The organism is Pseudorhodoferax sp. LjRoot39 (genome assembly GCF_964253035.1).
Taxonomy (GTDB): Bacteria; Pseudomonadota; Gammaproteobacteria; order Burkholderiales; family Burkholderiaceae_C; genus Pseudorhodoferax.
Genome location: NZ_CAXUQL020000001.1, coordinates 6,498,856 through 6,553,768 on the forward strand (window position 1 = coordinate 6,498,856; position 54,913 = coordinate 6,553,768).

The following is a 54,913-nucleotide window of genomic DNA, read 5'->3' on the forward strand; positions in this document are numbered from 1 at the left end:
GGCCACCGCGCCGACGGCTCGGCGCTGCACGTGGCGCGCCTGTCGGCGCTGGGCTGCTGGGCCGTGGTGGCGGCCTGCGCCGTGCTGTGGCCGCTGGTGGCACTGTTCCTCATGCGCTTCACCGACAGCGACGTGCCCTGGTGGGACGCCTTCCCCACGGCCGTGAGCCTGGTCGGCCAGTACCTGCTGGGCCGCAAGTACATCGAGAACTGGCTGGTCTGGCTGGTCGTCAACACCGTCAGCGTGGGCCTGTTCGCCTACAAGGGCCTGTGGCTCACCACGCTGCTCTATGCGCTCTTCATCGGCCTGAGCTGGCTGGGCTGGCAGGCCTGGAAGCGCCGGCTTCCGACGGCCGTTCCGAGCACTCCTTGAGTATTCAGTGAGCACCCGCATCGCGCTGCTCGGCGCCGAGAGCAGCGGCAAGACCGCGCTGTCCCAGGCGCTGGCCAAGGCGCTCGCCGGGCGCGGCCTCAGCGTGGAACTGGTGCCCGAACTGCTGCGCCAATGGTGTCTGGACGCCGGCCGCACGCCACGCCCGGACGAGCAGGACGGCATTGCACGCGCACACGCCGACACGATCGCAGCCGCCGACGCCAGGGCGCCGGACCTGCTCCTCGCCGACACCACGCCGCTCATGGTCGCCGTCTACAGCGACCTGCTGTTCGGCGACCGTGCGCTCTACCCCTTCGCGCTCGAACACCAGCGCAGCTACGCGCTGACCCTGGTCATGGGCCTGGACCTGCCCTGGGTGGCCGACGGCATCCTGCGCGATGGCCCGCAGGTGCAGGCGCCCGTGGACGCACTGGTGCGCGCCGCGCTGGAACGCGCCGGCCTGCCCTACCAGGTGGTCTACGGCCGTGGCCCGGCGCGGCTGGCCCGCGCGGAACGCGCGTTGCGCGCCCTGCCCGCGATCGCCGACCGTCTCGGCGCGCTTCCCGACGCGCGCGCCACCCGCTGGCGCTGCGCCTGTGACGGCGATGCCGTCTGCGAACACCGGCTGTTCCGCCACCTGACCGAGCGCTGAACCGGCCCTCCGCCCAGGCCGCATGGGCACACCATGCGAGAATTATTCTTATTCGTAACTTGGCCATGCCTGGCGGCAGCGTGTCCTCCGTCCCCTTCCATTCCATCCTGGTGGCCGCCCTCGTGCGCCACTACGAAGAACTCGTCGCCCATGTCTGGCGCGGCCCCGTCGCGCGCTGGAGCGACCGCAGCATGGCGCGCGAGGTGGTGCACGAGGTCTGCACCGAGCTGATCGCCGGCCCGCCCAGCCAGCCGCCGCGGATTCCGCTGGCCTTTCTGCGCACCGTCTGCACGCGCCGCGCGATCGACCGCTGCCGCCAGGAAGACCGGCACGCGCAGTGGGTGCAATGCGTAGAGACGCTGCCCGAGATCGCCGCCCCCGCCAGCGCCGAGCCGGCCGCCCTGCTATGGCAGCGCCAGCGCCTGGCCTTGCTGGCCGACAGCATCCAGGCGCTGCCGCCGCGCTGCCGCGATGTGTTCGTGATGCACCGCCTCCATGGCGTGGCGCAGCAGGACATCGCCTGCCACCTGGGCATCTCGGTCAAGACGGTGGAGAAGCACCTGCGCCTGGGCACCGACAGTTGCCGCGCAAGCATGGCACAGCAGCTGGACGCACTCGGATGGACGATTTGAACGCGGCCCCGCCCGCGCCGCCGCCGGCCGCGCCGGCCGCTGCTGCGGCCCAGTCCTTCGACGCCGCACTGCTGGCCGAGCGCGATGCACTGCGCGTGCTGTTCCCGCTGCCGCCCGCGCGCAGCCGCCCGGCCCCCGCGCAGCGGCTGCGCACGGCCGGCCTCACGGGCCTGGTGCTGGCCCTGTCCACCGCGCTGCTGCTCTGGTGGAACCCGGCCTGGCGTGTGGAGCGCCATGCCACCGCCATTGGCGAACACCGCAGCATCGCCCTGGCCGACGGCAGCCAGATCACGCTGGACACGGCCAGCGCCGTGCGCGTGGCCTGGCATCTGCGCAGCCGCGAAGCCGCGCTGCTGCAGGGCCGCGCGCGCTTCGACGTCGCGCACGACCGCCTGCGCCCCTTCACAGTGGACGCAGGCCCGGTGCAGGTGCGCGTGCTGGGCACCGTGTTCGACGTGCAGCGCCGCCAGGGCGAGGTGCGCGTCAGCGTGCTGCGCGGCCTGGTGCAGGTGCAGGGCAGCGGCCAGCCGGCGCAGCCATGGCTGCTGCACCCCGGCGAACGCCTGCGCATCGTCGGTGCCACGCCAACGCAGCCCGAACCCGTCGCGCCCGGCGATGCCGAAGGTGCCTGGGTACAGGGCCGGCTGGTGTTCGACCGGACCCCGTTGCGCGATGCGCTGGCCGAGGTGCAGCGCTACCGCAGCGCACCGATCCGCCTCTACGACGACGGCCGCCTGGGCCGACAGACCCTCTCGGGCGTGTTCGACACGGCGCAGACCGACCGGCTGCTGGACCTGCTGCCCGAGATCCTGAACGCCAAGGTCCAGCGGCAAGCCGACGGCAGCGTCAACATCTCGCGCTGAAGTCCGGCCCCGCAGGTAGGGTTGGCCGCCCTGCCGAACGACAGAGCTCCTGAACGCCATTTCTTTCCAAGAATTCAGGAGGTCTCCGCATGCCATTCCGTCCCCGTCCCCGGCCCCGTCCACTCCAGCGCCGCCTGCGCCCTGCGGCCATCGCTGCGGCCCTGCTGCTGGCCTGCGCCGCGCAGGCCCAGACGCGCGTCGCCATCGACATCGCCCCGGCACCGCTGGACCGCGCGCTGGGCCAGCTGGCACGCCAGGCCGGCGTGCAGATCCTGTTCTCCTCCGAACTTGCGCAGCGGCACGAGGCCACGGCCCTGCGCGGCGAATTCACGGCCCAGGAGGCGCTGCAGCGCCTGCTGGCCGGCAGCGGCCTGGTGGTGCGCGCGCGCGATGCGGCCACCTTCACGGTCGAGCCCGCACCGCCGGCCAGCAGCGCGACGCCGCTGGCCGAGGTTCAAGTCGTGGCCCAGGCCGACACCAGCGGCGCCACCGAGGGCACGGGCAGCTACACCACCGCAGCCGTCAGCACGGCCACCAAGCTGGCCCTCACGCTGCGCGAGACACCGCAGTCGGCCACCGTCATCACGCGCCAGCGCATGGACGACCAGGCCATGGTCAGCATCGTGGATGTGGTCAAGAACACGCCCGGCCTGTTCCTGAGCAGCTCCGACGGCGTCGGCCGGCCCAACATCACGGCGCGCGGCTTCAACGCCAGCGTCATGTACGAAGGCTTCACCAGCAGCTGGAGTTCGTTCATCCCCAGTTCGCAGGCCAATCTCGCGCTGTTCGACCGGGTCGAGGTGGTGCGCGGCGCCACCGGACTGGCGCAGGGCGCTGGCAGCCCATCGGCGGCCATCAACATGGTGCACAAGCGCCCGACGCGCGAATTCCAGGGCTCGGCCACCGTGAGTGCCGGCAGCTGGGACGACTACGGCCTCAGCGCAGACATCGGCGGGCCGCTGAACCAGGCCGGCACGCTGCGCGCCCGCTTCGTCGCCGCCGGTCAGGATGCACGCACTTTCCGCGATGTCGAGCGCCACGACCACGGCCTGCTCTACGGCGTGGCCGAGGCCGACCTGGGCGAACGCACGCTGCTCACGGCCGGTGCCTACCGCCAGACCGACTTCAGCAACCATTTCTGGTACGACCTGCCGATGTCCGGCACCGGCCAGCACCTGAACCTGCCGCGCTCGACCTTCGCCGGCAACGACTGGGAGCATGCGAACAACCGCGTGACGACTGCCTTCGCGACGCTGGAACACCGCCTGCAGAACGACTGGAAGCTGCGCCTGGCGACGCTGCAGACCTGGCGCGATGTCGACCTGCTGGGCACCGCCACCTACCGGCCCTCGGCCAGTGCCACCGACAACGTCTTCTACCAGTCGATCTGGGGCGGCACCTACCAGTACCAGCATCGCAACTACGACATCTCGGCCACCGGCCCGTTCGAACTGTTCGGCCGCAAGCACCAGTTCGTGGCCGGCGCCACGCACCAGGCGCTGACCGCCACCACGCACAACCGGACCTGGTCGCCGGCGCGCATCAATGGCGTGGACATCTTCCAGTACGACCCTTACGCGACGGCCGCACCGGTCGGCACCTTTACCACCGACGCGACCACGGTGACGACGCAGGACAGCGTGTACGCGGCCACGCACCTGCAGCTGACCCAGGGCTGGAAGCTGCTGCTCGGCAGCCGCCTGGACTGGTACGACTACGACAACCGCAGCGGCACGGGCAGCTACAAGATCACGCGCAACGTGACGCGCTACGCCGGTCTGACCTATGACATCGACCGCCAGCACAGCGTCTACGCCAGCTACACCGACATCTTCAACCCGCAGACGGCCAAGGGCATCGACGGCCAGATCCTCAAGCCCGTGGTCGGCGAGAACTACGAGATCGGCCTCAAGGGCGAGTACTTCGGCGGCGCGCTCAACGCCAGCCTGGCCTACTTCGAGATCAACCAGACCAACCGCGCCCGCACGCTGGACGACCAGAGCAGCTGCCCGAGCTTTCCCGAAATCTCCTGCTCCGAGGCCTCGGGCCTGGTCCGCACCAAGGGCATCGACCTGGAACTGCAGGGCGCGTTGACACCGCGCTGGCAGGTCGGCGCGGGCTACACCTACTCCGATACCCGCTACGTGCGCGATGCCACTGCGTCCAACATCGGCAAGCGCTTCACCACCGGAACCAACCCGCAGAACATGCTGAAGCTATCGACGATGTTCCAGTTCGACGGCGCCTGGCAGCAGTGGCGTGCCGGCGCGAGCGTCTACTGGCAGAGCCGGCTGTACACGGAGGGCACGACAGCGGGCCTGGCCTGGACCAACACCCAGGGCGCCTACGCGGTGGCCGACCTGATCGTCGGCTACAAGCCCATGCCCAAGCTGGACATCCAGCTCAACATCACGAACCTGTTCGACAAGGTCTACTACCGCGGCATCGCCTACTCTACGCAGTGGGGCACCGATGTCTACGGCGAGCCGCGCAAAGCCAAGCTCACGGCCCGCTACCAGTTCTGAGCCCTGCGGGCCGGCAGGCGCCGGCCCGGCTCACTGGACCGACTGGCTGCCCGGCGGCAGCGAGCCCGGCGGCGCGAAGATCTGCGCCGCGTCCACGGCGTCGAAGCGGTACTGCTGGCCGCAGAACTCGCAGCCCACCTCGATGTTCTCGCGCTCGGACAGGATGGACTCGGCCTCGGCCACGCCCAGGCCGCGGATCATCTGCGCCACGCGCTCGCGGCTGCAGGTGCAGGCGAAGCGCGGGCCGGCCTCGCCGGTCAGCGGCGCGAAGGTCAGCACGCCCTCTTCCCAGAAAAGGCGGCGCAGCACGGTGTCGATGTCCAGCGTCAGCAACTCCTCGCGCTTGAGCGTGCTGGCCAGGTGCGCGATGCGGTTGAAGTCCTCGTTCTGGCCCTGGGTGTCGGCCTGCTCGGTGGCCTCGCCCTCGCTGGACTGACCGGCCTGGCCGGCCAGGTTGGCCTCGCCCTTGACCGGCAGGCGCTGGATCAGCAGGCCAGCCGCCACTTGGGCGTCGGCCGCCAGCACCAGCACGGTGTCCAGCTGCTCGCTGTGCCGCATGTAGTGCTGCAGCACCTCGGCCATGCGGCCGAAGCTCTGCTCCTCGCCATCGCTCAGGGCCACCACACCCTGGTAGGGCTGCTGGCCCGGCTGCTTGCGCGCCGGATCGAGCGTGATCGCGCAACGGCCCTGACCGGTCTGGTTGATGAGCTCGGCCAGCGTGGCGCCGCTTTCCACCGGGCCGGTCAGCGAGGCGGTGGCCCGCACACGCAGGTCGGATTGCACCTCGACCACCGCCAGCTTGAGCGGACCGTCGCCGAAGACCTGCAGCACGAGCGCGCCGTCGAACTGGATGCCGGACTGCATCAGCACGGCCGCGGCCGTCATCTCGCCGAGCAGCGACTGCACGGGCGCGGGATAGGCCCCCGCCGTGGTGTTGGAGGCACGCCGACGCAGCACCTCCTGCCAGGCGTCGGTCAGGCGCACGATGGCGCCGCGCACGGGCAGGCCGTCGAACAGGAATTTGCGCAGTTCCGACATCAACCGATCTTCCGCAGGCCCGCGCGGTAGCGCCGGGCATTGGCCATGTAGTGCTGGGCGCTGCGGCGCAGGCCCTCGATCTGCTCGGGCGTCAGCTGGCGCACCACCTTGGCGGGGCTGCCGACGATCATCGAGCCGTCCGGGAATTCCTTGCCCTCGGTCACGAGCGCGCCCGCGCCGACCAGGCAATTGCGACCGATCTTGGCGTGGTTGAGCACGATGGCGCCGATGCCGATCAGCGATTCGTCGCCCACGGTGCAGCCATGCAGCATGACCTGGTGGCCCACCGTGACATGCTTGCCGATGGTGAGCGGCACGCCTTCGTCGGCGTGCAGCACGCTGTTGTCCTGGATGTTGCTGCCTTCGCCCACGGTGATCGGCCCGCTGTCGCCACGAATCACCACGCCGGGCCAGACACTGCTGTCAGGCCCCAGCGCCACGCCGCCGATCACCTGGGCGCTGTCGGCCACCCAGGCCGTCTCGGCCACCTGGGGCGTGCGTTCATCCAAAGCGTACAAAGCCATCTTGCGTCCTCGTGGTGGTGTCTGCGGTCATTGTAGGGAGGCGTCCGGCTGCTGCAGGGCCAGGAGTTCGGCCTCGCTGAAGCCGGCCGCGCGCCGGGCGTCCAGGTTGAACGGCCCCCTGAGCCGCGGTGCACCGTAGCGCCGGGCCAGTTCGGCGTAGGCGGCCACCGGCTCCAGCCCGCGCGCCTTGCACAGCCACCCGTACCAGTGGTTGCCAATGGCCACGTGACCGACCTCGTCGGCCAGGATCACGTCCAGGATCTCGCCGGCCCGCAGATCGCCCGCGGCCACCAGCTTGGCGCGGATCGGCGGTGCGGCGTCCAGGCCGCGCGCCTCCAGCGTGCGCGGCACCAGGGCCAGGCGGGCGAGCAGGTCGTCCTGCGTCTTCTCCGCCATGTCCCACAGGCCGTTGTGGGCCGGGAAATCGCCATAGGCATGGCCCAGCGCTGCCAGATGTGCGGCCAGCAGCTGGAAGTGCAATGCCTCCTCCCGCGCCACGCGGGCCCAGTCGCGGTAGAAGGCCTCGGGCAGGCCGGAAAAGCGCCACAGGATGTCGCAGGCCAGGTTGATGGCGTTGAACTCGATGTGCGCCAGCGCGTGCAGCAGCACGGCACGGCCCGCGGGCGTGTGCACCGGCCGCGGCTTGAGCTGCTGGTGCGGCACCAGCACGGGCTGCGCCGGCCGGCCCGGCACGGGGGCCTGCGCCTGCAACCGCTGCTGCATGTCCAGCGGCAGGCCACCGTCCAGCGCACGGGCCAGCGCGGCCTTGCGGGCGGGCGTGCTTTCGCACAACGCGGCCAGCGCGGCCGGACGCAGGCCGGCTTCGATGTTCGGAGATCGGGTCAAGTGTGCAAGCCCATTGGAATGAGATGGCGTACGAATGAAACGTAGCGCCCTAGAATTCGGCAAGACTCCATTCTGGTTGAACCGCCACCCCCTCCATGACCGTTGCCGACACCGCGTCCATGCTGATCGCCCGCCAGCCCATCGTGGACAAGCGCCGGGCGGTGTTCGGCTACGAGCTGTTCGACCGCTCCCACTCCACGGACGCGCACACGCCGGCGCACGATGTGGCGCTGGTGTTCAGCGCGCTGGCCCACACCGGCAGCGAGACCCTGGTCGGCCAGTTCGCGATCTTCGTGCACAGCACCCACAACAGCCTGGCCGGCGGCCACCTGGACCTGGTCCAGCCCGAACGGCTGGTGCTGGAGATCGAAGGCATCGCGGGCGACGATCCGGCCGAGATCGAAGCGCATTCGCATGCCCTGCTGGGGCTGCGCAAACGCGGCTTCCGCCTGGCCTTCAGCCAGCAGGTGCTCGATCCAGCCTATGCCAGCTGGCAGCCGCTGGCCGACTTCATCAAGCTGGACCTTGCGGCCATCGACACCATGCAGCTGCCCAAGCTGATCCAGGCCGCGCAGACCCGGACCGGCGCGCGGCTGATCGCCGAGAAGACCGAGACCGCCGCCCAGTACGAGCAGTTGGCCGGCTACGGCGTGGAGCTGTTCCAGGGCTACTGGTTCGCCAAGCCCGACCTGATCAAGACGCGCCTGCTGCCACCTTCCCAGGCCAACGTGATCCAGCTCATCAACCTGGTGCGCAACCAGGCCAGCACCGACGAGATCGAGCAGGTGCTCAAGAAGGATGCGATGCTGGGCTTCAACCTGATGCGCCTGATCAACTCCTCGGGCTTCGGGCTCACGCGCGAGATCACCTCGTTCCGCCAGGCCGTCATGCTGCTGGGCCTGAAGAAGCTGTTCCGCTGGGCCGCGCTGCTGCTGACGACGGCCGGCGCCGGCGGTGCGTCGCCGGTGGTGGGCAGCACGGCGGTGGTGCGCGGCCGGCTCATGGAGCTGCTGGCGGCCGAGTCCATGTCGCCCGAGGAATGCGACGCCTCCTTCGTGGTGGGCGTGTTCTCGCTGCTGGACACCATGCTGGGCATGCCCATGGAGCAGGCCGTGGGCCTGCTGACGCTGCAGCCGCCGATCATCGACGCGCTGCTGCACGGCAACGGCCCGTATGCCGACCTGCTGGCCTTGGCGCGGGCCTGCGAAACCGGCGATGCCGAGGCATTCCGCCATGCCACGGCGGCCCTGCACCTCACCGAGCGCCAGGTCAGCCTGGCGCACCTCGACGCGCTGGCCTGGGCCGACACCCTCGTCGAGTGAGCCACGCCCACCCGCACCGGCCGACGCCTGCCCGCTGTCCAGAACCGCCTGCCCGCACGGAGCCCGCACCATGTCCATCATCTCCGACGCGCTGACCCCCATGAAGCCGCCTCCCGGCGATGCCGACAACCAGGTCGTGATCGCGCGGCAGGCCATCGTGGACGACACCCGGACGGTGCTCGGCTACGAGCTGTTCGACCGTTCGACCTCCCCCAGCCAGCACACGGCCGACAGCGACGCCGCCCTGCTGTTCAACGCGCTGTCGTTCGCCGACACCGAGACCCTGGTCGGCAACAAGCTCGTGTTCATCAACTGCACGCATGAAAGCCTGGCCGGCGGCCATCTGGAGCTGATCCATCCCGACAAGGTGGTGCTGGAGGTGCCGCCGATCGCCGGGCACGACCCCGCCCTCATCGCCAAGATGGCCGAGGTCATGCAGAAGCTGCACAAGGAGGGCTTTCGCTTCGCCTTCAACCACACCGTGTTGACGCGCGGCTACGCACCCTGGCGCGCGCTGGCGGCCTACGTCAAGCTGGACCTCATGGTGCTGTCCAGCGACAAGGTCGAAGCCTTCGTGCAGTTCGCGCGCAGCAACACCAGCGCCCAGCTGGTGGCCGAGAAGGTGGAAACGGGCGAGCAGCACAAGCTGCTGGCGAGCTACGGCGTCAAGCTGTTCCAGGGCTACTGGTTCGCCAAGCCGACCATGGTCAAGGCCCTGACGATCCGGCCGTCGCAGGCGACCATCCTGCGGCTCATCAACCTGGTGCGCAGCCAGGCCGACACCGCGGAGCTGGAAGAGCTGCTCAAGCGCGATCCCACGCTGTCGTTCAACCTGCTGCGCTTCATCAATGCCTCGGGCTTCGGCCTGAACTGCGAGATCACCTCGTTCCGCCACGCGCTCATGATCCTCGGCATGCACAAGCTGTTCCGCTGGGCCGCGCTGCTGGTGAGCACCTCGCGCAGCGGCGGCCCTCCACCCGCCATCGGCCAGACCGCGGCGGTGCGTGGCCGCCTCATGGAACTGCTGACGGCCGAACTGCTCTCGCCGGAGGAATGCGACAACGCCTTCACGGTCGGCGTGTTCTCGCTGCTGGACAGCATGCTGGGCGTGCCCATGGCCAAGGCACTGGAGTCGGTGGCCCTGCCAGGCCCGGTGGTCGACGCGCTGCTGCACCGCCGCGGCCTGTACGCGCCCTTCCTCGAATTGACCGAGGCCTGCGAGCGCGGCGACGATGCGGTGTTCGCGCGTGTTGCCAACGCGCTGGCGCTGTCGAGCCGGCAGGTGAACATGGCGCACCTGCAGGCGCTGGCCTGGGCTGAACCCACCTGAGGGCCTGGCCCGCTGCGCCGGCTCAGCCAGCGTCCTTGAGCGCCTTCTTGGCCTTGCCGGCGGACCGCTGGGACTGCTTCTTGTGGTAGTCCGATTTCACGTTGTTGACCACCTTGCCGACGGGGCCGCTCTTCTCGGCCTCGTTGTCGGCCCGCTTCTGGTCGATCTTGTGCTTGGCGGCATCGGTCGCCTCCGAGGCGGCCTTGCCGACCTGGGCGGAAGCGGTGGCCAGGCTCAGAGCCGCAACGGTTGCCAACAGAAACTTCTTCATCGGATCCTCCATCCGGACACACGCACATGCGTGCCCGACGATGCTCGGACCACGTGAGGACATGGCCTGTAGGCCGTTGCCACCGAAGCGTGCGCGACATCGTCACGGCACGGGCCCGGCTCAGCCGCCACGTGCCGGTTGCCCCACGACCTGCTCGGGCATGTAGGCCGGGCACGGACAAGGCGCACATGCTGATGCGCCCCCCGCCTACAAACGGCACGCCTGCGGCCACGCACGATCCCCATCGAAACCAGATGCAACAGCTGCGCCAGGGCGCAGCAAGAGGGGAGAACGACATGGATTTGCACCAGGCCCAGGCCTTGGCACTGATCGAGGAGCACCGGCGCGACGATGCATGCACGGCATTGCACGACACCGGCTACGGCGACCTGGCCGAGCAATGGCTGCAGGCGAGCAATGAATTCGAGACCGTGGCGCGCAACCGGCTGGAACCGGCCGCCATGGGGGGCTTGGACGCTCCCGTCAGCACCGACGTCTTGCGCGCCTATGCGCGCATGTGCATGAGCTGGTCGCGCATCGTGCAGCTGCGCGACCAGGCGGTCGGCTGGATGGAGCGACGCGACTGAAGCGCCCGGCCCGATTTCAGGCCTGGCTGCGCAACGACGCCACCATCCTGTGCAGCAGTTGCTCCAGGTCGTCGACTTCGAACGGCTTGGTCAGCGCCTGCACATGCGGCCCCAGCGCCGCCAGTTCGCCCCCCATGTCGTAACCCGAGCACAGCAGCACGTGCTGCGCCGGCTTGCGCGCCAGCACCTGCTGCGCCAGTTCCACGCCGGACAGTCCGGGCAGGCCCACATCGGTGATCAGGATGTCGCAATCGTCCTGCGCCAGCAGCGCCAGGCCCTCCTCGCCGCTGGCACAGACCGTCACTGCGTAGCCGGGCTCCTCCTCCAGCAGCATGGCAATGGAATCGCGCAGGTCTTCGTTGTCTTCGACGTACAGGATGCGGGTCTGGGGCATGGAGGCAGTGTCTAGAAGCGGTACTTGAGCCCGATGCTGGTGGACCGGACCCAGCCATTGTCGTCGCCAACGAAATCGAAACGGTGGCGCTGCCAATCCAGTACCGCCGACCACTGGCTGCTGAAGGCCCAGTCCACACCGAGGCCGTAGGCCGGCCCCCAGCCACTCGCACGGCCGGTGGCAATGCCGGCGCCGGGCGCGGCGTCGACGCGCGTGCGGCCCCAGGTGGTGCCGACGCGGCCGAACACCCCGAAGCCGGCGCCCACCTGGGCCCGGCCGACCAGGCTGAAGTTGACGCCCTCGGCCCGGGTGTCGCCACCCGCGCGCTCAAGGTCACCCATGCTCAGCAGGCCGAGCTCGGCACCGAAGTGGGGAGTGAACATGCTGCCCACATAGACATTGCCCGACAGGCTGGGCTGGTCGCAGCCGCCCGGGCCGCAGTCGAGCCGGTAGCTCGGTCGGCCCAGGTTCAGCCCCGCATAGCCGCCCGGCAGCCAGCTGCCGCGGCGCAGTTCGTAGTTCGCGCCGGATGCAGGGGATGAAGAGGTGCTGCTGCCCTGCGCGAAAGCGCAGGCGCAGGCCAGCAGACCGACGGCCAAGACCGCGCGCGTTCGCAAGCTGTCCATACGTCCTCCTGTGGGCGGGCCAGCGCGCCCGACGAGCGCATTGTCGCCACCGGCCTGCCGGACCATTGTGGGACAAAAGCCCGTCGGCGGGCGCTTTTCTCAGCTTCGCCGTGCGGCCGCGCCGCGGCGGCTGGCCTTGGGTGCCGCGCACTCGTCGCAGCGGCCATAGAGCGTGAGTTCGTGGCGCTCCACCACGAAACCGGGCGGCGCCAGTTTCTGCATGTCGCCCGGGCAGGCGTGCACGTCGAACACGCGGTGGCAGACGGTGCAGCTGAAATGGTGGTGGTGGTGGTGCCCGCCCGGCTCGAAGCGTGGCGCATCGCCGGGAAGCTCCACGCTCTGCACCTCGCCGGCCTCGGCCAGTTGCTTGAGGTTGCGGTAGACGGTGGCGATGCCCAGCGCCGGCACCTCGATCTGCGCCGCAGCCAGGATCTCGGTCGGCAGCAGCGGGCGGCCCGCCTGCACCAGGGCCTGGCGGATCGCGTCGCGCTGGCGTGTACTGCGCTCCACGCCTTATTTTTCCCGGTACTTTTCGACCTTGGCCACGCGCATGGTGTAGCCGGCCACGCCCATGGACGACGGCGCGCGCTCGATCTCCAGCCGGCCGTAGACCCAGACCGCCTCCATCGTGCGCAGGCCCGTGAACGGCTTCTCGGCCCGGCCCAGCAGGATCTGGTTGGACGGCGGCGGCGGCGTGTGGATGCAGGCGCCGAAGTACGGCACCAGCAGGAATTCGCGGATGCCCTGCTTGCCCTCTTCGAGCGGCACGAGGTAGCCGGGCAGCTTGGCGTCGATGCCGTTCATCGCGGCCACGGTGGGCGCGTTGTCCCAGATCTCGCGCAGCTTGTCCATGAGCTCCTTGGCGCGCGGGTCGGTGTCCTGCAGGCCGCCGGCACCGCCGCTCAGGCCCTGCAGGTCTTTCGCCGGGTCCCAGCCGGCCGGCACCAGCTCGGTCCAGGTGATCTCGCGGAACTGCGCAGCCCGGGCGGCCAGCGGCGCCAGGGCGGCAGCGGCGCAGGCGGTCAGGGCGGCCCGGCGCGTCGGCAAGCGGTCACGGTCTTGGAACATGTCAAATCCTCGGGGTCAGGCCGTCGGCCAGGGACAAACGGTAGGCACGCCAGCCCGGCACCAGGCTGGCCAGCAACCCGGCCGCGAGCAGAGCGGCCAACAGGGCCCATTGTGCTGCGCTCGGCAAGGCCAGCTGCAGGCTGAGGCCGAACTGCGATTGCAGCCAGGGCCCGGTCGCCGCGATCACCGCCCACTGCGCCACCAGGCCCAGCAGCAGGCCGGCCAGCGTGACCCACAGGCCCTCCAGCGCCAGCAGGCCCATGACCTGCACCGGGCCCGCGCCCACGGCGCGCAGCACGGCCAGCTCGCGCCGGCGCTCGTTGAGTCCGGCCAGCACCACGGCCACCAGGCCCGCCATGCTGACCAGCGCGACCAGGCCCGACATCGCCAGCAGGGCCTGCTCGCCGGGGCCGATCACGTCCCAGAGCTCGTCCATGGCCACGCCAGGCAGGATGCCCATGACGGGCTCGCCGCCGTAGTTGTTGACCCAGCGCTGCACCGAGAAGACCTGCGCCCGGCTCTTGAGGCCGACCAAGGCTGCGGTCACGGACTTGGGCGTGAGGTCGGCCGGCAGCGCCGCGGGCGCGCGGCCAGGCAGCCGCATGCCGCCGATCCAGTCGGCGTGCAGCGCCTCCATGGCCTGAAGGCTGATCAGCACGCTGCGGTCGATCGGCGTGCCCGTGCGCGCCAGCACGCCGACCACGCCGAAGGGCTTGTCGGCGTGGCTGTCCTGCTCCAGCTCGCCACCGCCGTGTGCCAGCGTGATGCGCTGGCCCAGGCCATAGCCCAGGCGCTCGGCCACCTCGGCGCCGATCACGGCGTCGAACAGCTGCGCGAAGGGCTGGCCCTGCGCCAGGCGCAGCGGCTGGCTTTCGCCATGGCGAAAGCGCTCGAAGATGTCCGCGCTGGTCCCCATGACCGGGAAACCGCGGTGCGCATCGCCCAGCGACAGCGGTACGACCCAGGCCACGGCCGGCTGCGCCTTGAGCGCCTGCACCGTGTTCCAGCCGATGTTGTTGCGCGCGCCGCCGACATGGAACACCGAATACAGCAGCAGCTGCACCGAGCCCGTGCGCGGGCCGACGATGAGGTCGGTGCCCGACACGGCCGAGGCGAAGCTGTCGCGCAGGTCGCTGCGGATGCGCTCCACGCCCAAGAGCATGAAGGTGGACAGCGCGATCGAGGCGATCGTCAGCGCCAGCGTGAAGCGCCGGTTCCAGGCGCTGCGCAGCGCCAGCAGGGCAAGGAAAGGCTTCATGCCAGCGCCCTCCCCGCCGCTGCGCGGTTCAGTTCAGGCAAGGCCACCTGGCGGCCGAAGCGCGGCGCGAGCCGCCGGTCGTGGCTCACGAACAGCAGCGCGCTGCCGGCGCCTGCGCAAGCCGCCAGCAGCAGGTCGACGAAGGCGTCGCGCCGGTCTTCGTCCAGGGCCGAGGTCGGCTCGTCGGCGATCACCAGGGCCGGCATGCCGACCAGCGCGCGCGCCGCCGCCACGCGCTGCTGCTGGCCCACGGACAGCTGGCCGGGCTGGCGCGACCACAGCGCCTCGTCCAGGCCCATGGCCGCGAGCCAGTGGCCGGCCTGCGCGCGGGCCGAGCCGCCCTGCTGCGCGGCCGCGCGCCGGCGCTGTGCCGAAAAGCGGCAGGGCAGCAGCACGTTGTCGAGCACGCTCAGGTAAGGCAGCAGGTTGAACTGCTGGAACACGATGCCCACATGGTCCACGCGCCAGCGGTCGCGCGCGGCGCGGGAGAAGCCCTGCCAGTCGCGCCCGGCCAGCGCCACGCGGCCGTGCTGGGGCAGCAGCACGCCGGCGGCCAGCGCCAGCAGGCTGCTCTTGCCGCAGCCGCTGGGGCCGTGCACGAACACGGTGTCGCCGGCCGCCACGGTGAAGGCCGCAATGTCCAGGCAGTCCTCGCGGCTGCCGGGCCAGGCGAAGCGCAGGTCCTGGACCTGCAGGACGGGTGTGCTCACTTGCCCGCGAGCGGCAAGCGGGCCGCGGCCTTGCGCAGCAGCGTCAGGCCCTGGCCCTTGGGGCCGGCGACCTGGGCGGCCACGGTGCGCACGCCCGGGAAGGCATCGAACAGCCGCACGTCGAGGTGTTGCGCGGCCGCGGCCTTGCGGCAGTCGAAGTTGGCCGTCAGCACCAGATCGGCGTGGGCTTCGGCGTCGGGTGCCGCGGCGGAGGCCGCTGTCGCGGCGCCGCCCAGGCCCAGCACCGGCGCTTCGACCGTGGCGTCGGCCAGCTGGCATTCGCCCGCGGCGTCGACCACGAACAGCTTGTCGGCCGCGCGCAGCCGTTCGATCAGCGCCGTCACGCGGCCGCGCTCGGCCACCGAACGCGGTGCGCGCTCGAAGCCCAGCAGATCGTGCAGCGGCGATTCCATGCGCAGGCTGATGCGCTGGGCGTCCACCGCCACGTCGAGCTCGATGCGGCCATGTGCATGCGCCTTGTGGTCGTGCTGCGCGAACGCAGGTGCGGCCAGCGCCAACGCCAGGCCGCAGGCCGCAAGCACGCGGCAGATCGGGGAAGAAAAAGTGATGGGCATGCTGCGTTGTGCTGTTGTCATCGTGCGGACCACCGCGGCGGCCTGGAAGTTCCCTACTTGAAGGCCGCCGGCGCTGCAGGCGCATGGTCGTGCGCGTGCTCGCCGTCATGCTCGCGCGACTGCGTGCCACCCTCATGGCCGTGGCCATCGTGGTCTCCATGGCCATGGTCGTGGCCGTGGTGTGCCAGGGTGCCCACCACCGCCACGAGCGCGATGCCGGCCACCAGCCAGCTGACCTGGGCCACCGTCTGACGCTTGGTCAGCCGAGTCTGCAGCTGCGGAATCAGGTCCGCCAGCGCGACATAGACGAAGCTGCTGCTGGCCACCACGAGGAAGTACGGCAACCAGGCCTGCAGCCGCTCCAGCAGCCACCAGCCGACCAGCCCGCCCAGGGCCGTGACCATGCCGGCCAGCGTGAGCTTGAGCACGGCCACGCGCGGCGTACCGGTGCCACCGTCCAGCACCACGAGGTCGCCGATGTGGTGCGGCACCTCGTGCGCGAGCACGGCCAGCGCCGCCACCGCGCCCAGGGCCGGGCTGACCGTGAAGGCCGAGGCGATCACGATGCCGTCGCCGAAGCAATGCACGCTGTCGCCAGCCAGCACGGCCCAGTTCCCCCCCTTGCCGCCGTGGTGGTGCCCATGGTGGTGGTCGTGGCCATGCCCATGCGCATGGTCGGCATGCTCATGGCCGTGGTGCCACAGCTCCACCTTGTCGAGCAGGAAGAACACCACCAGGCCGGCCAGCAGCACGCCGAACAGCAGCGCCGGGTTCATGCCGCTCTCGAAGGCCTCGGGCAGCAGGTGCACGAAGGCCGTGGCCAGCAGCGCACCGGCGGCGAAGCTCAGCAGGTAGCGGCGGTCGGCGATGAGCCGGCGCTGGCGTGCGGCCAGCCGCAGCAGCAGCGCCGCGAGCCAGACGCTGCCGACACCGGCGACCAGGGTGGCGATCAGGATGCCGAGCAGATCCATGGCAATGCGCGATTCTTCAGAAAAACCAAAGCGAGGGCGACTGCCCCCGCGAGACCCTAATGATAACGCATGCTCACTATCGACTCACACCAGCCCGTCGGCCTTGAACATGGCCTTGATGCCGCGCACGGCCTGGCGGATGCGCGCTTCGTTCTCGATCAGCGCGAAGCGCACGTGCGCGTCGCCGTGGTCGCCGAAGCCGATGCCGGGCGAGACGCTGACCTTCGCCTTGTCCAGCAGCTGCTTGCTGAACTCCAGCGAGCCCATGGCACGGTAGGCCTCGGGGATGCGCGCCCAGATGTACATCGAGGCCTTGGGGCAGTCCACCACCCACCCCGCCTCCGTCAGCCCCTTGTAGAGCACGTCGCGCCGGCGCTGGTACTGCAGCGCGATGTCCTTCACGCACTGCTGCTCGCCCTCCAGCGCCGCGATGGCCGCCACCTGCAGCGGCGTGAAGGTGCCGTAGTCGTGGTAGCTCTTGATGCGCGCCAGCGCCGCCACGAGATCGGCATTGCCGACCATGAAGCCGATGCGCCAGCCCGCCATGTTGTAGCTCTTGGACAGCGTGAAGAACTCCACCGCGATGTCGCGCGCGCCCTTGACCTGCATGATGGACGGCGCCTTCCAGCCGTCGAACACGATGTCGGCATAGGCCAGGTCGTGCACGACGAAGATGTCGTGCTTCTTCGCCAGCGCCACCACGCGCTCGAAGAAGTCCAGCTCCACGCACTGCGCGGTCGGGTTGGACGGGAATCCCAGCACGATCATCTTGGGCTTGGGGTAGCTGCCGCGGATGGCCTTCTCGAGTTCGCCGAAGAAGTCCACGTCCGGCGCCATCGGCACCGAGCGGATGTCGGCGCCCGCGATCACCGCGCCGTAGATGTGGATGGGGTAGCTCGGGTCGGGCACCAGCACGGTGTCGCCGCGGTCCAGCGTGGCCAGCATCAGGTGGGCCAGGCCCTCCTTGGAGCCGATGGTCACGATGGCCTCTGTGTCGGCATCGAAAGCGACGCCATAGCGCTCTTCGTACCAGTGGCAGATCGCGCGGCGCAGCCGCGGGATGCCCTTGCTGGCCGAGTAGCCGTGCGTGTCCGGCCGCTGCGCGGCCTCGACCAGCTTGGCCACGATGTGCGGCGGCGTGGCCCCGTCGGGGTTGCCCATGCTCATGTCGATCACGTCCACGCCGGCGCGGCGTGCGGCCAGCTTGCGCTCGGCCGTGATGTTGAACACGTAGGGAGGCAGGCGGTCGATGCGCGCGAAACGGCGCTTGCCTGCAGAGGATGCGGACATGGATGACTTTCACGTAAGCGCCCGGAACCGTCCGAGCGACGTGGCCGGCAATGTGGCCGGCCCGGGGCGATGCTAACGCAGGTCCCAAGCCGTGGGCGCAGGGCGCCGATGCCGCGAACCTAGCGCCAGTCCATCGCCCCGTGCAAGGCCTGCTGCTGGATCTCGATCGCGTGGCCGAGCACGCTGCGCTGCCAGGCGGGCGAGAACGGCGAGAACGCATCGAGCAGTTGCTCGCGCAATGCCGGGTGCTGCGACGCGGGCAGGTTCGCGTCGAACCGCAGGCAGTGGTCGATCTGCAGCGCGTACTGCATCTCGGCCCGGCTGCGCGTCCCGAACTCGATGACCGCGCCGGTGACCTCGGCCGACGGAGCGAACCGCTGCACGCCATGGAACAGCAGGCCGGAATACTTGGGCCGGCCCGCCCCCTCGAAGCCTCCCTTGGTTTCGACGCGGTCGCGGCCCCACCATGCGCAAGCCCGCTCCCAGCCAGCGCCACCGTGCTCGTTGAAGCACAGGAAGAACGGCTCGCCGGGCTCGCCCAGGCCGGTGTGCCAGTCGATCAACGCGATGCGCTTCACGCCGTCCAGATGGCGCCCGATCAGCGCTTCGAGCGTGTGGTTGGACCACTCGCGCCCGGTACCACCGTAGTGCACGCCGTCCGCATGGGTGTACTGGCCACGGCTGGTCACGTCGACGTAGGCGTCCAGGCCGTGCTTGGCGATCCAGGCAGAGCGCCCTGCATTGGCCGCCTCCAGGGCCTGTGGCGACCATTCGGAAGGGCAAAGTGAGGGATGCAGCTCCGCGTACGGCGGGTTGGCCGGCGGCGGCGAGTTCCAGTCGATGAAGTTGCGGTTCAGGTCGACATTGTTCTCGGTGGTGCGGCTGACATGGGCGAAGCCCCACGGGTTGATCGCGTGCACGAGCACGACGCGCACCGCCAGGGCCTGCGCCTGGGTCGCCAGCGCGTCGAGCAGCGCGATCTGTGCAGCCGAACCCACGAAGCCCTCGGGGCCGTGGGTGCCGCTGAAGATCAGCAGGGCGTTCTGCGCATCCGCGGGTCCGAGCACGGCCACGTCGGTCGTGAGCGTGCCGCCATCGGGACCGCTGGCAACGGTGTTCGTGAAGACGTCGATCCGTGCGCCCGCGCGGTCGGCGGCAAGCAGGAAGCGGCCGCGTGCGCTGGCATAGGACGGGCTGAAGCAGGAGGCAGCGAGGGCGATGCTGACAGATGGCATGGAGGCTCCTGGAGTCGATCAGCTGGCGGCGTCGCGGGGCTCGGCGCCCGCCGTGCCGTCGGCTTGATAGGTATAGGTGAAGTCGCAGTGGCTGGCGCCCTGCATGATGGTCTGTGTGCGCGCGAACTTCAGGTTCGGGTCATAGTCTTCGCAAAAGGTCGCGTCGCGCTGGCAGGACAGCAGGTGGCCGATCTCTCCCAGGCCCATTGCCTTGTACATCTCGGCATAGCGGCAGCGCACGACATCGAACCGGTAGCGCGTGTCGGTCTTCTCGCGCACCTCGATCTTCAGCGCGTCCTCGCGTTCCCAGAGCGCACTGATGTCGACAAAGCTCTGCAGCGAGGTCGGGCCGCCCGTCTCGGCGGCGAAGCGCTGGCCCTGGTCGACCGCGGAGCGGCGCACCGCGTCTCCGATGGCCTGCATCGCGGCCTCCTGGCCATGGCTGGCCTTGAGCACTTCGTAGACGTTGCCGAGGATTTCGGCCTCGATGCGGCGCTTGGCCAGCATCGACAGGTTCTCAGGATGCGCGGTCGGCGTTTGGCTCATGTCAGTTCTCCTTCGTGGTGGCGTTGTGGTGATGCGGAGCGCCCAGACCATTCGCGCCCGGGAATGGCTTGCAGCAAAGCGCGTGTGTAGTCGGCCTTCGGATGCATGAAAACCTCGGCAGTGGGACCGGCTTCGACGACCTTGCCGGCCTGCATGACCACCACCACATCGCAGATCTGCGCAGCGACCCGCAGATCGTGTGTCACGAACAGCATCGACAGCCCCAACCGGCTCTTCAGGTCGGCCAGCAGGCGCAACACCTGCTCCTGGACGGACACGTCCAGCGCCGACACGGGCTCGTCGGCCACCAGGATCTCGGGCTCGAGCGCGAGCGCGCGGGCCAGGCCGATGCGCTGGCGCTGGCCGCCCGAGAATTCGTGCGGGTAACGGTCGATGGCGGCCGGGTCCAGCCCGACCAGGGAGAACAGCCCGCGGGCTTTCTCCATCGCCTCGCGCCGGCCCACGCCATGGGCCATCGGCCCTTGCGCCACCAGCTCGCCCACGCGGCGGCGCGGATTGAGCGAGGCGTACGGGTCCTGGAACACCATCTGCACCCGCCGCGTGGCCGCGCGCAGCTGGCTGCGCGACATGGCCGCCAGATCGGCGTCGCCGATCTGGATGCGGCCGCCATTCGGATCGATCAGCCGCACGATGCAGCGCGCCAGCGTCGACTTGCCCGAGCCCGACTCGCCGACCACGCCCACCGTCGCACCCTTGGGCACTTCGAGCGACACGTGGTCCAGCGCGCGGGTGACGCGCGCGCCGCGCCCGAGGAACCCACCGGTGCTGTAGGTTTTGGAAACGTCGGCCACGATCAGGGCAGGCGGCCCTTCCACGTGCGTCGGCTGCGGTGGCGTCAGCGGCGGCACCGCGGCGATCAGCTTCTGGGTGTAGGGGTGGCGCGGCGCGTTCAGCACCTGCGCCGCCGGCCCCTGCTCGACCAGCCGGCCCTGCTGCATCACGGCGACCCGATCGGCGATCTCGGCCACCACGCCGAAATCGTGCGTGATGAACAGCACCGAGGTGCCCTTGCGTTTCTGCAGATCGCGGATCAGGCGCAGGATCTGCGCCTGCGTGGTCACGTCGAGCGCCGTGGTCGGCTCGTCGGCGATCAGCACCCGCGGCTCCAGCGCCAGCGCCATGGCGATCATGGCGCGCTGGCGCTGACCGCCCGACAGCTCGTGCGGGTAGGCCCGCGCCGCCGACTGCGGATCGGGTAGGCGCACCTCGTCCAGCAGCGCGAGCACCCGCGTGTCGATGGCCGCCGCGTCCAGATCGGTGTGGATGCGGAACATCTCCCCGATCTGCTTGCCTACCGTGTGCAAGGGGTTCAGCGCCGTCATCGGCTCCTGGAACACCATGGCGATCTGCGCGCCGCGCACCTCGCGCATCTGCGCTTCGCTGAGCGTCAGCAGGTCGCGGCCATCGAACACGATGGAGCCGCTGTCGGCGCTCACACCGGGCGGCAGCAGGCGCATGATCGCGCTGCTGGTCATCGACTTGCCGGAACCCGACTCCCCAACGACGCACAGGATTTCGTTCTGCGCCAGCGCCAGGCTGACATCGGCAATCGCATGCGTCCGGTCGGCCGTGCGCGGCAGGCGGACACTGAGTCCGTTGAGGCTCAGGATCGGTGCCGGAGCGGCCCCCGAAACGATGGCATCTGTGCGTTTCATCGTGATTTCAACCGGGGGTTCAGTGCGTCGTTCAGGCCCTGGCCGACCAGCGACACCGCCAGCACGGTGAGCAGGATCGCGATGCCCGGGATGGCCGACACGTACCACTGGGTGCGCAGCACGCCGCGCCCCTGGCCGATCAGGTTGCCCCAGGAGGCGACGTTCGGGTCCGACAGGTTCAGGAAGGCCAACGCGCTCTCCATCAGGATGGCCAGCGCCATGACCACGCTGGCATAGACGATCAGCGGCGGCATCGCGTTGGGCAGGATTTCCTTGAAGATGATCGCGCTGTCGCGCAGGCCCAGCGTGCGGCAGGCCTGCACGAACTCGCGGCTGCGCAGCGACAGGAACTCGGCACGCGTCAAGCGCGCTGGCGCCGGCCAGGACACCACGCCGATGGCCAGCGTCACGGTCCACAGGCTGGACCCGAACACGGCCACCAGCACCAGCAGCAGCAGGAAGCTCGGCACGGTCTGGAACGCCTCGGTGACACGCATGAGCACGTCGTCGACCCAGCCGCCGTAGAAGCCGGCCACGGCGCCGACCACGGTGCCCAGCACGATGGCGACCAGGGTGGCGGCGATGCCGATCAGCAGCGAGATCCGCGCGCCGTGGAAGATCTGCGCGGCGATGTCGCGGCCCGACGAATCGGTGCCGAGCCAGAAGCGCGGATTCTCCAGCGGCCAGGACAGCGGCCGGCCGGCCAGGCTCAGCGGGTCGCGCGGAAAGAAGATGTCCGCCGACGCGGCCAGGAACAGCACCGCGACGAGCAGCACCAGTCCGATGATGGCCGCCGGGTTGCGAAGATAGAGGCGAAGGAATCTCATGCGGGGCTACCTGCCGGAACCGATGCGGGGATCGAGCCGCGCATAGGCAATGTCCACGAGGAAATTGATCACGATGACCAGCAGCGCGGAGACGAAGACGATGCCCAGCAGGGTGTTCAGGTCCCGCTGCACCACCGACTCGTAGGCCAGCCGGCCCAGCCCTGGCAGCGCAAACACGCTTTCGACGACCACCGAGCCGCCGAGCATGGTGCCGGCCTGCAGACCGATCAGCGTGACCATCGGCAGCAAGGCATTGCGCAACACGTGGCGCACCACCACGCCGTACTCGGCCAGGCCCTTGGCGCGCGCGGTGCGCACGAAGTCCAGCGTCAGCACCTCCAGCATCGAGGCGCGCATGATCCGCAGGTAGATCGCGAGGAACCCCAGCCCCAGCGTGAGCGTGGGCAGCACCAGGTAGCGCATCGCATCCAGCACGCGCGCCCAGCCGGTGAGGCCGGCGCCGATGGTCTCGAACCCGCCCGCAGGCAACCAGGCCAGGTGCACCGAGAACACCACCACGCTCATGAGCCCGAACCAGAACGAGGGCGTCGCATAGAAGATCAGGCCCAGGGTCGAGATCATCGTGTCCGGCCACTGGTTGACGCGCCGTGCCGCGATCACGCCCAAGGCGATGCCCGCCGCGAAGGCGAACGACAGGGCCGACACCATCAGCAGCAGCGTGGCCGGCAGGCGCTCGAGGATCACATCGACCACGGGCTTGGCGTAGATCGCCGAATAGCCCAGGTCGAGCCGCACCAGGCGCCAGAGGTAGTTGCCCAGCTGCACCGCGACCGATGCATCGAGGCCGTAGAACTCCCGCAGCTGCGCGATCATCGCGGGATCGCCGCCACCCATCTGGGCGACCAGCGCGTCCACCGTGTCTCCCGGCGCGAGCTGCAGCAGCAGGAACAGCCCGACCAGGATGATCAGCAGCGTGGGCAGGCTGGACGCCAGGCGCCGCAGCGCCAGAGCCAACACCTGCATGTCAGGCTGCCAGCCAGAGGTCGGCCCAGTTGCTCGAGATCCAGCGCGGCTGGTTGTGGTGGTTCTGCAGGTTCTTGTTGGTGACCGAAATCAGCAGGCGTTCGGCCGCCATCCACACCGGGATCTCGGTGTTGATCTGTGTGGCCAGGTCTGCATAGAGCTTGCGGCGCTTGGCCGGATCGATCTCGAAGGCCGCGGCATCGATCAGCTTGTCCACGCCGTCGGAAGTCCACCCCCACTGGTTGGTCCACGGCGCACCCTTGGGGCTGCCCGAGCGGTACCAGACGGTGGTCGAGACCGCGGGATCGCCGCGGTACTGGTGCCAACCCGTGGCCAGGTCGAAGTTCCAATCCTTGTAGACGTTGCTCAGGAAGCCCGCCGCGTCGTAGCGCACGATCTCCACCCCGATGCCCACCTGCTGCAGCGACTGCTGCATGAACGTCGACCACAGCGTGATGTCCTCGCCCCAGGGCGCCGGCACCAGCCGCAGCGAGAAGCGCTGGCCTTTGGCGTTGCGCTTGTAGCCGGCCTCGTCCAGCAGCGCTTCCGCCTTCTTCTTGTCGAAGGCGTAGCTCGGAACGTCCTTGGCGAAGAACTTGGGCGACGTGGAGGGATACGGTCCCGTGGCGGGCTTCGCGAAGCCGTACAGGAAGTTCTCGCAGAAGAAGTTGGTGTCGATGGCCCGCACGATGGCTTCGCGCACCCGACGGTCGGCCAGCTCCTTGCGGCGGAAGTTGAACTCGATGGTGTTCATCACGGCATTGCCCTCGTTGCCGCGGGTCGACACCTCGAACTTCGGGCTCTTCTTCAGGCGGTCGAGATCAGAGAGCGCAAGACCGCCTTCGGGGCTGATGTGGATCTGACCCGACTCGATCGCGGCGGTCGCGGCCGCCTGGTCGGGAATGAAGCGCCAGATGATCTGGTCGAGGTAGGGGAAGCCGGGGCGCCAGTAGTTCTCGTTGCGCACGGCGATGACGTACTGTCCGCGCTCGTACTTGGAGAACTTGAACGGCCCGGTGCCGATCGGCGCGGTGTTGGCCGGGTTCTCCAGCAGGTTGGTGCCTTCGTAGACGTGCCGCGGCACCACGTAGCCCAGATCGGCCAGCGCGCGCAGCAGCAGGTCCAGCGGCATCGGCCGGGAATAGCGGAACACGGCCGTGTTCGCATCCGGCGTGTCGACCGCGTCCAGATAGAGCTGCAGGGTCGTGCTGTAGTTCAGGTGCTTTTTCCACATCTCCATCGCACTGAACTGCACGTCGGCGGAGGTGAAGGGCTTGCCGTCATGCCACTTCACACCTTCGCGCAGTGTGAAGGTGATGGTCTTGCCGTCGGGCGTCGTCTTCCAGGCCGTGGCCAGCACCGGGGCGGGATCGCCCTTGGCGTCGAGGTCGACCAGCGCCTCGATGATCTTGCCGGCGATCACGTAGACGCCGGTGGAGGCGCGCAATGCCGGGTTCAGGATGCGTTGCTCGCCAGTCGAGTGCACCGTCACGGAACCGCCACGGCGGGGCGTAGGCGCGCCCTGCGCCTGCAGCACGCCGGGGATGGCTGCGGCGAGGGCCAATGCGGGCCCGGTGAGCAATGCATTTCGGCGAGACAAGGTCATCTTCGGCTCCAGTTTTAAAACTCTCGAGTATCGACTTGCGGTCGATCGAATTCAGGCTTCGAACACGATCATGGTGCCGTTCGCGCGGTCGGCGGGCACGGTGACCGAGGTCGTGTCGACGACCGCGGCCGCGCCCGCAGAGCGCGCGGCCCTGGCCAGATCGGTTACGCGCAACACCAGGGCCACCGCGCCTTCGGCAGGCAGCGCCTCGCGCCGCGCGGATGGGCGGCGCGCCACAAACGCGTCGTGCGTCAGGAACAGGAAATCGCCACGGCCCGGCGCCGTGGCCACCCGCACGCCGGCCTCGCAGGACTGCGCGGATCCGTCGATCAGCCGGGCGAGCTGCGCAGCGGCCTCGGCAGGCTGCGGCGTCACGATCTCGGTGCACACGATGCCGGTGGCGCTGTTCGGGTGCGCCTGCAGCTCGGGCAGCCACACCACGTCGCGCGTGAGGTGCTGGCAGGCAAAGATGCGCAGGTCGGCCGGCCGCTGCTCGACCGGCCAGTGGAAGACCTTGAATGCGGCCTCCGCCCGGCCCCCACCGGGCAGATCGACCGGGCGGCTGAACGCCACCGGATCCTGCACGTCCATGCCGCGCGCCCGCAGTGCCTGGACGCCGGCCGCCGCGTCACTGGTGGTGAACGCGGCGCGCTCGATGCCTTCGCCGCGCCGGTCCAGAAAGGCACGGCTCGCTGCGTTCAGCGGCGTGTCGTGCAGGATGCCCAGCAGCTCGACATAGTCGACGCCGAACATGACCGTGTAGTTGCCCGAGCCCAGGTGCGCGCTGTGCGTACCACGCGGGGACAGCGTGAAACCCAGGGCGCGCCACTGGTCGGCGGCTGGATCGAGATGGCGGACCATCACCACGAGGTGGTCGAGTCCTTCAAGGCTGGCAAGCATGCAGAAACTCCCTGTTGTCGACGATCAGATTTCCTTGCGGTCCATGCGCCGGTAGCGCAGCAGCATGAGCGGCGCAACGCGGCGGACGATGCCGTGCATGGGCAGCGGCTGCGGCTCGGTGAAGGGCAGCGCCAGTTCACGCTCCGGCACACCGCACACTGCTTTCGCGAACTCCCCGCCCAATGCGACCGACAGGCCGACCGCACGGCCGTTGCAACCCGCCCAGGCCCAGGCATCGGTTCCGAGCCGGTGGAAGCGCGGCATGAAGTCGGGCGTCATCCCCACATAGCCGTTCCAGAGGTGGTCGAAACGCACCGGGCCGATCTGCGGCCACAGCCGCTCGATGCGTGCCGCCACGGCGGTCTTCAGGCGATCGGCACGGTCGAAGGGCAGCAGGATCGCCCCGCCGGTGATGAGCCGGTTGCGTGCATCGAAGCGCGCGAAGATCAGCTCGCCATGCGTGTCCGAGAGCGCCTGGCGGCCGGGGATCACCGTGGCCCGCACGCTGTCGGACAGCGGCTGGCTGGCCATCTGCCACGACAGCACGGGCACCACCTCGCGTGCAATGGCCGGCGCCAGGGCGGGCGCGAACTCGCCGGTGTAGGTGTTGGTGGCCAACACCAGCGCCCGCGCCCGCACCTCGCCCGAGGGCGTGCGCACCACCCACCGGCCTTCCCTGCGCGCGTAGTGGAGCGCGGGGGTGTGGGCATGGATGCGTGCGCCCGCCTCGATGGCCACCCGCGCGAGACCGCGCGCCAGCGCCAACGGATTGATGTGGCCGCCAGTGCGGTTCCAGAAGCCGCCGTGCCAGGCCTGCGAGCCCACCATGGCGCGCACCTGGCCGGCATCGAGCAACTCGACCGGCGCGCCCCTTTTGGACCACTGTCTGACGCGCCGCTCGGCGATCGCGATGCGCCCCGGCGAATGCACCGGCTGCACCCAGCCGGTCTGCTCGGCCTCGGCCTGGATGCGGTGTTCGCGCACCGTGTCGAACAGGGTTGCAGCGCAGTCGCGCAGCAGGTGCACGAACCGCTCGCCGGCCTCGCCATGCCGCTTCTCGATGTCGTCGGGATCGGGACGCGACAGCGTGGGAATGACCTGGCCGTTGTTGCGGCCCGATGCGCCCCAGCCTGGCTCGGCGGCCTCCACCACGACCACGTCGACACCGGCCTTGCGCAGGTTCAAGGCTGTCGACAGGCCGGTGAAGCCGGCGCCGATGACGACGGCGTCGGCCTGCACGCTGCCAGACAGTGCCGGGCACGCAGGACCTTCGGGCGTCACGGCCGACCAGAGCGAGCCGGTGTCCCTGGCGCAGGCGTTCACGAAATCAGTGGGCATCCAAACTCCTTGAATGCCGCGGCATCCGGGTGGTCATCGAACGGAAGTCCCGCCTCTTCAGGCGGCATGTGCGAACAGGGTGTACGGCTGCCTGAAAGACGCCGCAAGATCCTGACCCAGGTCTTCGGCGCCTTCGAAGCCGGCGTGCAACGGCCTCACGGGGCCGGTGCGATGGCCAGCAGGCTGTGGGTGCAGGCCGCCAGGCCGGCCGCGGACAGCATTGCGCCACGGCCCGCCCCCAACTGCACTGTCGCGTGCTTCAAGGCCTGCACGACCTGCAGGGCCCGGAAGTCTTCTCGGTCAATGTACCGCTCCATCGAATCCCCGAAAAGTGGTTGCGCATCACCCTCGTATCCATCGCATGACAACGAGGTTCTTCATTTCGTCACAAGAATGCTATTCGAGAAAAACGAGAAATTTCTTTCGAATTCATCCACGACCTGGTCTGCGGAGAGATATTTCTTCCACGAACCAGGGCGATTGCAATGAATTCGGTGAGGCAGGGAACTCCGCGGTTGGCGCAGCGCGATGCCAGCCTGCGGATTGGAGGCTTCACGCGGCGACGAACCGTTCGGCCAGCCCCGTGCTTCAGCCGCATCCAGCGTTTGACGAAGCCCCTCCGCAAGCAGCCTGTCGTGTACGGTGCAGGAAAGTGCGGACAGGCGCCGTCGCTGTCGCCACGGCAGACATCGACCCGCACCATGTCGCGCAGGCCCGCGTCACGCCAGTCGCAAGCTGCGACAACAGGGCCGGATGCGACACCTGTCGCCTAGGGAAAGCGGCAATTGAGCCACTGCTTGCGCCGCATGATCATGCCGCCCGATGCGCAGGGCCGCACGCGGCCAGGACCGTTCCGCGCCCACCGGATTGAACACCACACCAGGAGCCGCAGCGATGTCCAGCGTCAGGTCAAGTCACATCGACCACGTGGTCCGGGTCGGCTCGTCCGCCGCATCGGGCATGTCCGACACGGGACCGCAGGCGATCTTCCACAAGTCCTGGACACGCTGCATGCAGCAGCACGGACTGGACCCGACGCGCCCGACGCCCGCCCGCGTCCTGCCCTCCGGCCTGGTGCGCGACCACCAGCAGCGCATGGACGGCTTCATGCGCGTCGCGCGCGCCGGCATGCAGGACCTGTACGGCCGCGTCGCCGACCTGGGCTACATGCTGCTGCTGACCGATGCCGACGGCATCACCGTCGACTACATCGGCAACCCAGCTTCCGAGCCGCAGCTCAAGGCGGCCGGCCTGACCGTCGGCGCCGACTGGAACGAGGCCCATGCCGGCACCTGCGGCGTGGGCACCTGCCTGGTCGAGCAGGCCACGATCACCTGCCACCAGGCCGAGCATTTCGACGCCACGCACATCGCGCTGACCTGCACCGCGGCGCCACTGCGCGCGCCCAACGGGCAACTGCTGGGCGTGCTGGACGTGTCGGCCCTGCACTCGCCCGAAGCGCGCGAGAGCCAGCACCTGGTCCAGCACCTGACGGCGATGTACGCGCAGATGATCGAGGACGCCAATTTCCTGCGCTGCTTCGCCCGGCACGCCGTGCTGCGGCTGGGCACCGTGCCCGGTCTGGTCGAGGTGTCGGGTGACGTGATGTTCGCGCTCGACGACGACGGGGTCGTGTGCGGCGCCAACACCGGTGCCAGGCGACGCTTCGGCGGGCGTGCGGCCGATCTCGTGGGGCAACCACTCACGCAGCTGCTGGACATCGGCATGGACGCGCTGCGCAACATGGCGCGCAGCGGCGCGCCGGAGCCGGTGGCGCTCAGCGGGCCGCACCGCCGCGAGCAGTTCCAGGGCGTCATGATCCCGCCACGGGGCACGGGCAAGGCCGCACCCGGCCCCGTGGCGACAGACGCTGGCGGCCGCGAGCCGCCGGCCCTGGCCCGCGACCGGCACCCTGCAGGCCAGGCACGGCAGGATGCACTGGATCGGCTGCTCGGCGACGACGCGGTGATGCGCGGGCTGGTCGCCCAATCGAAGCGGCTGGTCGACAGCCACGTGCACCTGCTGATCCGCGGCGAGACCGGGGCCGGCAAGGAGGTGCTGGCGCGCGCTCTGCACGCCTACAGCGCGCGCGCCACGCAGCCCTTCGTGGCCGTCAACTGCGCATCGATTCCGGAGAGCCTGATCGAAAGCGAACTGTTCGGCTACACGCCGGGCAGCTTCACCGGCGGCAAGAGCAAGGGCATGAAGGGATTGATCGCGCAATCCGATGGGGGCACCCTGTTCCTGGACGAGATCGGCGACATGCCGCTGGCGCTGCAGACGCGCCTGCTGCGCGTGCTCGCCGAGTCCGAGGTGTTGCCGCTCGGCGCCGAGCGGCCCATCGCCGTGCGCCTGAACGTGATCGCGGCGACGCACCGCGACCTGCGCGAGGCGATCGCTGCGGGCAGCTTCCGCGAAGACCTCTACTACCGTCTCGCGGGGGCGACCCTCGCACTGCCGCCGCTGCGCGAACGGGCAGACCGGCAGTTCCTCATCGAGAAGCTGTTCGCCGAGGAGGCGCAGACCCTGGGGCTCGACACGCGCCTGCATGCCGATGCGCTGCGCAGCCTGCTGGCGCACGACTGGCCTGGCAACCTCCGCGAGCTGCGCAATGCGCTGCGCTTTGCGCTGGCGCAAGCGGGAGACCGGCCTGTGGAGGTCGCAGACCTGCCGCTGGAAGTGTCCAGCGCGCCAGCCCGGCGGCAGGCGGCCAGCACGGCACCGGCACCGACAGCGCACGAGGCGTGGCCGGCCGCCGAGGCCGAGGAGGCTGCGCAGGGCATCGGCGCGGCGCACCTGCTGCACGCGCTGAAGGCGCACCGCTGGAACATCGCGTCGACGGCGCGCGCGCTGCAATGCTGCCGCGCGACCATTTACCGGCAGATGAAGCGCTACGGCATCACGCAGCCGCACCTGCAGTAGGGCCCGGCCCTTCGCGCGGCGCAGGTGCCGCGCGCAGCGTTGTTGAAGCCCAGCACCACGCACTGCCTGCCGGCGCGGGCCCAAAGGCCGGCATGCTGGCTGGCGTGGTGCTGCCCGCCCCCGAACGTTCTCGGCACGACGACAGCCCCGGGGCCTTGCGCGCGCCACCTGTCGCCGCCGCCGCGCGACGCCTGTTGCAGGCCGCTGCGACAGGTGTCTCCGCAAGCACCCATCCGGCGCGGAAATCGCCGCCACCGGGTCGAAATCGGGTCTGAAACCGGCTGGCACGGGGCGTGCAAAGAGAGCTGGCCTTCCACACCAACAGACAGGAGACAAACATGTCCAGCCGACTCGAACAGAGATCCATCATCGTCACCGGCGCAGGCCGCGGCATCGGCGCATCGATCGCCCGCGGCCTGGCCGCGCAAGGCGCCCGCCTGACCATCGCCGACATCGACGCCGACAGTGCCCAAGCCGTGGCCCGCGCGCTCCGCGAGCAGGGTGGCGAGGCCATCGCCGTGCAGGTCGACGTGAGCCAGCGCGCCAGCGTCAAGGCCATGGTCGACGCCACGGTGGCGAAGTTCGGCCGGCTCGACAGCATCTTCAACAACGCCGGCATCGCGCAGACACGTGCCTTCCTCTCGATCACCGAAGACGACTGGCACCGCGTGATGGACATCAACGCCCTCGGCGTGCTGATCGGCATGCAGGAGGCGGCCAAGCAGATGATCGCGCAGGGCGGCGGCGGCAAGATCGTCAACACCGCATCGATCGCCGGCAAGCAAGGCTACGCGCCGCTGGCCCACTATTGCGCCAGCAAGTTCAGCGTGGTGGCGCTGACGCAGGCTGGCGCGCGCGCCTTCGGCGAACACCAGATCAAGGTCAACGCGATCTGCCCCGGCGTGGTCGCCACCGACATGTGGAAGCTGATCGACCAGGGCTTCCGCAGCGAGGGCATGACGACGCACGAAAACGAGGCCTTCGACAAGTTCTCCGCCGACATCCTGCTCGGCAGGCCGTCCACAGCCGAAGACCTGGTCGGCGTCTCGTGCTTCCTCGCCTCGCCGGATTCGGACTACATGACCGGCCAGTCGCTGGTGGTCGACGGCGGCATGGTCCTGGTCTGACACGTTCCCACTCTGCGATGCCATGGCGAACGTCCGCCATGCGCGCAGCCATTCCCAACCCACAGGAGACAAGCATGAACAGCACCACCATCGAACACCAACGCAGCATGCAAGCCGCCGTCTGGCACGGACGCCACGACATCCGTGTCCAGGAGGTCCCGGTGCCGCAGGCACCGCCCGCCGGCTGGGTCAAGATCCGCGTGCACTGGTGCGGCATCTGCGGATCGGACCTGCACGAGTACGTGGCCGGCCCGGTCTTCATCCCCGTCGACCATCCGCACCCACTCACCGGCCTCAAGGGGCAGTGCACGCTGGGCCATGAGTTCAGCGGCGAGATCGCCGAGCTCGGCGATGGCGTCAGCGGCTACACCGTCGGCGAGCGCGTCACGGCCGACGCCTGCCAGCACTGCGGCAAGTGCTACTACTGCACGCACGGCCTGTACAACATCTGCGAGAACCTGGCATTCACAGGCCTCATGAACAACGGCGCATTCGCCGAGTACGTGAACGTGCCGGCCGAACTGCTCTACAAGCTGCCCGAGAACTTCCCGACCGAAGCCGGTGCGCTGATCGAGCCGCTCGCGGTCGGCCTGCATGCCGTCAAGAAGGCCGGCAGCATCGTCGGCAAGACGGTCGTGGTGGTGGGCGCAGGCACCATCGGCCTGTGCACCATCATGTGCGCCAAGGCTGCCGGCGCCGGCCGCATCATCGCGCTGGAGATGTCGTCGGCACGCAAGGCGAAGGCACTGGAGGTCGGCGCCAGCATCGTCATCGACCCCAAGGAGTGCGATGCCATCGCCGAGATCAAGGCACTGACCGGTGGCTACGGCGCCGATGTGTCGTTCGAATGCATCGGCAACAAGAACACCGCCAAGCTGGCGATCGACGTGATCCGCAAGGCGGGGCGTTGCGTCATGGTGGGCATCTTCGAAGAGCCGAGCCACTTCAATTTCTTCGAGCTGGTGGCGACCGAGAAGGAGGTCATCGGTTCGCTGGCCTACAACGGCGAATTCGCCGACGTGATCCGCTTCATCGCCGATGGCCGCATCGACGTGCAGCCCCTGATCACCGGCCGCATCACGCTGGCCGACATCGTCACGCGCGGCTTCGAGGAACTGGTCAACAACAAGGACGGCAACGTCAAGATCATCGTCCAGCCGGTCGCTGGCTGATCCGGCAGCCCAGGCCTCTCCCCTCTCGCTCCCCTCGTCCCGCCTGTCCCGCGCCGCCTCTGCCGGCGCGGGCCGGCCTGCGCCTGGCCGGCCATGCGGTGGGCCGGGTGCGCACCTGGATCCATGCCATGCCATCTTCGCCATCCGCCACGTCCACCGTCGATGCCGCCCCGGCGTCGGCACCACCCTCCACCGCGCCGCAGGGCATTGCGCTGGCGCCGCTCGCGTTCTCCGCGGCGGTGTTCCTCGTCGTGCACGTCGTCAGCCTGATCGTCTGGCGGCTCTTTGCGGACCCCGCGCGGGCGGTCTGGAACCACAACCCCCAGCCGTTCGGCATGTACCTGTTCTGGGGCATCCTCGTGCTGGTCTTCATCGGCTTCAACTTCGGCATGGCCGGATTCGGGGCGATCCGCCAGCCCTGGCGCGGCCTGCTCGCCACCGGACTCACGCTGGTGCTCGGCTTCGCCATTCCCGCGGCGCTGGTGCATGGCTACGGCAGGCTCGACCCCACGTTCAGCGCGGCCGGCGGCGCCGGCTTCGGCGCGGCAGGTCTCATCGTGCTGATCGGCTTCTACGGCTTCGGCGTGCTCGCGACCGGCATGGGCGGATGGCCATGGACCGACCAGGGCCTCGCGCCCGCGCACAGCGGGCTGGCGCAACTGGCCTGCGGCGGCTGCCTCACCGCGCTGGGCTACCTGCTGCTGGTCTACCCCGGCGTGTCGGGCGCGCCGCAGCCGCACGCGGTGCTGCTGCCCCTGCCCGTGACCATCGGCTGGTTCTACTCGGTCATCGTGGCGTGGCTCAGCACCTTCCTGATCTTCGACAACTGGCCCTGGAACCTGCTGCGGCGCCGCAGCCATGTGGCGCTGGCTGCGCTGGCAGGCAACGTCGTGCTGGGCACGGCGATCTACCGGGCCCACCTGGCGCTGCTCGAAGGCCTGCTCATCCCCGCGGATGCTGTCGCCAGGCTCGGCGACAACCTGGCACTGTGGCCCGCGCAACTGGGTGTCTGGATCGTGTTCTGGCTCATCTTCTGGAGCAACGTCGCCGGCAACTGGCCGCAGCGCTTCGGCGCGGCGACCAACCGGCTGCTGCGCGCCGCCTGCTGCTGGGGCCTGGGCCTGCTGTCGTTCGTGGTCTACACGCGCTGGTTCGCACAGGCCGTGCTGCACGAGGCGGACATCGTCCCCGGCTTCGGCGGCGATCCGCTGACCTGGGTCGACCTGCTGAACTTCGTGATGCTGATCTATGCCGTGTACTTCCAGTTCTACGGCCTCGCCAGGCGCAGCGAGGCGGCCACGCGCGCCGCATGAATGTGCGCGCGGCGTGGCCAACGCAGCCGCGCGATGCCCTTGCGCCAGTCTGTTGCGCAAGGCAGCAGCCCCTCGTCGACGCTGGTTTCAAAGGGGTCGTCGGAACTTTCCTAAAATCGCCCGGCGCGACATTGCGCATTTCCGATTCCAAAGAAGTATCTCGACATGGCAACTGCTAAGAAAACCGCTCCCCTGAAGAAGACTGTCACCGCCAAGGCGGTTGCGCCCGCCAAGAAGGCGGCTCCTGCCAAGGCAGCCGCTCCTGCCAAGAAGGCAGCCGCTCCCGCGAAGACGGCCGCTCCTGCCAAGAAGCCCGTGGTGGCCAAGACCGCCGCACCGGCCAAGGCGGCACCCGCCAAGGCCGCAGCCGGTCCCCTGAAGCCCATCAAGACCGCGTTCAACAAGACCAGCCTGCAAGCGCACCTGGCCGAGTTGTCCGGCGCCGAGCCGAAGACGGTCAAGGCCGTGCTGACCGCGCTGGAAGCCACGATGGTCGCCTCGCTGAACAAGAAGGGCCTCGGAGAGTTCACGCTGCCCGGCCTGATCAAGGTCACGTCCGTCGCGATTCCCGCCAAGAAGAAGCGCCGCGGCATCGACCCCTTCACCAAGGTCGAGCGCGAGTTCGCCGCCAAGCCCGCCACCGTGCGCGTGAAGGTGCGTTCGCTGAAGAAGCTGAAGGACGCAGCGCTGTAAAGCGTGTCCGGGTGCCGCCAGCCACGGCAGCACCCACTCTGTGCAGCCGGGCCGGCGCCGCCCCGGCTGCACTCAGATCGCCACCAGCTGGCGAATGCCCTTCTCCTGCATCTCGCTGCCAGGCCCGCGCGCGATGAACACGCCGCGCTCCATGACCAGGTACTCGTCCGCGAGTTCTTCGGCGAAGTCGTAGTACTGCTCCACCAGCAGGATGGCCATGTCGCCCCGGTCGGCCAGCATGCGGATCACCCGGCCGATGTCCTTGATGATGCTGGGCTGGATGCCCTCGGTCGGCTCGTCCAGGATCAGCAATTTGGGCTTGGGCGCCAGCGCCCGCGCGATCGCCAGCTGCTGCTGCTGCCCGCCCGAGAGGTCGCCGCCGCGCCGGTGCAGCATCTGCTTCAAGACCGGGAACAGCTCGAACAGCTCGGCCGGGATCGGCGTGCTGCCGCTCTTGTAGGCCAGGCCCATGCGCAGGTTTTCCTCCACCGTGAGCCGCGCGAAGATCTCGCGGCCCTGGGGCACGAAGCCCATGCCGGCGCGCGCGCGCTCGTAGGGCGTGCTGCGCTCGATGGGCTTGCCGTCGAACGCGATGGCGCCGGTCTTGATCGGCACCAGGCCCATCAGCGATTTCAGCAGCGTGGTCTTGCCCACGCCGTTGCGGCCCAGCAGCACGGTGACCTTGCCCAGCTGCGCATCCAGGCTCACATCGCGCAGGATGTGCGAGCCGCCGTAGTACTGGTTGACGCCTTTGACGCTCAGGATGCTCATTTCATCGTCCCAGGTAAACCTCGATCACACGCTCGTCGGCCTGCACCTCGTCGAGCGTGCCCTGCGCCAGCACCGAGCCGTCGCACAGCACTGTGACGATCTCCGAGATCGTGCGGATGAAGCTCATGTCGTGCTCCACCACCATCAGCGAATGCTTGCCCTTGAGCGTGAGGAACAGCTCGGCGGTGCGCGCCGTTTCCTCATCGGTCATGCCGGCCACGGGCTCGTCCAGCAGCAGCAGCTTGGGGTCCTGCATCAGCAGCATGCCGATCTCCAGCCACTGCTTCTGGCCGTGGGAGAGGTTGCCCGAGAGCCGGTTCACGCTGTCGGCCAGATGGATGGTGTGCAGGATCTCGGCCAGCCGGTCGCTCTGGCGCGAGTCCAGCCGGTGCAGCATCGAGGGCAGCACGTTCTTGTCGGTCTTGAGCGCCAGCTCCAGGTTCTCGAACACCGTGAGCTGCTCGAACACCGTGGGCTTCTGGAACTTGCGGCCGATGCCCAGCTGCGCGATCTCGGGCTCGGTGTGGCGCAGCAGGTCGATGGTGCTGCCGAAGAACACCGTGCCCTTGTCCGGCCGCGTCTTGCCCGTGATGATGTCCATCATCGTGGTCTTGCCGGCCCCGTTGGGGCCGATGATGCAGCGCAGCTCGCCGGGTGCGATGTCCAGGCTCAAGCCGTTGATGGCCTTGAAGCCGTCGAACGAGCGGTGCACGTCCTCCAGGTACAGGATGCGGCCGTGCGTGACGTCCACCTCGCCCGGCGTGGCGATGCGCGAGAAACCGGCCTCGCGGCCACCCGACTCGGTCTTGCCGAGCTCGGCCACCGCGGTGCGCTCCAGGCGCTGCGCGCCCTCTTCCATCAGGTCCGGCGTCATGCGCGCTCCTCCTTGCCGCGTGCGAGCAGCTTGCGCGCCAGACCCACCACACCGTGCGGCAGGTACAGCGTCACGAGAATGAACATGGCGCCCAGGAAGTACAGCCAGTACTCGGGGAACACCGTGGTGAACCAGCTCTTGGCGCCGCTCACGAGGAAGGCGCCGACGATGGGGCCGATCAGCGTGGCCCGGCCGCCCACCGCGGCCCAGATCGCGATCTCGATGGAGTTGGCCGGCGACATCTCGGTCGGGTTGATGATGCCGACCTGCGGCACGTACAGCGCGCCGGCCACGCCGCACATCATGGCCGACAGCGTCCAGATGGTCAGCTTGTAGCGCAGCGGGTTGTAGCCCGAGAACATCACGCGGCTCTCGGCATCGCGGATGGCCTGCAGCACGCGGCCGAACTTGCTCTGCACCAGCCAGCGCGCGAACAGGAAGAAGCCCAGCAGCACGAGGCCGGTGGTCACGAACAGCGTCATGCGCATCTGCTGCGTGGCGATCGGGATGTCCACGATGCGCTTGAAGTCGGTGAAGCCGTTGTTGCCGCCGAAACCGGTCTCGTTGCGGAAGAACAGCAACATGGCCGCGAAGGTCAGCGCCTGCGTGATGATGGAGAAGTACACGCCCTTGATGCGCGAGCGGAACGCGAAGTAGCCGAACACGAAGGCCAGCAGGCCCGGCACCGCCACCACCAAAATCATCTGCAGCACGAAGGAGCCGCTGAAGGTCCAGTGCCAGGGCAGTTCCTTCCAGTCCAGGAAGACCATGAAGTCGGGCAGCTCGCTCTTGTAGTTGCCCTCCAGGCCGATCTGGCGCATGAGGTACATGCCCATCATGTAGCCACCCAGCGCGAAGAACAGGCCGTGGCCCAGCGACAGGATGCCGGTGTAGCCCCAGATCAGGTCCATCGCCAGTGCCGCAATGGCGTAGCACATGATGCGGCCGAGTACGGCCACGGTGTAGTCCGACAGGTGCAGCGCGCTGCCGTCGGGCACCATGAGGTTGAGCACCGGCGCCAGCGCGCAGACGGCCAGCAGCGCGGCGAAAAAGGCGGCCCAGCCGGGCCGGGTCAGCAGCGGCGCGCGGCCCGGCAGCTTGACGGCCGGACGCCCGATCGGAGGGGGTGGCGGCGGTGGCGGAGGCACCTGGACGCCGGCCTCGGCCGCCAGCGCACGTTCGATCGAAGACATGGGTGTACTGCTCATGGAATTCAAGCCTCCGCGCTGCGGCCCTTCATCGCGAAGATGCCCTGGGGCCGCTTCTGGATGAAGACGATGATGAGGACCAGCACGGCGATCTTGGCCAGCACCGCGCCGGCCCAGCCCTCGAACAGCTTGTTCAGGATGCCCAGGCCCAGCGCGGCATAGACCGTGCCGGCCAGCTGGCCCACACCGCCCACCACCACGACCATGAAGGAGTCGACGATGTAGCTCTGGCCCAGGTCCGGCCCCACGTTGCCGACCTGGCTCAGCGCGCAGCCCGCGAGGCCCGCGATGCCCGAGCCCAGCGCGAAGGCGTAGGTGTCGATGCGCGCGGTGTTCACGCCCATGCAGGAGGCGATGGGACGGTTCTGCGTCACACCGCGCACGAACAGGCCCAGCCGCGTGCGGCCGATCAGCCAGGCCACGGCGGCCAGCACCAGCAGCGCGAACACGATGATGAGCACGCGGTTCCAGGGCAGCGCCAGGTTGGGCAGCAGCTGCACGCCGCCGCTCATCCAGGACGGGCTTTCCACCGCCACGTTCTGCGCGCCGAAGGTCGAGCGCACCAGCTGCATCAGCACCAGGCTGATGCCCCAGGTGGCCAGCAGCGTCTCCAGCGGCCGGCCGTACAGGAAGCGGATCACGCCGCGCTCCAGGATGGCGCCGACCAGCGCCGAGGCCAGGAAGGCCGCCGGAATGGCGGCGATCAGGTAGGCGTCGAAGGCGCCCGGCAGGTACTTCTGGAACAGGCCCTGCACCACGTAGGTGGCGTAGGCGCCGATCATCATGAGCTCGCCGTGCGCCATGTTGATCACGCCCATCAGGCCGTAGGTGATGGCCAGGCCCAGCGCCACCAGCAACAGGATGGAGCCCAGGCTCACGCCCGTGAAGGCCTGGCCCAGGCGCTCGCCCCAGACCAGGCCGGCGTCGATGCTGGCAATCGCCGCCACGATGGCCTTCTTGACGGCCGGGTCCTGCTCTTCGGCCAGGCGCTCGTTGAGCAGCAGCTTGGTGGCCGGGCGCTTGTTCTCCGAAAGCGTGGCCGCGGCGGCGAGCCGCTTGGCCGGGTCCTCGCTGGACAGCAGGCCGCCGGCACGCGCCAGCTCCAGCTGCTCGCGGATGCCGGCGTCCTTCTCGATGGCCAGCGCCTTGTCGAGCAGCGGCAAGCGCGCCTCCGACGGTGCGCCGGCCAGCGCGCGCGCGGCGTCGGCACGCACGCCGGTGTCTTCGCTGCGCAGCTGCAGCGCGGCCAGCGCCACGTCGAGCTCGCTGCGCATCAGGTTGTTGTTGACCACATCCTCGGCATCCGCGGGCACCGCCACTTCCGCGCCCGTCACCGGGTCGTGGCCCTTGTCGCCCTGCATGACGAAGACCTTGTCGACCGTGAAGCGCACGCTGTCGTCGGACAGCGCCTGCAGGAAGGCCTCGGTCTTCGCGTCGCCCTTCTCCACGGCCTCGATGACGGCGGCCGTGATGGCCTCGATGCGCTCGGACGACGTGCCCGAGGCCATGGCCAGTGCGGCCTCGTTGCTCAGCGCGTGCGCCGAGGCGACAGCGCCGAACAGCGCCAGCGCCGTGGCCAGCGTGCGGATCCATGTTCGCAAGGCAACCCCCTGATGTTGGTGTTCTGGATGTGAAAGAAGGGGCGCGCGGCCCCTTCTCATGTGTGGCGCCAGGTGGAGCCGATCACTTCTTCTCGGGCTCGTCCTTCTTCTTGTCGTTGCCTTCGATGAAGGGGCTCCAGGGCTGGGCCTTGACCGGGGCCTTGGTGCGCCAGACCACGTTGAACTGGCCGTCCGGGCGGATCTCGCCGATCAGCACGGGCTTGTGCAGGTGGTGGTTCTTGGCGTCCATGGTCAGCGTGAAGCCGCTGGGCGCATTGAAGGTCTGGCCGGCCATGGCGGCGATGACCTTGTCGGAGTCGGTGGACTTGGCCTTCTCCACGGCCTGCTTCCACATGTGGATGCCGACGTAGGTGGCTTCCATCGGGTCGTTGGTCAGCGGTTTGGTGGACTGGCCGGGCAGCTTCTTGGCCTTGGCGTAGTCGCTCCACTGCTTGATCCAGGCCGTGTTGGTCGGGTTCTTGACGCTCATGAAGTAGTTCCACGAGGCCAGGTGGCCGGCCAGCGGCTTGGGATCGAGGCCGCGCAGTTCTTCCTCGCCCACGCTGAAGGCCACCACGGGCACGGTCTTGGCGTTCAGGCCGGCGTTGCCCAGTTCCTTGTAGAACGGGATGTTGGAGTCGCCGTTGATGGTGGAGACCACGGCCGTCTTGCCGCCGGTGCTGAACTTCTTGATGTCGGCGACGATGGTCTGGTAGTCGCTGTGGCCGAACGGCGTGTAGGTCTCCATGATGTCGGCGTCCGCCACACCCTTGGACTTCAGGAACGCGCGCACGATCTTGTTGGCGGTGCGCGGATACACGTAGTCGGTGCCCAGCAGCACCCAGCGCTTGGCGGCGCCACCTTCCTTGCCCATCAGGTATTCCACGGCGGGAATGGCCTGCTGGTTCGGTGCCGCGCCCGTGTAGAACACGTTCTTGGACAGTTCCTCGCCCTCGTACTGCACGGGGTAGTACAGCAGCGCGTTGTTCTCTTCATAGACCGGCAGCACCGACTTGCGGCACACCGAGGTCCAGCAGCCGAAGGTCACGGCGACCTTGTCCTGGCCGATCAGCTGCTTGGCCTTCTCGGCGGCCAGCGGCCAGTTGGAGGCCGTGTCGATCACCACGGGTTCGAGCTTCTTGCCCATCACGCCGCCCTTGGCGTTGATGTCTTCGATGGTCATCAGCGCCATGTCCTTGAGCGCCGTCTCCGAGATGGCCATGGTGCCGGACAGCGCGTGCAGCACGCCGACCTTGATGGTGTCCTGCGCGAAGGCGGGAACGGCGGCGAGGCCGGCCAGGGCGATGGCGGCGCTGGCCAGGGCGGTGGCCTTGATGGTGAAGCTGCGTTGCATTCGGAGTGCTCCCGTTGGTGGTTGGTTCGGTCCGGTCCGACAAGCCTGTGGGCCTTGTCTGACCTTGGGAGCGATCCTAGGGAGAACCCCGAAAGGGGTCTGTACGCCAGGTGGCGTATGCGCTGGTGGGGGCAGATCAGCGCGGGGCGAGCCCGCGCACGGCCGCCAGCCGGCGTGCCAGCGCCGCATGGCCGCCGACCAGCGCGATGCCGGCCAGCACCAGGCCGCCGCCGGCCACGAAGCGCGGCGCCAACGCCTCGCCGAGCAGCCAGACGCCCAGCAGCACACCGAACAGCGGCGTGAGGAAGGAGAACACCCCAAGCTGCGAGGCCAGGTAGCGCCGCAGCAGCCAGCACCAAGTCAGGAAGCTCGCGAACGAGACCACCACGCTCTGGAAGCCCAGGTGGGCCCACACCACAGTCGTGGCCGTGAAGCGCCAGTCGCCGAGCAGCCAGGCCGCCGGCAGCAGCAGCACGAAGGCACCCAGCAGCTGGTACAGCAGGGTCTCGGTGGCCGGCGCGCTGGCCAGGGACGAACAGCGGATCGCCACCGTGGTGGCGCCCCAGGCGCCGCCGGCCGCCAGCGCCAGCAGGTCGCCGAGCCAGGCCTGCGGGTGGCCGCTGGCCGCCCCACCCCGCCCGCCCAGGAAGGCCACGGCGATGCCGCCGAAGGCCAGCGCGATGCCCAGCCACTGGACAGCGCCCAGCCGCTCGGCCGGCAGCCGCCACTGCAGGCCCAGTGCCGCGAAGATCGGCGAGGTGTAGAGGAACACGACCACGTGCGAAGCCTGGGTCAGTTCCAGCGCGGTGCTCACAAGCAGGTATTCGACGCCGAACAGCGCGCCCACGAGCAGGCCGGCGCCGTAGCGCGCCCGCTGCGGCGCCTCGCCGCGGCGGGCCATCAGCAAGGCCAGCAGCACCAGCGCGATGCCGGAGCGCAGCGCGATCATGAGCATGGGGCTCGCCGCATCGGCCACGGCCTTGAGCGAGATCTGCTGCAGGCTCCAGAGCAGGCACAGAAGCGTCATGACGCCGATGGCACGGCCGTCGAGCGCGCCGTGCTGCAGGGCCGGCGAGAAGGCATGGGAGGAACGCATGCCCGCACTGTGCTGCCCGGCCATCTTTTTGGAAAGCGGATAATTCGCCGCTCTGCCATGCGAAAATCGAATCCATGCACGACCTGCAGATCGACTGGTTGAGGGCCTTCGTCGCCTGCGTGGACGCGGGCTCGCTGTCCAGCGCCGCGCTGGAGGTGCACCGCTCGCAATCCGCCGTCAGCATGCAGCTCAAGAAGCTCGAGGCCGCCGTCGGCCGCCCGCTGCTCGCGCGCGGGCCGCGGCATCTGCAGCTCACGCCCGATGGCCAACAGCTGCTGGGCTACGCGCGGCGCATGCTGGATCTGCAGGCCGAGGCCCAGGCTGCGCTGCAGGGCGAGACCGTCTCGGGCCAGGTGCGCCTGGGCGTGCCCGACGACTACGCGAGCCAATACCTCACGCCCGTGCTCAAGCGCTTCGGGCCGCGCCATGGCGGCGTGGAGATCCAGCTCGACTGCGAGCAGTCCACCGCGCTGATCCCGCGCGTGGCCAGCGGCGAGCTCGACCTGGCCCTGGTCTCGCGCGACCATGCGCGTCGCGGCATGCTGCTGTTCCACGAGCCCATGGTCTGGGTCGGCTCGCCGCAGTTCGAGGTGTGGCGGCGCACGCCCTTGCCGATCGCGGTGTACGAGGCGGCCAGCCTGGGCCGTCGCAGTGCTCTCCAAGCGTTGGCGCAGCAGGGCCGGCCGTACAAGGTGGTCTACAACAGCTCCAGCCTGGCAGGGCAGATCGCCGCCGTGGAAAGCGGTCTGGCCGTGGCAGCCCTGACGCAATGCAGCGCCCCGGCGCACCTGCAGGTGCTGGGCCTGGAGCAGGGACTGGGGCCGATGGAGCCCATGCAGGTCGCCGTCTACCGCAGCAAGGCTTCGCAGGGCTCGCAGGCCGTGGACAGCCTGTACCGCATGCTGGTGCAGACGCTGCGCTCGGCCCGCCTCAGTGGCTGATCATCCAGGGCCGCTTGGACGGAAAGGCCTTGGCGCCGCTGGGCGCGGTGACGGTGGCCGAGCGCTTGCCGCTGGTGCTGCAGCAGCCGCAGCCGGCCGGATGCCGCATGCGCTGGTAATCGCGCGAACTCTTGGGCTCATGCCGGGCGCGTTCGTTGACGCCGATGGCGGCGCGCGTGCCGCCGTCCATCAGCGCCAGGCGTGGCGCGCTCACGAACACGCGCGGCGAGGCCGTGTTGCAGTCCGGGCAGGCGGCGGGTTCGTTGCGCTGGGCCAGCGTGCGGAAGGCGTCGAAGCCGCCGCAGCCGGGGCAGTCGTAATCGTAGGTGGGCATGGCCAGGGTCCGGTCGGTTGGAAAGTTCAGTTCATTCTGCGCACGGCGGCCACGCCGGGCACTACGTCGAATGACGTAGAGGCCTCAGCCCTGCCAGACGCCGAAGCCCAGCGCGCGCAGGCGGATGCCGAGTTCCACCTCCATCTCGCGCGCAGCCTGGTAGGGCATGGGGTTGTAGCGCGCGTACAGCGCCGGCAGCAGCCGCTCGCCGTACAGCATCACGAAGCGATTGGCCTGGATGCCGGCCTTGTGCTTGTCGAAGCGGATGTCCGGGTCCAGCCCGGTCATGCCCACGTAGACGAAGGGCTTGCCGAGCTGGTAGTCGGGATTGGCACTGCGAAAGCGCGCGCTGTTCCACACCTGGTCGGCGAGCTGGACGACGTAGACATGGTGGTGCGGCCGCGGCATGACCGCATCATGCCGCGGCGCCGCTGGCGTCACCCTCCACCCGGGCGACGGCGAAGGTACGTGCTACAGGCGGAATAGAGGCAGTTCCGACATGTGTTGATCCAGCGTCTTCCGCAGAGCTTGGCTATAGCCCAGATCCCCACTGCTCGAACTCCAGACTTCGCGGATGTCAGCGCTGGCTTGCTTTACTTCATCCAACACCAGCGCCGCATCGATGTCCAACTTGCGGGCCAAACGCTGAAAGCTGTCCAGAGTGACGCTGGCCCAGTCTTTCGAACGCGCCAGATTCAGCGCCAATCGATCGGTGGGTTGGTAGGCAATCGTTGATACGAAGTCATAGGCCGGCGACAAAACGGCCGTCAGGCCATCGGGGTAAAGCAAGCTCCAGTTTTTATGATGCGCATCGCCGTTGCCGCTCGCCACCACGAACACCAGCCGGCGCAGGAACTGGCGCAAGCCCGGCTCACCCGTCAGCGCCAACACGATGCGTGCAATCGTTTCGTAGCTGTACTTGTCATACTTTTGCTCGGGATACAGGTCGAGCAATTGGGCGAAGTCTTCCATGTGCACGCGCGGCTGCCCCTGCGGTCGGTCGAAGCGGCGCACCACGTAGGCCAGTGGCTCGCGAAGACTCTGAGCCACATCCTCAGGCAATCCCTCAATGTCCCCGATCGGGATCAACGCCGTTTCCGGCACGTCGATTCCGCTCAGCGATGCCCAACGCATGGTTGCATGTTCGTTCTCAGGCACAGCGGGGTGCCTCGCGTCGGGTAGTTTGACGAGCCAGTCGCCATTCTGGCCACGTACCGGAATGGTCAGCCCCCGACCTTGGCGCTGAGCGGAAAACTTCAGTTGCACTCCAGCAAGAGAGAAATGCCAGACGTCGTCATCTGTCCGCTCGACCTCTTCTCCGGGAATGACGCCAAACATCCCGTCCACCACGGCGTCCTCGGGAACAATGCGGACTGCGCCAGGCAAATCCTCTCCAAGGTGGCGAAGCAGGAAAAACTCCCGGTCGACATGCACGCCGGCCTGCCGAGCAATCAAATCCCGCAACTGCCCCTCGGGCAGCAGGTTCGAGAACCAGGACGGGACACGCGCCCGCGTCTGCCACGATCCTTCCAAGTCGTCGAGAAACCGCTGCCCCAGCACCGGTCGCGGATGAGCCTGGCGGTACGACGACAACAAGCGAAATTCGCATCTGCCTTCCTCGCTCAAAGACAAAGTGCCGACAGACAGGGCGTTCAGCAGGACATGCAGCATTTGGGCAGCCACGTCTCACGCCTCCTCATCCTCTAACACGAGTGCGGCCATCGATGGCCGATCAGACTCGTCCCAACGCGCCCGACGTGCAAAAAACTGTCTGAAATGATGGTCCAACCACGCTGTGCGATGCGCGAGAAAGGCCACACGATCCGATGCCCGCCAGGCCGCGACCGCCTGGTCGTCGATGCCGTGTGACAACAAAACAGGCGCGGGCGCGTCAGCAAGCAAGGTCCGCAACTTGGGAATCTTGGGATGGAACAACCGGTTCGCAACGGTATGCAGCCCATCGCTGGGTCCGCCTGCGATCTGACTGATCAATTCGAGTAAGGGCGAGGTCTCCGTGTCGGCCGCCACGCGCAGCAAGGCGGAAACATCCACGGCCTGGTTCTTGTCGAATGCAGCAGGCTTGAGCTCCATGAGCGCCAGTGTCATGAGCTTGCCCGCGGCATGGCGGAAATTGAACTTGTCCGATGCCGCAGGCACTATGCTGGACTCACTTGTTCCCACACGTTCCAGCATGCGCTGCACGGACAACTCTTCATCCGATGCGTCGATCTGCGCCAGGGACTGGCGTGTGGACACCGTGTCGCCGCGATGAGCCCCCGTCAAAGCGCCTCGCCACAACCAGCGCACAAGGAGTTCGCGCGAACGGGGCTGCGGCTGCGGATGGTGTTGAAAGAACCGTCCCAAGGTGATGAGGGGCTGCTTGTAGGGCAGCAACTCGTAGTGCAGGATGCCCGCCTCCCGCTTGACGAACAGAACGACCTGTCGCATGACGTTCAGGGTCTGCTCATACGCGGCCTCGGCCTTCTCACCCTTCAGACGCAGCTCGCCCTTGCCGGAACGTTCCGTCACATCGTGGCCTTGCAACACCCTCAGCAGCCGATAGATGACCTTCTCTTCGATGAGACCGAAATCGAGCTCCTCCAGCTCCTTGGCAATCTGTGCCAGCGTGCCGGGCTTGGCTCCAGTCCGAGCACCATTCAGGGCATCGAACACATCCCCTGCCGACAATTGCTTGCCATGGGTATTGATGCGTCGGAACACCTCTCTCAGAACGTCTTCGTCATCGGTCCGGACCGTGTAAGCCGGAATCTCATACTCTCGGACCCGCCGTCCCAGCTGAATGGCGGCATCGCGCCTCTGCGGCGACGGTACCTTGTCCAGCAACCACTTGATCAGTTGCTCTGAATCGAGGACCACGGTGAGAGGCAGCCAGCGGGTGGGATCTTTCGCCACGAGCGCGTCACCCGGAGGGGCAACAAAGCGCACGTCGTCGAGATCGAAGAACAATGCAAACTCATCGACTGCTGGCTCGGGAGCCAGCAGCGTCCTGACCAGAGAAACGAGCCGTTGCTGACCGTCGACGACCAGCAAGGCGTTGCGACTTTCGGCACCGGACAGGCGCACAGAACCGAAAACCAGCTCGTTCGCCGGTGCCAGTGTCTCCCACAACAGCAGTGTGCCAACCGGATAGCCACGGTACATGCTGTCCAGCAGCTGGAGAGCATCTTCACGCTTCCACTTCAGCGCGCGCTGAAAGTGGGGAATGCGAACCCGACCACGCCGGACTTCATCCAGCAAGTCTTCGACCTTGTAGGCGCCGGCCTCCGGCCTGCGCTCCAACGAACCCGGTCGCTCTACCTCGTGTGACGTGGCCATTTGATTGCTTTCCTTGTCCTCGGAGATTATCCGGGACAGGGAAGAGCGACGCGGCCGGGCTAAGCCAGCCTCACGTAAGGTCGGGCGACAGCGGCATCTGCACCGAGCCGTCCAGGAACTTCGTCGGGCCGGCCGCGCTGGGGTTGATGTCGAAGTCGAAGATCTGCGTCGGCAGCCACAGCGTGGCGCAGGCGTTCGGCACGTCGACCACGCCGCTGATGTGGCCCTGCACGGGGGCCGTGCCCAGGATGGAATAGGCCTGCGCGCCCGAGTAGCCGAACTTCTTCAGGTACTCGATGGCGTTCAAACAGGCCTGGCGGTAGGCCACGTTCACGTCCAGGTAGTACTGCTTGCCGCTCTCGTCCACGCTGATGCCTTCGAAGATCACGTAGTCGTTGTAGGTCGGCACGATGGGGCTGGGCTTGAAGATCGGGTTCTTGATCCCGTACTTGGCCATGCCGTCTTTGATGATGGTGACCTTCATGTGCACCCAGCCGGCCATCTCGATGGCGCCGCAGAAGGTGATCTCGCCGTCGCCCTGGCTGAAGTGCAGATCGCCGACCGACAGGCCGGCGCCGTCCACGTAGACCGGGAAGAAGATCTTGGAGCCGCGCGACAGGTCCTTGATGTCGCAGTTGCCGCCGTGCTCGCGCGGCGGCACGGTGCGCGCGCCGGTGGCCGCGGCCTTGGCGGCGGCATCGCCCCTCAGCTGGCCCATGTGGGCCGTGCCCGCGAACGGCGGGTTGGCCAATCCGCTGGTGGCCGGGTCGGAATCGATCAGCGCCTGCTCGCGCGTGTTCCAGGTCTCCAGCATCTTGGGGTCGGGCAGGCAGCCGATCAGGCCCGGGTGGATCAGGCCGGCGTACTTCACGCCCGGCACATGGCGCGAGGTCGTGAACATGCCGTGGAAGTCCCAGATCGACTTCTGTGCCTGCGGGAAGTGCTCGGTCAGGAAACCGCCGCCGTTCTTCTTGCTGAAGAAGCCGTTGAAACCCCACAGGCTGTCCTGCTTGGCGCCGATGTCCAGCAGCTCCACGACCAGCAGGTCGCCGGGCTTGGCGCCCTTCACGCCCACGGGGCCGCTGAGGTAGTGGACCGTGGTCAGGTCGATGTCGCGCACGTCGTCGGCGCTGTCGTTGTTCTTGATGAAGCCACCCGTCCAGTCGTAGGTCTCCAGCACGAAGTCGTCGCCCGGGTTGACCCAGCAGGCCATCGGGATGTCGGGGTGCCAGCGGTTGTGCACGAGCTCGTTGCTGGGTGCGGGCTGCGAGAGGTCGACCTTGATCAGGGTTTCGGGCATGGAATTGCTCCTGGTTGTGTGGAAACTCAAACGGACAGGTACTTCTTGATGTGCGCGATGTCGGTCTTGTCGCGCGCGGTCTCGTGCACGAGGCGGCCGCCTTCGATCACAAACAGCCGGTCGGCCACGTCCATCGCGAACGACAGCACCTGCTCGGACACCACGATGGCGATGCCCTTCATGCGCCGGATCTCGTTCAGCGCCTTGGCGATGTCCTTGATGATGGAAGGCTGTATGCCCTCGGTGGGCTCGTCGAGCAGCAGCACCTTGGGGTTGGTGACCAGCGCGCGCGCAATCGCCAGTTGCTGCTGCTGGCCGCCCGACAGGTTGCCGCCCTTGCGCCGCTTCATCTCGAAGAGCACCGGGAACAGCGCGTAAATCTCGTCCGGCACGCGCAGGCTGGGGCCGCCCTGCAGGCCGGTCTGGATGTTCTCTTCCACCGTCAGCGTGGGGAAGATCATGCGGCCCTGCGGCACGTAGGCGATGCCCTTGGCCACGCGGCGAAAGCTCTCGTCCCTGGACACATCCTGCCCCGCCACCTGGATGGCGCCGCTCTTGAGCGGCAGGATGCCCATGAGGCTCTTGAACAGCGTGGTCTTGCCCATGCCGTTGCGGCCCATGATGGCCACGGTCTCGTTGGCGTGGGCAGAAAAGCTGATGCCGTGCAGCGCCTCGCTCTGGCCGTAGGCGGTGTGGATGTCGTCGACCTTCAGGAGTACGTTGCTCATGTCAATGTCCCAGATAAACGTCGATGACCTTGGGGTCGGCCTGCACCTTGTCCATCGGCCCTTCGGCCAGGATCTTTCCCTGGTGCATGACGGTGACCTTGTGCGCGATCTGCGCGACGAAATCCATGTCGTGCTCGATCACGATCACGGCGCGGTTGTTGCTGATGCGCTGGAGCAGTTCGGCCGTCAGCTCGCGCTCGCGCGAACTCATGCCGGCGATGGGCTCGTCCAGCATCAGCAGTTCGGGCTCCTGCATCAGCAGCATGCCGATCTCCAGCCATTGCTTCTGGCCGTGCGAGAGCAGGCCGGCCTCGGTGTGCAGCTTGTCGGCCAGGAAGATGTCCTCGGCCACGGCCTGTACCGCGGCCTTGATCCCGTCTGTGCACTTGAAGGCCAGCGCGCCGAACACAGAGCGGCCGGACGGGTAGGACACCTCCAGGTTCTGGAAGACGGAGAGGTTCTCGTAGATCGACGGCGTCTGGAACTTACGGCCGATGCCCAGCCGCACGCGCTTGTGCTCGGCCATGCCGGTCAGCTCGGTGTTCTTGAACTTGATGGAGCCGGCGCTGGCCTTGGTCTTGCCGCAGATCAGGTCCAAGAGCGTGGTCTTGCCCGCGCCGTTGGGGCCGATGATCACGCGCAGCTCGTTCTTGTCCACGTACAGCGTCAGCGCGTCGATGGCCTTGAAGCCGTCGAACGCGACCGTGAGGTCTTCCACGGCCAGGGCGAAGTCGGTGTTGCTCATGGTGGGTTCCTCGGGGCTCAGGCGCGCTGGCCGTGCAGGCTCGCGTCGGGCGTGGCAGGCTCGTTGCTGTTGATCACCGATGCGGCATGCGGCGCCGTCTTGGCGGCCACGAGCTTGTCGTCGTAGGCCTTGCGGGCGGCGCCGCGCGCCTGCCACCAGGGCTTGATCTTGTCTTCCCACAACCCGGCCAGGCCCATCGGGAAGGCCATGGTCACGCCGATGAACAGGGCGGCCATCAGGAACAGCCACAGATCCGGGAAGCTCTCGGAGAACAGCGTCTTGCCGGCGTTGACCAGCAGCGCGCCATACACCGCGCCGACCAGGCTCATGCGCCCGCCCACGGCCGCGAAGATCACCATCTCGATGGAAGGCACGATGCCGACCAGCGTGGGCGACATGAAGCCCACCTGCAGCGTGAACAGCGCGCCGCCGATGCCCGACAGCCCGGCCGCCAGGCAGAACGTGAACACCTTGAAGTTGGCCACGTCGTAGCCCGAGAAGCGCACGCGGTCTTCCTTGTCGCGCATGGCCAGGAGCAGCGTGCCGAGCTTGCTGGTCTGGATCCAGCGGCACAGCAGGATGGCGCCGATCAGCAGCGCCACGCAGACGAAGTACAGGATGGTCTTGGCGCTGTCGGTGCGGATGTCCCAGCCCAGCATGGTCTTGAGGTCGGTCATGCCGTTCACGCCGCCCGTGTAACCCTGCTGGCCGATGATGAGCACCGTGAGGATCAGCGCCACGGCCTGCGTGATGATGGCGAAGTACACGCCGCCCACGCGGCGCTTGAACATCGCGAAGCTGATCAACCAGGCCAGCGCCATCGGCACGGCCACCACCAGGATCAGCGCCAGCGGCAGGCTCTTGAACGGCAGCCACATCAGCGGCAACTCGGTCAGCTGGTTCCAGTCCATGAAGTCCGGAATGCCGGGCGTGGACTGGATCTTGGTGGTCTCGGGGTCCGAGGCTTCGAGCTTGAGGAACATGGCCATGGCGTAGCCGCCCAGGCCGAAGAACACGCCCTGCCCCAGGCTCAGCACGCCGCCGTAGCCCCACACCATGACCAGGCCCACGGCGACGAAGGCATAGCTGAGGTACTTGCCGACCAGGTTCAGGCGGAAGATGTCGAGCGTGAGCGGCAGCACGACGACCAGCAGCAGGGTCAGCAGCAGCAGGCTCGCCAGCTGGTAGCGTTGGATCAGTTGTTTCATACGGGCCTCTAGCGACGGACTTTGGAAGCGAACAGGCCCTGCGGGCGCACCATCAGGATCAGCACGATCAAGGAGAGCGTGAGCACCTTGGCCATCGAGCCGCTCATGAAGAACTCGGTGATGGACTGCGTCTGCGCGATGCCGAAGGCCGAGACCACGGTGCCGAGCAGGCTGGCGGCACCACCGAAGGTGACGACCAGGAAGGCGTCGACGATGTAGAGCGAGCCCGAGGTCGGCCCGGTGGAGCCGATGGTGGTGAAGGCCGCGCCCGCCACGCCGGCGATGCCGCAGCCGATCGCGAAGGTCAGCCGGTCGGTCTTCTTGGTATCGATGCCGGTGGCGTTGGCCATGGTGCGGTTGCTGACCGTGGCGCGCACGCGCAGGCCCCAGCGGCTCTTGTTGAGCGCGATCAGCACGCCGGCCGTCACGACCAGCGTGAGCGCCAGCACGAACAGGCCGTTGATCGGGATGTCCAGGCCCTCCATGGGGGCCCAGGAGCCCATCAGCCAATCGGGCAGCGTGGGGCTGACTTCCTTGGGACCGATGAAGGTGCGGAAGCACTGCTGCAGCGCCAGGCTCACGCCCCAGGTGGCCAGCAGCGTGTCCAGCGGCCGGCTGTACAGGTGGCGGATCAAGGCCCATTCCATGATCCAGCCGAAGAAGAAGGCGACCACGAAGGCCAGCACGATGGCGATGGGGAAGTACGCCGCCATGGCGCCGGGCGCGTTGTGCTCGGTGAAGGTGGCGGCCATGTAAACGGTGTAGGCGCCGATGGCCATGAACTCGCCATGCGCCATGTTGATGACGCCCATCTGCCCGAAGATGATGGCCAGGCCCAGGCCCATCAGCAGCAGCACCGCGAACAGGGACAGGCCCGCGAAGCCCTGCATGAGGCCGATGTTGAGCATCTCGGAAATGGTCATGGCGCGCTCGCTCTCAAAGGTTCTCGACACGGCCCTCCCCCGACCGCCGGGAGAGGGCCTGGGGGTGCTTACTGGTAACCCTTGGGGAACGGGTCCGGAGCGATCAGGGCCGAAGACTCGGCAACGACCTTGAACGTGCCGTCCTTCTGGCCCTGGCCGATGCGCGCCTTGCTCCACAGGTGGTGGTTGGCGTCGACCTTGACGTAGCCTTCCGGCGCGGTCTTGAGCTCGATGCCGGGGGACGCTGCCGCGACCTTGGTCACGTCGAAGCTGCCGGCCTTCTCGACCGCGGCCTTCCACAGCCAGGGGCCGAGGTAGCCGGCCTGCGTCACGTCGCCGATCACCGCATCCTTGCCGTACTTGGCCTTGAAGGCATCGACGAACTTCTTGTTGTTCTCGTTGTCGAGCGACTGGAAGTACTTCATCGACGAGTAGAAGCCGGCGAAGTTGTCGCCGCCCACGCCGGTCATCTCGTCCTCGGTGACCGACAGCGTCAGCAGGAACTGCTTGTCGCCCGTGATGCCGGCGGCCTTGAGCTGCTTGTAGAAGGCCACGTTGGAGCCGCCCACCACGGCCGCGAAGATGCAGTCGGGCTTGGCCACCTTGATCTTGTTGATCAGCGAGTTGAAGTTGGTGTGGCCCAGCGGGTAGTACTCCTCGCCCTTCACGCTGCCCAGCTTGCCCACGGTCTCGATGTGCTTGCGCGCGATCTTCATCGAGGTGCGCGGCCAGATGTAGTCCGAGCCGACCAGGAAGAAGGTCTTGGCCTTCTTCTCCTTGGCGCCCCAGTCCAGGCCCCAGATGATCTGCTGCGTGGCTTCCTGGCCGGTGTAGATCACGTTCTTGCTCTGCTCCAGGCCTTCGTAGAAGGTGGGGTAGTACAAGAGGCCGTTCTCCTTCTCGAACACCGGCAGCACGGCCTTGCGCGAGGCGCTGGTCCAGCAGCCGAACACGCACGCGGCCTTGTCGTTGACGAGCAGCTTGCGGCTCTTCTCGGCGAAGGTGGGCCAGTCGGAGGCGCCGTCTTCCTTGATGACCTTGATCTTGCGGCCCAGGATGCCGCCCATGGCGTTGATCTGGTCGATGGCGAGCTGCTCGGCCTGGATCGAGCCGGTCTCGGAAATGGCCATCGTGCCGGTGGCCGAGTGCAGCTGGCCGACCGTCACCTCGGTGTCGGTGATGGCCAGGCCCGTGGTGTTGACCTTGGCGGTGGGGAACTGCTGGGCCAGCGCGGCGGCCGACAGGCCGGCGAGGGGCGACATGGCAGCCATCTGCAGCATGCGGCGGCGCAGGACGGATTCGGGACGGGAATCAGCGGACATGGACACTCCTTTTGGTTGGACGGTCGCAGCACGGGAAGGTGGTGTGCTGCGGTGCAACAGAAGGTATCCGCGACCCTGCGTCAGCCGAATACGTCATTCAACGTAGTGCGCTTTGCACAACCGGGTCCAACACTGGCTGCCCGATCTCAAACGACCAGGAGTCATGCGATGCGCCACGGCGACATTTCGAGCAGCAAGGACGGCGTCGGCGTGGCCGTCGTCAACTACAAGATGCCGCGGCTGCACACCAAGGCGGAGGTGCTGGCCAACGCGCGCAAGATCGCCGAGATGGTGGTCGGCATGAAGCGCGGCCTGCCGGGCATGGACCTGGTGGTGTTTCCCGAGTACTCGACCCACGGGATCATGTACGACGCCAAGGAGATGTACGAGACCGCCGCCACCGTGCCCGGCGAGGAGACCGCCATCTTCGCGGCCGCCTGCCGCGAGGCCAAGGTCTGGGGCGTGTTCTCGCTGACCGGCGAGCGCCACGAGGAGCACCCGCACAAGGCGCCCTACAACACCCTGATCCTCATGAACGATGAGGGCGAGATCGTCCAGAAGTACCGCAAGATCATGCCCTGGGTGCCCGTGGAAGGCTGGTACCCGGGCGACTGCACCTACGTGAGCGACGGGCCCAAGGGCCTGAAGATCAGCCTGATCATCTGCGACGACGGCAACTACCCCGAGATCTGGCGCGACTGCGCGATGAAGGGCGCCGAACTCATCGTGCGCTGCCAGGGCTACATGTACCCGGCCAAGGAGCAGCAGGTGCTGGTGGCCAAGGCCATGGCCTTCATGAACAACGTCTATGTGGCGGTGGCCAACGCCACCGGCTTCGACGGCGTGTACTCGTACTTCGGCCACTCCGCGCTGATCGGCTTCGACGGCCGCACGCTGGGCGAATGCGGCGAGGAGGAGATGGGCATCAACTACGCCGAGCTGTCCATGCACCTGATCCGCGACGCGCGCAAGAACGGCCAGTCGCAGAACCACCTCTACAAGCTGCTGCACCGAGGCTACACCGGCAAGATCAACTCGGGCGAGGACATGCATGGCGTGGCGGCCTGCCCGTATGGGTTCTACGCCGACTGGATCAAGGATCCGGAGGGCACGCGCAAGAAGGTGGAGGCGTTCACGCGCAGCACGCCGGGCACGCCGGAGTGCCCGATCGACGGCATCCCCAACCAGCTGCCTGAGCATCGATGAGCGCCGCGCCGGGCCGCCCCAGGCAAGCTCGGCCTTGCAGGCCGCGCCGAGGCTCGCGCCTCGGCCCCTCGCCAGGCACGAAAGGTCCACCGGACCTTTCGTGTCCGGGCTCGGCCCCCTCGGGGGGACAGGCCGCAGGCCGAAGGGGGCATCAGTGAGCGCCGTGCTGCAGGCACCGGCCGATCCGCTGGCGCAGTGGCGGATCACGCAAGCGCCCTACTACCGCCCGGTCGGCGATGAGGTCGCACAGTTCCAGGACGCCTGCGCCCTGCACCTGCCCCTGCTGCTCAAGGGCCCGCCCGGCTGCGGCAAGACGCGCTTCGTCGAGCACATGGCCTGGACGCTGGGCCTGCCGCTGGTCACCGTGGCCTGCCACGAGGACATGGCGGCCGGCGACCTGCTGGGCCGCTGGCTGATCGACGCCGAAGGCACACGCTGGCAGGACGGACCGCTCACGCTGGCCGCACGCCACGGCGCGCTGTGCTACCTGGATGAACTGATCGAGGCGCGGCCCGATGCGCTCACCGTGCTGCACCCCTTGGCCGACACGCGTCGCGTGCTGCCGCTGGAGCGCAATGGCGAGCTGCTCGTGGCACACCCGCGTTTCCAGCTGGTGGTCTCCTACAACCCCCAAGCCGGGCGCGATCTGCGGCCGGCCACGCGCCAGCGTTTCGTGGCCATGGCCTTCGATCCGCCCCCGGTGGCGGCACAGGTGGCCATCGTGGTGCACGAGTCCGGGTTGGCAGTGGAGCAGGCCATGCGCCTGGTGGGCCTGGCCGAACGCACACGCGCGCTGGACGAAGGTGCGGACCAGGCGATCTCCATGCGCATGCTGGTGCGCGCGGCCCAGCTCATCGCCGGTGGCATGCCCGCCCGCGTGGCCTGCGAGCTGGCGCTGGTGCAGGCCTGGTCAGACCAACCCGAGCGCGTGCAGGCGCTGCGCGCGCTGGCAGACGCGCTGTATCCGTGAAGCTGGCGGCCGCGCAGCTGTTGCTGCAGGCCTTGTCCCTGCGCGACCTGCGTGTCCGCGCGCTGGACGGCCTGCCGCAACCGGTGCTGGCGCCGACGCAGCTGCTGCTGCCCCCCACCGGTGCGCCTGGATTGCAGCAGGCGGCCGTCGCCCATGCCGCAGCGCACCTGCTGCATTCGCGCACCGGCCAGGACGCGCGCGGCCGCAAGCCCTTGGCGCTGGCCGTGCTGTCCGCGGTAGAGGACGCGCGCGTGGAACGCCTGCTCGTCGCGCAGTGGCCAGGCGCGCGCCGCTGGTTCGCCCCCTTCCTGCCCGCACAGGCGGAACCAGGGCTTGGCTTCGCTGCGCTGATGGCCCGGCTCGACCGTGTGCTGGCAGATCCGGCAGCCCACGACGGGCACCACTGGGTCCAGCGCGCAAGGCAAGGGTTCTGGCGGCTGCCGGCCGATGCGCCGCCTGCCGACTTCGCCCAGTTCGCGCTGCTGCTGGCCAACATGCTGGGGCAGATGCGCGTGCCCTTCGACACCCGGTACCGGCCCGGCCCGGCCTACCGTGACGACCACAGCTACCTGTGGGACCACGGCCGCAGCACCGAAGGCGACCCGTTGCCGGCCGACGCCGGCGCTGCGGCACAGGCGGCTGACAGCCAGCCAGGCACGGCCGTCGCCATGCTGCGGGAGCGGCACTATGGCGAGTGGCACGCGCAGCTCGGCCTGTGGCGCACGGCCTGGTGCCGTGTGCAGGAGCGCTCGCTGGCCCGCCCGGCCGCCGGGCCACGGCCTCGCCCCCGCCACTTGCCACCC

At 68.4% G+C, this 54,913-nt stretch carries 55 protein-coding genes (2 of these 55 running past the window's edge); 17 read left to right on the forward strand and 38 right to left on the reverse strand.

The genetic code is table 11. The features are described 5' to 3' along the window. From pnuC to ACSQ4M_RS30390, 5 genes are all read left to right on the forward strand, one after another. Positions 1-372, forward strand: the 3' portion of a protein-coding gene (pnuC, locus tag ACSQ4M_RS30370) for a nicotinamide riboside transporter PnuC (protein WP_436193092.1). Its footprint begins 276 nt before the window's first position; 372 of the gene's 648 nt are visible here — the last part of the coding sequence; its start codon lies off the left edge, out of view; its stop codon occupies positions 370-372. A 7-nt stretch (positions 373-379) separates the two neighbouring features. Continuing rightward, positions 380-1,024 (forward strand): AAA family ATPase, encoded by a 645-nt coding sequence (locus ACSQ4M_RS30375; RefSeq protein WP_436193093.1) that lies wholly within the window; start codon positions 380-382, stop codon positions 1,022-1,024. An 80-nt stretch (positions 1,025-1,104) separates the two neighbouring features. Continuing rightward, positions 1,105-1,656: an RNA polymerase sigma factor gene (locus ACSQ4M_RS30380; RefSeq protein WP_436193094.1), complete on the forward strand. Its 552-nt coding sequence runs from the start codon at positions 1,105-1,107 to the stop codon at positions 1,654-1,656. Then, positions 1,644-2,519, forward strand: a complete 876-nt coding sequence (locus tag ACSQ4M_RS30385) for a FecR family protein (protein WP_436193095.1) — start codon at positions 1,644-1,646, stop codon at positions 2,517-2,519. Before ACSQ4M_RS30380 ends, ACSQ4M_RS30385 begins: the two co-directional genes overlap by 13 nt. Before the next feature lie 89 nt (positions 2,520-2,608). Next, positions 2,609-5,044: a TonB-dependent siderophore receptor gene (locus ACSQ4M_RS30390; RefSeq protein WP_436193096.1), complete on the forward strand. Its 2,436-nt coding sequence runs from the start codon at positions 2,609-2,611 to the stop codon at positions 5,042-5,044. Positions 5,045-5,074: 30 nt separating this feature from the next. Here ACSQ4M_RS30390 and ACSQ4M_RS30395 read toward each other — a convergent pair whose 3' ends face one another. Genes ACSQ4M_RS30395 through ACSQ4M_RS30405 form a run of 3 tightly spaced genes read right to left on the reverse strand, consistent with a single transcriptional unit; the run spans position 5,075 to position 7,452 of the window. Beyond that, positions 5,075-6,082 (reverse strand): Hsp33 family molecular chaperone HslO, encoded by a 1,008-nt coding sequence (locus ACSQ4M_RS30395; protein ID WP_436193097.1) that lies wholly within the window; start codon positions 6,080-6,082, stop codon positions 5,075-5,077. Continuing rightward, a complete protein-coding gene (locus ACSQ4M_RS30400; protein WP_436193098.1) occupies positions 6,082-6,606 on the reverse strand; it encodes a gamma carbonic anhydrase family protein in 525 nt (174 codons plus the stop codon). Before ACSQ4M_RS30400 ends, ACSQ4M_RS30395 begins: the two co-directional genes overlap by 1 nt. Before the next feature lie 27 nt (positions 6,607-6,633). Then, complete coding sequence (locus tag ACSQ4M_RS30405) at positions 6,634-7,452, reverse strand: ferritin-like domain-containing protein (protein WP_436193099.1); 819 nt, start codon at positions 7,450-7,452, stop codon at positions 6,634-6,636. Positions 7,453-7,547: 95 nt separating this feature from the next. Between ACSQ4M_RS30405 and ACSQ4M_RS30410 the strand changes: the two genes are divergently transcribed. After that, the gene (locus ACSQ4M_RS30410; RefSeq protein WP_436193100.1) at positions 7,548-8,774 is read left to right on the forward strand and encodes an EAL and HDOD domain-containing protein; all 1,227 of its coding nucleotides are present in this window, start codon (positions 7,548-7,550) and stop codon (positions 8,772-8,774) included. Positions 8,775-8,844: 70 nt separating this feature from the next. Then, complete coding sequence (locus tag ACSQ4M_RS30415) at positions 8,845-10,104, forward strand: EAL and HDOD domain-containing protein (protein ID WP_436193101.1); 1,260 nt, start codon at positions 8,845-8,847, stop codon at positions 10,102-10,104. Positions 10,105-10,126: 22 nt separating this feature from the next. Here ACSQ4M_RS30415 and ACSQ4M_RS30420 read toward each other — a convergent pair whose 3' ends face one another. Beyond that, positions 10,127-10,375: a hypothetical protein gene (locus tag ACSQ4M_RS30420; protein WP_056656220.1), complete on the reverse strand. Its 249-nt coding sequence runs from the start codon at positions 10,373-10,375 to the stop codon at positions 10,127-10,129. Positions 10,376-10,671: 296 nt separating this feature from the next. Between ACSQ4M_RS30420 and ACSQ4M_RS30425 the strand changes: the two genes are divergently transcribed. Beyond that, the gene (locus ACSQ4M_RS30425) at positions 10,672-10,962 is read left to right on the forward strand and encodes a hypothetical protein (protein WP_436193102.1); all 291 of its coding nucleotides are present in this window, start codon (positions 10,672-10,674) and stop codon (positions 10,960-10,962) included. Positions 10,963-10,978: 16 nt separating this feature from the next. On the opposite strand, the gene ACSQ4M_RS30430 is transcribed toward ACSQ4M_RS30425, so the two are convergent. From ACSQ4M_RS30430 to ACSQ4M_RS30515, 18 genes are all read right to left on the reverse strand, one after another. Beyond that, entirely contained in the window at positions 10,979-11,356 is a 378-nt protein-coding gene (locus ACSQ4M_RS30430; protein WP_436193103.1) for a response regulator, read from the reverse strand. An 11-nt stretch (positions 11,357-11,367) separates the two neighbouring features. Next, positions 11,368-11,982, reverse strand: a complete 615-nt coding sequence (locus ACSQ4M_RS30435) for a porin family protein (RefSeq protein ID WP_436193104.1) — start codon at positions 11,980-11,982, stop codon at positions 11,368-11,370. A 99-nt stretch (positions 11,983-12,081) separates the two neighbouring features. Next, positions 12,082-12,492 (reverse strand): Fur family transcriptional regulator, encoded by a 411-nt coding sequence (locus tag ACSQ4M_RS30440; RefSeq protein ID WP_436193105.1) that lies wholly within the window; start codon positions 12,490-12,492, stop codon positions 12,082-12,084. A gap of 3 nt (positions 12,493-12,495) precedes the next feature. After that, entirely contained in the window at positions 12,496-13,050 is a 555-nt protein-coding gene (locus ACSQ4M_RS30445; RefSeq protein WP_436193106.1) for a DUF3299 domain-containing protein, read from the reverse strand. Position 13,051: 1 nt separating this feature from the next. Beyond that, positions 13,052-14,308 carry an ABC transporter permease gene (locus ACSQ4M_RS30450; RefSeq protein ID WP_436193107.1) on the reverse strand — a complete coding sequence of 419 codons (1,257 nt, stop codon included), beginning with the start codon at positions 14,306-14,308 and terminating at the stop codon, positions 13,052-13,054. Then, the gene (locus ACSQ4M_RS30455; protein ID WP_436193108.1) at positions 14,305-15,018 is read right to left on the reverse strand and encodes an ATP-binding cassette domain-containing protein; all 714 of its coding nucleotides are present in this window, start codon (positions 15,016-15,018) and stop codon (positions 14,305-14,307) included. The genes ACSQ4M_RS30450 and ACSQ4M_RS30455 overlap by 4 nt, the downstream gene beginning before the upstream one ends. After that, on the reverse strand, positions 15,015-15,593 hold the full coding sequence (locus tag ACSQ4M_RS30460) for a ZrgA family zinc uptake protein (protein WP_436193109.1): 579 nt from the start codon (positions 15,591-15,593) through the stop codon (positions 15,015-15,017). The genes ACSQ4M_RS30455 and ACSQ4M_RS30460 overlap by 4 nt, the downstream gene beginning before the upstream one ends. Positions 15,594-15,646: 53 nt before the next feature. Continuing rightward, positions 15,647-16,564: a ZIP family metal transporter gene (locus ACSQ4M_RS30465; protein WP_436193110.1), complete on the reverse strand. Its 918-nt coding sequence runs from the start codon at positions 16,562-16,564 to the stop codon at positions 15,647-15,649. 84 nt (positions 16,565-16,648) lie between these two features. Beyond that, a complete protein-coding gene (alaC, locus tag ACSQ4M_RS30470; RefSeq protein ID WP_436193111.1) occupies positions 16,649-17,854 on the reverse strand; it encodes an alanine transaminase in 1,206 nt (401 codons plus the stop codon). Between the two features lie 119 nt (positions 17,855-17,973). Further along, complete coding sequence (locus ACSQ4M_RS30475) at positions 17,974-19,089, reverse strand: M14 family metallopeptidase (RefSeq protein WP_436193112.1); 1,116 nt, start codon at positions 19,087-19,089, stop codon at positions 17,974-17,976. Positions 19,090-19,107: 18 nt separating this feature from the next. Then, entirely contained in the window at positions 19,108-19,635 is a 528-nt protein-coding gene (locus ACSQ4M_RS30480; RefSeq protein WP_436193113.1) for an L-2-amino-thiazoline-4-carboxylic acid hydrolase, read from the reverse strand. Further along, positions 19,632-21,311: an ABC transporter ATP-binding protein gene (locus ACSQ4M_RS30485; RefSeq protein ID WP_436193114.1), complete on the reverse strand. Its 1,680-nt coding sequence runs from the start codon at positions 21,309-21,311 to the stop codon at positions 19,632-19,634. Before ACSQ4M_RS30485 ends, ACSQ4M_RS30480 begins: the two co-directional genes overlap by 4 nt. Continuing rightward, on the reverse strand, positions 21,308-22,138 hold the full coding sequence (locus ACSQ4M_RS30490) for an ABC transporter permease (RefSeq protein WP_436193115.1): 831 nt from the start codon (positions 22,136-22,138) through the stop codon (positions 21,308-21,310). Before ACSQ4M_RS30490 ends, ACSQ4M_RS30485 begins: the two co-directional genes overlap by 4 nt. 6 nt (positions 22,139-22,144) lie before the next feature. Further along, positions 22,145-23,122: an ABC transporter permease gene (locus tag ACSQ4M_RS30495; RefSeq protein WP_436193116.1), complete on the reverse strand. Its 978-nt coding sequence runs from the start codon at positions 23,120-23,122 to the stop codon at positions 22,145-22,147. Position 23,123: 1 nt separating this feature from the next. Next, on the reverse strand, positions 23,124-24,728 hold the full coding sequence (locus ACSQ4M_RS30500) for an ABC transporter substrate-binding protein (protein ID WP_436193117.1): 1,605 nt from the start codon (positions 24,726-24,728) through the stop codon (positions 23,124-23,126). A gap of 51 nt (positions 24,729-24,779) precedes the next feature. Next, a complete protein-coding gene (locus tag ACSQ4M_RS30505; protein ID WP_436193118.1) occupies positions 24,780-25,628 on the reverse strand; it encodes a VOC family protein in 849 nt (282 codons plus the stop codon). A gap of 24 nt (positions 25,629-25,652) precedes the next feature. Next, complete coding sequence (locus ACSQ4M_RS30510) at positions 25,653-26,966, reverse strand: NAD(P)/FAD-dependent oxidoreductase (protein WP_436193119.1); 1,314 nt, start codon at positions 26,964-26,966, stop codon at positions 25,653-25,655. Between the two features lie 155 nt (positions 26,967-27,121). Next, a complete protein-coding gene (locus ACSQ4M_RS30515; protein WP_436193120.1) occupies positions 27,122-27,283 on the reverse strand; it encodes a hypothetical protein in 162 nt (53 codons plus the stop codon). A 577-nt stretch (positions 27,284-27,860) separates the two neighbouring features. Here ACSQ4M_RS30515 and ACSQ4M_RS30520 point away from each other — a divergent pair. The 5 genes from ACSQ4M_RS30520 (at position 27,861) to ACSQ4M_RS30540 (ending at position 34,193) form a co-directional block, all read left to right on the forward strand. Further along, positions 27,861-29,888 carry a sigma-54-dependent Fis family transcriptional regulator gene (locus ACSQ4M_RS30520; protein ID WP_436193121.1) on the forward strand — a complete coding sequence of 676 codons (2,028 nt, stop codon included), beginning with the start codon at positions 27,861-27,863 and terminating at the stop codon, positions 29,886-29,888. Positions 29,889-30,226: 338 nt separating this feature from the next. Continuing rightward, positions 30,227-31,015 (forward strand): SDR family NAD(P)-dependent oxidoreductase, encoded by a 789-nt coding sequence (locus tag ACSQ4M_RS30525; RefSeq protein ID WP_436193122.1) that lies wholly within the window; start codon positions 30,227-30,229, stop codon positions 31,013-31,015. A gap of 107 nt (positions 31,016-31,122) precedes the next feature. Beyond that, positions 31,123-32,187, forward strand: a complete 1,065-nt coding sequence (locus ACSQ4M_RS30530; protein ID WP_436194090.1) for a 2,3-butanediol dehydrogenase — start codon at positions 31,123-31,125, stop codon at positions 32,185-32,187. A 128-nt stretch (positions 32,188-32,315) separates the two neighbouring features. Beyond that, on the forward strand, positions 32,316-33,500 hold the full coding sequence (locus ACSQ4M_RS30535) for a hypothetical protein (RefSeq protein WP_436193123.1): 1,185 nt from the start codon (positions 32,316-32,318) through the stop codon (positions 33,498-33,500). A 165-nt stretch (positions 33,501-33,665) separates the two neighbouring features. After that, entirely contained in the window at positions 33,666-34,193 is a 528-nt protein-coding gene (locus tag ACSQ4M_RS30540) for an HU family DNA-binding protein (protein WP_436193124.1), read from the forward strand. A 72-nt stretch (positions 34,194-34,265) separates the two neighbouring features. On the opposite strand, the gene urtE (ACSQ4M_RS30545) is transcribed toward ACSQ4M_RS30540, so the two are convergent. The 6 genes from urtE (ACSQ4M_RS30545) to ACSQ4M_RS30570 all read right to left on the reverse strand — a co-directional run bounded on the left by urtE (ACSQ4M_RS30545) (position 34,266) and on the right by ACSQ4M_RS30570 (position 41,097). After that, positions 34,266-34,958 (reverse strand): urea ABC transporter ATP-binding subunit UrtE, encoded by a 693-nt coding sequence (gene urtE, locus ACSQ4M_RS30545; RefSeq protein ID WP_436194091.1) that lies wholly within the window; start codon positions 34,956-34,958, stop codon positions 34,266-34,268. 7 nt (positions 34,959-34,965) lie between these two features. Further along, complete coding sequence (gene urtD / locus ACSQ4M_RS30550; protein WP_056656261.1) at positions 34,966-35,838, reverse strand: urea ABC transporter ATP-binding protein UrtD; 873 nt, start codon at positions 35,836-35,838, stop codon at positions 34,966-34,968. Next, entirely contained in the window at positions 35,835-37,031 is a 1,197-nt protein-coding gene (gene urtC / locus ACSQ4M_RS30555; protein WP_436193125.1) for an urea ABC transporter permease subunit UrtC, read from the reverse strand. The genes urtD (ACSQ4M_RS30550) and urtC (ACSQ4M_RS30555) overlap by 4 nt, the downstream gene beginning before the upstream one ends. Before the next feature lie 20 nt (positions 37,032-37,051). Then, positions 37,052-38,554, reverse strand: coding sequence for an urea ABC transporter permease subunit UrtB (gene urtB / locus ACSQ4M_RS30560; protein WP_436194092.1), 1,503 nt, complete (start codon positions 38,552-38,554; stop codon positions 37,052-37,054). A 175-nt stretch (positions 38,555-38,729) separates the two neighbouring features. Continuing rightward, positions 38,730-40,001 carry an urea ABC transporter substrate-binding protein gene (gene urtA / locus ACSQ4M_RS30565; protein WP_436193126.1) on the reverse strand — a complete coding sequence of 424 codons (1,272 nt, stop codon included), beginning with the start codon at positions 39,999-40,001 and terminating at the stop codon, positions 38,730-38,732. A gap of 136 nt (positions 40,002-40,137) precedes the next feature. After that, the gene (locus ACSQ4M_RS30570; RefSeq protein WP_436193127.1) at positions 40,138-41,097 is read right to left on the reverse strand and encodes a DMT family transporter; all 960 of its coding nucleotides are present in this window, start codon (positions 41,095-41,097) and stop codon (positions 40,138-40,140) included. 74 nt (positions 41,098-41,171) lie between these two features. On the opposite strand from ACSQ4M_RS30570, the gene ACSQ4M_RS30575 reads away from it, so the two are divergent. Beyond that, positions 41,172-42,038 carry a LysR family transcriptional regulator gene (locus ACSQ4M_RS30575; protein WP_436193128.1) on the forward strand — a complete coding sequence of 289 codons (867 nt, stop codon included), beginning with the start codon at positions 41,172-41,174 and terminating at the stop codon, positions 42,036-42,038. On the opposite strand, the gene ACSQ4M_RS30580 is transcribed toward ACSQ4M_RS30575, so the two are convergent. The 10 genes from ACSQ4M_RS30580 to urtA (ACSQ4M_RS30625) all read right to left on the reverse strand — a co-directional run bounded on the left by ACSQ4M_RS30580 (position 42,028) and on the right by urtA (ACSQ4M_RS30625) (position 51,934). After that, complete coding sequence (locus ACSQ4M_RS30580) at positions 42,028-42,372, reverse strand: FmdB family zinc ribbon protein (RefSeq protein ID WP_436193129.1); 345 nt, start codon at positions 42,370-42,372, stop codon at positions 42,028-42,030. The two genes, ACSQ4M_RS30575 and ACSQ4M_RS30580, sit on opposite strands and share 11 nt — an antisense overlap. Before the next feature lie 84 nt (positions 42,373-42,456). Then, positions 42,457-42,780: a hypothetical protein gene (locus ACSQ4M_RS30585; protein WP_436193130.1), complete on the reverse strand. Its 324-nt coding sequence runs from the start codon at positions 42,778-42,780 to the stop codon at positions 42,457-42,459. A 63-nt stretch (positions 42,781-42,843) separates the two neighbouring features. After that, the gene (locus ACSQ4M_RS30590; protein WP_436193131.1) at positions 42,844-44,043 is read right to left on the reverse strand and encodes a type II toxin-antitoxin system HipA family toxin; all 1,200 of its coding nucleotides are present in this window, start codon (positions 44,041-44,043) and stop codon (positions 42,844-42,846) included. Positions 44,044-44,058: 15 nt separating this feature from the next. After that, positions 44,059-45,708 (reverse strand): DUF262 domain-containing protein, encoded by a 1,650-nt coding sequence (locus ACSQ4M_RS30595; RefSeq protein ID WP_436193132.1) that lies wholly within the window; start codon positions 45,706-45,708, stop codon positions 44,059-44,061. Positions 45,709-45,778: 70 nt separating this feature from the next. Beyond that, positions 45,779-47,008, reverse strand: a complete 1,230-nt coding sequence (gene fmdA / locus ACSQ4M_RS30600; RefSeq protein WP_436193133.1) for a formamidase — start codon at positions 47,006-47,008, stop codon at positions 45,779-45,781. Between the two features lie 26 nt (positions 47,009-47,034). Continuing rightward, complete coding sequence (urtE, locus tag ACSQ4M_RS30605) at positions 47,035-47,736, reverse strand: urea ABC transporter ATP-binding subunit UrtE (RefSeq protein ID WP_436193134.1); 702 nt, start codon at positions 47,734-47,736, stop codon at positions 47,035-47,037. 1 nt (position 47,737) lies between these two features. Beyond that, entirely contained in the window at positions 47,738-48,481 is a 744-nt protein-coding gene (urtD, locus tag ACSQ4M_RS30610) for an urea ABC transporter ATP-binding protein UrtD (protein ID WP_436193135.1), read from the reverse strand. A gap of 17 nt (positions 48,482-48,498) precedes the next feature. Then, entirely contained in the window at positions 48,499-49,689 is a 1,191-nt protein-coding gene (gene urtC, locus ACSQ4M_RS30615) for an urea ABC transporter permease subunit UrtC (protein ID WP_436193136.1), read from the reverse strand. Positions 49,690-49,697: 8 nt separating this feature from the next. Next, positions 49,698-50,612, reverse strand: a complete 915-nt coding sequence (gene urtB, locus ACSQ4M_RS30620) for an urea ABC transporter permease subunit UrtB (RefSeq protein ID WP_436193137.1) — start codon at positions 50,610-50,612, stop codon at positions 49,698-49,700. Between the two features lie 68 nt (positions 50,613-50,680). Then, positions 50,681-51,934, reverse strand: coding sequence for an urea ABC transporter substrate-binding protein (urtA, locus tag ACSQ4M_RS30625; protein ID WP_436193138.1), 1,254 nt, complete (start codon positions 51,932-51,934; stop codon positions 50,681-50,683). A 168-nt stretch (positions 51,935-52,102) separates the two neighbouring features. On the opposite strand from urtA (ACSQ4M_RS30625), the gene ACSQ4M_RS30630 reads away from it, so the two are divergent. The 3 genes from ACSQ4M_RS30630 to ACSQ4M_RS30640 all read left to right on the forward strand — a co-directional run. Beyond that, complete coding sequence (locus tag ACSQ4M_RS30630; RefSeq protein WP_436193139.1) at positions 52,103-53,140, forward strand: aliphatic amidase; 1,038 nt, start codon at positions 52,103-52,105, stop codon at positions 53,138-53,140. A gap of 154 nt (positions 53,141-53,294) precedes the next feature. Further along, a complete protein-coding gene (locus ACSQ4M_RS30635) occupies positions 53,295-54,110 on the forward strand; it encodes a CbbQ/NirQ/NorQ/GpvN family protein (protein ID WP_436193140.1) in 816 nt (271 codons plus the stop codon). After that, positions 54,107-54,913, forward strand: the 5' portion of a protein-coding gene (locus ACSQ4M_RS30640) for a hypothetical protein (RefSeq protein ID WP_436193141.1). The gene runs 687 nt beyond the window's last position; 807 of the gene's 1,494 nt are visible here — the first part of the coding sequence; its start codon is at positions 54,107-54,109; the stop codon falls past the right edge of the window. The genes ACSQ4M_RS30635 and ACSQ4M_RS30640 overlap by 4 nt, the downstream gene beginning before the upstream one ends.

Excerpts from the sequence above, each read along its gene's own strand:
- fmdA (WP_436193133.1), bottom strand. The coding sequence starts at position 47,008 with ATGCCCGAAACCCTGATCAAGGTCGACCTCTCGCAGCCCGCACCCAGC.
- ACSQ4M_RS30435 (WP_436193104.1), bottom strand. The coding sequence starts at position 11,982 with ATGGACAGCTTGCGAACGCGCGCGGTCTTGGCCGTCGGTCTGCTGGCC.
- urtD (WP_436193135.1), bottom strand. The coding sequence starts at position 48,481 with ATGAGCAACACCGACTTCGCCCTGGCCGTGGAAGACCTCACGGTCGCG.
- urtB (WP_436194092.1), bottom strand. The coding sequence starts at position 38,554 with ATGGCCTCGGGCACGTCGTCCGAGCGCATCGAGGCCATCACGGCCGCC.
- ACSQ4M_RS30445 (WP_436193106.1), bottom strand. The coding sequence starts at position 13,050 with ATGTTCCAAGACCGTGACCGCTTGCCGACGCGCCGGGCCGCCCTGACC.
- ACSQ4M_RS30500 (WP_436193117.1), bottom strand. The coding sequence starts at position 24,728 with ATGACCTTGTCTCGCCGAAATGCATTGCTCACCGGGCCCGCATTGGCC.
- ACSQ4M_RS30570 (WP_436193127.1), bottom strand. The coding sequence starts at position 41,097 with ATGCGTTCCTCCCATGCCTTCTCGCCGGCCCTGCAGCACGGCGCGCTC.
- ACSQ4M_RS30590 (WP_436193131.1), bottom strand. The coding sequence starts at position 44,043 with ATGCTGCATGTCCTGCTGAACGCCCTGTCTGTCGGCACTTTGTCTTTG.
- ACSQ4M_RS30465 (WP_436193110.1), bottom strand. The coding sequence starts at position 16,564 with ATGGATCTGCTCGGCATCCTGATCGCCACCCTGGTCGCCGGTGTCGGC.
- ACSQ4M_RS30475 (WP_436193112.1), bottom strand. The coding sequence starts at position 19,089 with ATGCCATCTGTCAGCATCGCCCTCGCTGCCTCCTGCTTCAGCCCGTCC.
- urtB (WP_436193137.1), bottom strand. The coding sequence starts at position 50,612 with ATGACCATTTCCGAGATGCTCAACATCGGCCTCATGCAGGGCTTCGCG.
- ACSQ4M_RS30450 (WP_436193107.1), bottom strand. The coding sequence starts at position 14,308 with ATGAAGCCTTTCCTTGCCCTGCTGGCGCTGCGCAGCGCCTGGAACCGG.
- urtA (WP_436193138.1), bottom strand. The coding sequence starts at position 51,934 with ATGTCCGCTGATTCCCGTCCCGAATCCGTCCTGCGCCGCCGCATGCTG.
- ACSQ4M_RS30480 (WP_436193113.1), bottom strand. The coding sequence starts at position 19,635 with ATGAGCCAAACGCCGACCGCGCATCCTGAGAACCTGTCGATGCTGGCC.
- alaC (WP_436193111.1), bottom strand. The coding sequence starts at position 17,854 with ATGTCCGCATCCTCTGCAGGCAAGCGCCGTTTCGCGCGCATCGACCGC.
- ACSQ4M_RS30430 (WP_436193103.1), bottom strand. The coding sequence starts at position 11,356 with ATGCCCCAGACCCGCATCCTGTACGTCGAAGACAACGAAGACCTGCGC.
- urtC (WP_436193125.1), bottom strand. The coding sequence starts at position 37,031 with ATGTCTTCGATCGAACGTGCGCTGGCGGCCGAGGCCGGCGTCCAGGTG.
- ACSQ4M_RS30490 (WP_436193115.1), bottom strand. The coding sequence starts at position 22,138 with ATGAGATTCCTTCGCCTCTATCTTCGCAACCCGGCGGCCATCATCGGA.
- ACSQ4M_RS30525 (WP_436193122.1), top strand. The coding sequence starts at position 30,227 with ATGTCCAGCCGACTCGAACAGAGATCCATCATCGTCACCGGCGCAGGC.
- ACSQ4M_RS30385 (WP_436193095.1), top strand. The coding sequence starts at position 1,644 with ATGGACGATTTGAACGCGGCCCCGCCCGCGCCGCCGCCGGCCGCGCCG.
- ACSQ4M_RS30390 (WP_436193096.1), top strand. The coding sequence starts at position 2,609 with ATGCCATTCCGTCCCCGTCCCCGGCCCCGTCCACTCCAGCGCCGCCTG.
- urtA (WP_436193126.1), bottom strand. The coding sequence starts at position 40,001 with ATGCAACGCAGCTTCACCATCAAGGCCACCGCCCTGGCCAGCGCCGCC.
- ACSQ4M_RS30415 (WP_436193101.1), top strand. The coding sequence starts at position 8,845 with ATGTCCATCATCTCCGACGCGCTGACCCCCATGAAGCCGCCTCCCGGC.
- ACSQ4M_RS30395 (WP_436193097.1), bottom strand. The coding sequence starts at position 6,082 with ATGTCGGAACTGCGCAAATTCCTGTTCGACGGCCTGCCCGTGCGCGGC.
- ACSQ4M_RS30515 (WP_436193120.1), bottom strand. The coding sequence starts at position 27,283 with ATGGAGCGGTACATTGACCGAGAAGACTTCCGGGCCCTGCAGGTCGTG.
- ACSQ4M_RS30485 (WP_436193114.1), bottom strand. The coding sequence starts at position 21,311 with ATGAAACGCACAGATGCCATCGTTTCGGGGGCCGCTCCGGCACCGATC.
- ACSQ4M_RS30540 (WP_436193124.1), top strand. The coding sequence starts at position 33,666 with ATGGCAACTGCTAAGAAAACCGCTCCCCTGAAGAAGACTGTCACCGCC.
- ACSQ4M_RS30495 (WP_436193116.1), bottom strand. The coding sequence starts at position 23,122 with ATGCAGGTGTTGGCTCTGGCGCTGCGGCGCCTGGCGTCCAGCCTGCCC.
- ACSQ4M_RS30510 (WP_436193119.1), bottom strand. The coding sequence starts at position 26,966 with ATGCCCACTGATTTCGTGAACGCCTGCGCCAGGGACACCGGCTCGCTC.
- ACSQ4M_RS30535 (WP_436193123.1), top strand. The coding sequence starts at position 32,316 with ATGCCATCTTCGCCATCCGCCACGTCCACCGTCGATGCCGCCCCGGCG.
- ACSQ4M_RS30630 (WP_436193139.1), top strand. The coding sequence starts at position 52,103 with ATGCGCCACGGCGACATTTCGAGCAGCAAGGACGGCGTCGGCGTGGCC.
- ACSQ4M_RS30520 (WP_436193121.1), top strand. The coding sequence starts at position 27,861 with ATGTCCAGCGTCAGGTCAAGTCACATCGACCACGTGGTCCGGGTCGGC.
- ACSQ4M_RS30425 (WP_436193102.1), top strand. The coding sequence starts at position 10,672 with ATGGATTTGCACCAGGCCCAGGCCTTGGCACTGATCGAGGAGCACCGG.
- ACSQ4M_RS30585 (WP_436193130.1), bottom strand. The coding sequence starts at position 42,780 with ATGCCGCGGCCGCACCACCATGTCTACGTCGTCCAGCTCGCCGACCAG.
- ACSQ4M_RS30460 (WP_436193109.1), bottom strand. The coding sequence starts at position 15,593 with ATGCCCATCACTTTTTCTTCCCCGATCTGCCGCGTGCTTGCGGCCTGC.
- ACSQ4M_RS30505 (WP_436193118.1), bottom strand. The coding sequence starts at position 25,628 with ATGCTTGCCAGCCTTGAAGGACTCGACCACCTCGTGGTGATGGTCCGC.
- ACSQ4M_RS30575 (WP_436193128.1), top strand. The coding sequence starts at position 41,172 with ATGCACGACCTGCAGATCGACTGGTTGAGGGCCTTCGTCGCCTGCGTG.
- ACSQ4M_RS30580 (WP_436193129.1), bottom strand. The coding sequence starts at position 42,372 with ATGCCCACCTACGATTACGACTGCCCCGGCTGCGGCGGCTTCGACGCC.
- ACSQ4M_RS30400 (WP_436193098.1), bottom strand. The coding sequence starts at position 6,606 with ATGGCTTTGTACGCTTTGGATGAACGCACGCCCCAGGTGGCCGAGACG.
- ACSQ4M_RS30420 (WP_056656220.1), bottom strand. The coding sequence starts at position 10,375 with ATGAAGAAGTTTCTGTTGGCAACCGTTGCGGCTCTGAGCCTGGCCACC.
- urtD (WP_056656261.1), bottom strand. The coding sequence starts at position 35,838 with ATGACGCCGGACCTGATGGAAGAGGGCGCGCAGCGCCTGGAGCGCACC.
- ACSQ4M_RS30595 (WP_436193132.1), bottom strand. The coding sequence starts at position 45,708 with ATGGCCACGTCACACGAGGTAGAGCGACCGGGTTCGTTGGAGCGCAGG.
- ACSQ4M_RS30530 (WP_436194090.1), top strand. The coding sequence starts at position 31,123 with ATGCAAGCCGCCGTCTGGCACGGACGCCACGACATCCGTGTCCAGGAG.
- ACSQ4M_RS30410 (WP_436193100.1), top strand. The coding sequence starts at position 7,548 with ATGACCGTTGCCGACACCGCGTCCATGCTGATCGCCCGCCAGCCCATC.
- urtE (WP_436193134.1), bottom strand. The coding sequence starts at position 47,736 with ATGAGCAACGTACTCCTGAAGGTCGACGACATCCACACCGCCTACGGC.
- urtC (WP_436193136.1), bottom strand. The coding sequence starts at position 49,689 with ATGAAACAACTGATCCAACGCTACCAGCTGGCGAGCCTGCTGCTGCTG.